Consider the following 56,652-nt stretch of genomic DNA (forward strand, 5'->3'; position numbering starts at 1 on the left):
GGGGACCTCGCGTGCGTTCGCCGCGGTGCTGGCTGAGATCCTTGCGGAGACCGCCACCCCCGAGGAGCACCGCTGACCGCCGACCCGACCCCCTTCGCCGGCACCCTGCTGGGCGAGGTCATCGCCGCCGTCCGCCCCCGCGACGCCGCCGCCGAGCGCGCGGCCCGCGAGCGGCTGGACCGGATGACCAAGCCGCCGGGCTCGCTCGGCGTGCTCGAGGACGTCGCGGCGCAGCTGGCCGGCACCGCCGGGGAGTGCCCCGCCCCGCTGCCCACCCCGGCCGCCGTCGCGGTGTTCGCCGGCGACCACGGGGTGCACGCGCAGGGGGTCACCCCCTGGCCGCAGGAGGTGACCGCGCAGATGGTCGCCAACCTCGCCGCCGGTGGTGCGGTGGTCAACGCCTTCGCCGCGCAGCTGGGCGCCGACGTCGTCGTGGTCGACGTCGGGGTGGCCACGCCGGTCGGCCCGGCCGCGAACCTGCTGGAGCGCAACGTCCGGCGCGGCACCGCCGACCTCGCCGTCGGCCCGGCGATGACGACCGACGAGGCCCGCCGGGCCGTCGAGGTCGGGATCGAGGTGGCCACGGCGCTCGCCGCCGACCACCGCTGCCTCGTGACCGGCGACATGGGCATCACCAACACGACGGCGTCCGCGGCGCTGGTGTGCGCCTTCACCGGCGCCTCCCCCGCCGACGCCACCGGGCGCGGCACCGGCGTCGACGACCCCACGCTGGCCCGCAAGGTCGAGGTCGTCACCCGCGCCGTCGCCCGGGTGCCGGCCCGACCGGCCACGCCGGAGCAGGCGCTCGCCGCGCTGGCCGAGGTGGGCGGGCTGGAGCACGCCGCGCTGGCCGGGTTCGTGCTCGGCGCCGCCGCGGCCCGGGTGCCGGTCCTGCTGGACGGCGTGATCGCCGGCTCCGCCGCCCTGGTCGCCGCCGCGCTGTGCCCGGCGGCGCTCGAGCACGCGCTGGCCGGGCACACCTCCGCCGAGCCCGGGCACGCCCTCGCGCTGCGCGCACTGGGGCTGCGCCCGCTGCTCGGCCTGGACCTGCGGCTGGGCGAGGGCACCGGGGCGCTGCTCGCGCTGCCGCTGGTGGCCAGCGCCGCCCGCGCGCTGCGCGACGTGGCCACCTTCGACTCGGCGGGCGTCACCGAGAAGTGACCTCCCCGTCTGATCCCGGTTCCGTCTACCCGGTCGGCCTGCGGCTGGCCGGGCGCCGCGTCGTCGTCGTCGGCGGTGGGCAGGTCGCGCACCGCCGGGTCGCCGGGCTGCTGGAGTCCCGCGCCCTGGTCACCGTGGTCTCCCCGGAGGTGACGCCCGCGCTGGAGGCCCTGGTCGCCCCCGGCTCGGTCACCTGGCACGAGCGCCGCTACGCCGAGGGCGACCTGGCCGGTGCCTGGTACGCCGTCGCGGCCACCGACGACCCAGCGGTCAACGCCGCCGTGGCCGCCGAGGCGGAGCGCGACCGGGTGTTCTGCGCCCGCGCCGACGACCGGTCGGCGTCCAGCGTCTGGACTCCCGCGGTCGGCCGGCAGGGCGACCTGGTCATCGGCGTCCACGGCGGCGGCGACCCGCAGCGCGCCGTCGGCGTCCGCGACGCCGTGCTCGACGGGCTCACCGACGGCTCGATCGCCGACCGGGCCTCCCGCCCGCCGACGGTCGCGGCCGGCAGCGTCGTGCTCGTCGGCGGCGGGCCCGGCGACCCGGGGCTGGTCACCGTCCGCGGCCGGCAGGCGGTCGCCGGCGCCGACGTCGTGGTCGCCGACCACCTCGCGCCGCAGGGGCTGCTGGCCACCCTGCCGCCCGAGGTCGAGGTCATCGACGCCTCCAAGCTGCCCCGCGGCCGCTCGATGGCGCAGGAGCAGATCAACGCCCTGCTGGTCGACCGGGCGCGGCAGGGCAAGCGGGTGGTGCGGCTCAAGGGCGGCGACCCGTTCGTCTTCGGCCGCGGCTACGAGGAGCTCGAGGCGTGCGCCGCGGCCGGCGTGCCGGTCGAGGTCGTGCCGGGCATCACCAGCGCCATCGCGGTGCCCGAGCTGGCCGGCATCCCGGTCACCCACCGCGGGCTCACCCACGAGTTCGTCGTCGTCTCCGGGCACATCCCGCCCGGGCACCCCGCGTCGCTGGTCGACTGGGCGGCGCTCGGGCGGCTGCGCGGCACCGTCGTGGTGCTGATGGGCGTGGACACCGCCCCGGCGATCGCGGCCGCGCTGGTCGAACACGGCCGCGACCCGCAGACGCCGGTCGCCGTCGTCACCGACGGGGCCACCCCGGCCCAGCGGTCGGTGCGCACCACGCTGGCCGGGCTGGCCCGCACGATCGTCGACGAGGGCGTGCGGCCGCCGGCGGTCTGGGTCGTCGGCGACGTCGTCGCGCTCGGCGCCTGATCCCCTGTCCCCCACGCCTCCGCTCGGCGCGCCCGCGCAGATAGCACTGGTGCTCCGCATGTAGCACTCCTACTATCACCGCCATCAGCTCCGCCCCCTGCGTGAGGAGTGGTGTCCCATGGCCGCGACCGACCTCCCAGCCGAGCCCGCGGTGCGGGTCCGGGACCTCCGGATGACCTACGGCACCCACGAGGTGCTCACCGGCGTCGACTTCGACGTCCAGCACGGCGAGGTGGTCTGCCTGCTCGGCCCCAACGGGGCGGGCAAGACCACGACGATCGAGGTGCTCGAGGGCTTCCGGCTCCCCTCCGCCGGCGAGGTGCGGGTGCTCGGCGTCGACCCGGCCCACGGTGACGACGCCTGGCGGGCGCGGATCGGGGTGGTGCTGCAGTCCTGGCGCGACCACCCGCGGTGGACCCCGCGGAAGCTGCTGCGCTACCTGGGCGGCTACTACGAGCCGTACTCGACCCCCGGGCACCCGCGACCGTGGGACGTCGAGGAGCTGCTGGTCACCGTCGGGCTCACCGCTGAGGCCGACCGCAAGATCGCCACCCTCTCCGGCGGCCGCCGCCGCCGGCTGGACGTCGCGGTCGGGCTGATCGGCCGCCCGGAGCTGCTGTTCCTCGACGAGCCGACCGCCGGGTTCGACCCGCAGGCCCGGCGGGACTTCCACGACCTGGTGCACCGGCTCGCCGACCTCGAGGGCACCAGCATCCTGCTCACCACCCACGACCTGGGCGAGGCCGAACGGCTGGCCGACCGGATCATGATCCTCACCGACGGCCGGATCGTCGCCGACGGCAGCGCCGACGCGCTGACCCGCCAGGTGGCCGGCACCAGCGAGGTCCGATGGGTGGAGAACGGGGAGCGCTTCGTGCACGCCACCGACGAGCCCGTCCCCTTCGTGCGGCAGCTGCTCGCCCAGCACGGCGACGAGCTCACCGACCTGGAGGTCCGCCGCGCGGACCTGGAGGACACCTACATCGCCATGGTCCAGGCGTTCGAGTCCCAGGCCCCGGCCCGGCACCTGGCGGGGGTGGCCCGGTGAACGCCACCCGGCACGCCGTCGACCAGGGGCTGAGCCGCGGCTGGACCGAGTTCCGGCAGAGCATCCGCAGCCCGCAGGACCAGGGCTTCTACCTGTTCACCGGGCTGGTCACGCTCGGCGTGCTGTGGGTCAACCGGGACAACGAGGTGGGCGAGACCGGGCTGCTCTACCCGACGTACGCGCTGCCCAGCATCCTCGGTGCGCTGCTGACCTTCGGCGTCGTCATCGGGCCGGCCTACGCGCTGGCGATGGAGCGGGAGGACGGCACGCTGCTGCGGCACAAGGCCCTGCCGCACGGGATGCAGGGCTACGTCACCGGGCAGCTCACCCTCCAGTCGCTGAACCTGCTGCCCAGCCTGCTGGTGGTGCTGGTGCCGAGCCTGCTGCTCTTCGACGACGTGATGCAGGGCGGCGCGGGCGGCTGGCTGGCCGTGGCCGGGCTGGTCGTGCTCGCGCTGCTCGCCACGCTGCCCTGGGGCATGGTGCTCGGCTCGGTGGTGCCCGGCGTCCAGAAGGTGGGCACCTGGGGGATGCTGCCGATCGTCGTCCTGGTGGCCATCTCCGGGATCTTCACGCCGGTCCAGGCGATGTGGGGCTGGGTGCAGGGCGTCGCCCAGGTCTTCCCGGTCTACTGGATCGGGCTGGGCATGCGCTCGGCGTTCCTCCCCGCGGAGGCGGCCGCGGCCGAGCTGGGAGACTCGTGGCGGACCGGCCCGATGCTGCTGGTGCTCTCCGCGTGGGCGGTGGCCGGCCTGCTGGTGGCACCCCGGGTGCTCCGCCGGATGGCCCGCCGGCAGTCGGGCTCGGCGGTCGAGGCGGCACGGGAGGCGGCTCTGCAGTGGGTGCGGTGAGCGGGTGAACGAGGGCGTCTTCAACCGGATCGCCCTGCTGCGCGCCGAGCAGGGGGTCAGCCGGCGGGAGCTGGCCGACGCCCTCGGTGTCCACTACCAGACGATCGGCTACCTGGAGCGCGGCGAGTTCAACCCGAGCCTGCACCTGGCGCTGCGGATCGCGGAGTTCTTCCGGCTGCCGGTCGAGACGGTCTTCTCCACCACGCCGTTCCCGCGGATCAGCGACGCGCCCGACGTGCCGCGGGCGTCGTCCGGCTGACCTGCACGGCTGTGTGACCCACGGCACAGCGAGCTACCGTCCGGTGACCGTCAACGACGACGCTCCGGAGGCCCCCGATGAGACGCCCCTTCCGCCTGCTGCTCGCCCCGCTCGCCCTCGCCCTGGTCGGCACCGCCCTCGCCGGCCCGGCGGCCGCCCGACCGGGTCACCCACCGCAGCCCCAGTACCCGCAGCCACCGGCGGTCGAGCACGTGGTGGTCGAGTCGCAGCTGCCCTTCCCCGCGCTGCCCGGCGCGACCGCCTCGTGGGGGGTGCTCAAGGGCGCCGGCTACCGGATCGAGGTGCCGGCGGACTGGAACGGCGACCTGGTGATGTGGGCGCACGGCTACCGCGGCACCGGGCCGGAGCTGACCGTCGACTCCCCGCCCGCGGGGCTGCGCGAGCACCTGATCGCCTCGGGCTACGCCTGGGCGGCGTCCAGCTACACCGAGAACGGCTACGACGTCGTCTCCGGGGTGAAGGCCACCCACGACCTCGTGCGGCACTTCGAGCGGACCGTCGGGAAGGCCGACCGGCGCTACCTGGCCGGGGTCTCCATGGGCGGGCACGTGACCGGCGTGAGCATCGAGCAGTACCGCCACGAGTACGACGGCGCGCTGCCGGTCTGCGGCGTGATGGGCGACCGGCGGCTGTTCGACACCTTCCTGGACTACAACGCCGCGGCCCAGGCGCTCACCGACACCCCGCCGGTGTACCCCGCGCCGGCCGACTACCAGACCACCACCGTCCCGCAGATGAAGGCGGAGCTCGGCATCACGCCGGACCCGCGGACGCTCACCGAGGCGGGGCAGGACCTCCGCGCCCTCACCGAGCAGCGGACCGGCGGCGAGCGGCCGCTGTTCGAGGCCGGCTTCGCCTCCTTCGCCGACTTCCTCTTCACCGTCTACCCGGTCTACCCCGGCCTGGGCGAGGAGCGCGGCGCGGTCGGTGGCAACGCCGGCACCGTCTACCAGCTGGACGCCGACCCGCGGCTGACCGAGGAGGAGCGGGCGCTGAACGCGAAGGTGCTGCGGGTGCGGGCCGACCGCGGCAGCCGAGGGCTGTCCGGGGTGCCGACCATCGACGGCCGCTTCGACGTCCCGGTGCTGACCATGCACGACCTCGGCGACCTGTTCGTGCCGTTCAGCATGGAGCAGGAGTACGCCCGGGACGCCGCCCGGCACGGGAACAGCGACCTGCTGGTGCAGCGGGCCATCCGCGGGGTGGCCCACTGCGACTTCAGCACCCAGGAGTACGTGCAGGCCTTCACCGACCTGGTCACCTGGGTGGAGCAGGGGGTCCGGCCGGCCGGGGACGACGTGCTCGACCCGGCCACCGTGGCCGACCGGCGCTACGGCTGCCGGTTCACCGTGCCGCTGCGCTCCTTCGACGTCGGGGTCTGCTGACCCGGCCCGGCCGCCGGTGCCGGGGTCTCCTCCTCGGCACCGGCGGGCACCGGGTCGACCCCCGCGACGGCCGCGGGCGGCTCCTCGCCCAGCCGGACCAGCACGATCCCGGCCAGGACGACGACGCCACCGACCAGCTGCACCACGGCCGGCTGCTGCCCCAGCGCCAGCCAGGCGGCCGCCACCGCGAACAGCACCTCGCTCAGCCCCACGAACGAGCTGAGCCGCGAGCCCAGCCGGCGGACCGCCGCGATCCCGGTGGCGTAGGCGAACGCCGCCGCCAGCAGGGCCAGGCCGAGCACCGGCACCAGCCAGCTCACCGACCGGCCGGCCAGCTCGACGTCCACGGCGGTCGTGCGCCACGGGATGGCGCCCACGAGGGCCGCGGCGCCGAGCACCAGCGCGCCCACGGCGAGCCCCGCCCAGGCGCTGACCAGCGGCGGGAGGGCGTCGTCGGAGTGGGCGGAGAGCACGAAGTAGCTGGCCAGCCCGACCGCGGCCACCAGTCCCCAGACGACGCCTACCGGGTCGATCCGCGCGCCACCGACGACGTCGAGCACCAGCACTAGGCCGACGATCGCGACGACCACCCCGATGCCGGTGACCCGGCTCGGCCGCTGCCCGAGGCGCGCCCAGGTCCACAGCACGACGAGCAGGACGCCGGAGTACTCCAGCAGCAGGGCGACACCGACCGAGAGCCGCGAGACGGCGTTGAAGTAGGCGAGCTGGGGCAGCGCGACGGCGAGCGCCCCGAAGGCCAGCACGGCGCCGGCGTTGGACCGCAGCAGCGACCAGCGACCGCGCAGCGCCACCACGGCCGGGACGGCGAGGGCCAACGAGGCCACCGCCATCCGCGCGGTCACGGCGGAGCCGGCGGTCCAGCCGGCGTCCAGCAGGGCGGTGGCGAACACCCCCGACGTCCCGAAGGCGGCGGCGGAGACCACCGCGAGCAGCAACCCGGTCAGCCCGGTCCGGCGGTCGAGCACGGCAGCCCCCTCCTCGTCAGGGGCGAACCGACGTACGCTCCTGTACAGCCGACGTTAGCAGAGAGGTACAGGAGTCACATGCTCTTTGCCCATGACACCGAGATCGCGCTCGCCGGCGCGGCCGCGCTGCTGAACACCGCGTCGGACGGCGAGGAGCGGCTGCCCGACCCCGCGGCGCTGTCCGCGTTCCTGGACGCCTGGCAGTTCACCGGCAGCCGGGTCGGCGACGCCGCCGAGCTGGCCGCGGTGCACGAGCTCCGCGCGGTGCTGGCCGCGATCTGGGGCGCCGAGGAGGACGCCGTGGTGGCCGTGGTCAACAGGCTGCTGCGCGACGGCAGCGCCCTCCCCCAGCTGGTCCGGCACGACGGCTGGGGCTACCACGTGCACGCCACCGAGCCGAGCGCCCCGGTCGCCGACCGGTGGGGCGTGGAGGCCGCCATGGCCCTGGCCGACGTGGTCCGCGCCGGCGCGCTCGACCGGTTGCGCCGGTGCGCCGCCTCCGGCTGCGACGACGCGCTGGTCGACCTCACCAAGAACGCCAGCCGCCGGTTCTGCGACAGCAGCTGCGCCAACCGGGAGCACGTCGCCGCCTACCGGGCCCGCCGCGCGGCCGGCTGAACCCCGGCCCGGTCACATCCGGGTGGCGGTGTCCTCCAGCAGCACCTGGCGCTGCAGCGGGTCCCGCCGCGGGCAGGAGGTGCACAGCACCTCGTGCGGCAGCCGGTACAGCAGGCAGCAGGACGCCCGCCGGGTGAACCGCACGCCCTCGACGTCCACGTACCGCGGCGCGGGAAGCGGGCTGCCCACCGCCGCCGCCAGCGGCCCGGAGAGCGCGGTCGCCGCCGCCACGTCGCCCACCGCCCGGCCGACCGCGAGCAGCCGGTTCGCCAGCGAGTCGGTGGCGATCGCCCACAGGGGCCGTTCGCGGACCCCGCCCGCCTCGGCGACGGCGGCCACCACCGCGGCGATCGTGGCCCGCAGGTCGGTGGCGAGGTCCCGGCCCGCGGCGGGCCGGGCGGTCGCGGCGACGGGGGTGTCGCCGGCGAGCAGGTGCAACCGGGTGTCCTCGAGCCGGGCGGAGAGGGCCACGCCGGTGACCAGGCCGGCGAGCACCGGGGTGAGCAGCACGCTGGACGCCGAGTACCACCAGACGGTGGCCAGCACCCGGCGGTCGTCGGTGCGCTGCCGCACCGCCCGGGCGGCGAGCACCCGCGCCGTCCAGCCGGGGTCGGCCAGCAGCTCCGCGGGGACGGCGGCGGCCGAGGGCGGGGCCAGCAGCCCGAGCGCCGCTGCCCCGGGCACCCGCGCCGCGACCAGCGCCTGCAGCCCGTCGTCCGTCACGGGACCAGTCTGCCGACCGCCCGCGGGGCGACGGGGAGGCCGGGCCTGACGCGGGCGTGACCGGGGCCATAGGTTGTGCGCGAGACCCAGCGCCGCGGAGTCGAGGCGGCGCCCGGACACGGAGGTGCGCATGAGCGAGACGTCGGACGACCAGAGCCTGGCCAGCCAGCTGCCCGAGGGTGGCTTCCCCCCGCCGCCGGAGTTCGCCGCCGCCGCCAACGTCGGCCCGGACGTCTACGAGCGCGCCGCGGCCGACCGGGTCGGCTTCTGGGAGGACGCGGCCCGCCGGCTGGACTGGGCTCAGCCCTGGGAGACCGCGCTGGACTGGACCGACCCGCCCTTCGCCAAGTGGTTCGTCGGCGGCAAGCTCAACGTGGCGGTGAACTGCGTCGACCGGCACGTCGACGCCGGGCACGGCGCCCAGGTCGCCTACCACTGGATCGGCGAGCCGGGCGACACCCGCACGCTCACCTACGCCGAGCTCAAGGACGAGGTGTGCAAGGCGGCCAACGCCCTCGTCTCGCTCGGCGTCGCCGCCGGTGACCGGGTGGCCATCTACATGCCGATGATCCCGGAGACGGTGGTCACCATGCTGGCCTGCGCCCGGATCGGCGCGGTGCACATGGTCGTCTTCGGCGGCTTCTCCCCCGACGCGCTGGCCAGCCGGATCACCGACGCCGACGCGAAGGTCGTCGTCACGGCCGACGGTGGCTACCGGCGCGGGGCGCCGAGCGCGCTGAAGCCGAACGTCGACGAGGCGCTGACCAAGACCGAGGGCGTGCGCAGCGTGCTGGTGGTCAAGCGCACCGAGCAGGACGTCGAGTGGACCGAGGGCCGCGACGTCTGGTGGCACGAGCTGGTCGACGGGCAGTCGACCGAGCACGAGGCGGAGGCGTTCGACGCCGAGCACCCGCTCTACATCATGTACACGTCCGGGACGACGGCGAAGCCGAAGGGCATCCTGCACACCTCGGGCGGCTACCTGGCCCAGGTCGCCTACACCCACTGGGCGACCTTCGACCTGAAGCCCGACACCGACGTCTTCTGGACCGCGGCCGACGTCGGCTGGGTCACCGGCCACAGCTACATCGTCTACGGACCGCTGGCCAACCGGGCGACCTCGGTGATGTACGAGGGCACGCCGGAGACGCCGCACCGCGGCCGGTGGTGGGAGATCGTGCAGGAGTACGGCGTGACGATCCTGTACACGGCGCCGACGACGATCCGCACGTTCATGAAGTGGGGCGACGACGTGCCGGCGGGCTTCGACCTGTCGTCGCTGCGGATGCTCGGCTCCGTGGGCGAGCCGATCAACCCCGAGGCGTGGCTCTGGTACCACAAGAACATCGGCGGGGGCCGCTGCCCGATCGCCGACACCTGGTGGCAGACCGAGACCGGCGGTCACATGATCACCCCGCTGCCCGGCGCCACGACGCTGAAGCCCGGCTCGGCCCAGCGGCCGTTCCCCGGGATCTCCGCCAGCGTGGTCGACGAGGAGGGCAAGCCGATCGAGCCCGGTGCCACCGGGTACCTGGTGCTCACCGAGCCGTGGCCGGCGATGCTGCGCACCATCTGGGGCGACGACGAGCGGTACAAGGACACCTACTGGAGCCGGTACGGCCAGGGGGTCTACTTCGCCGGCGACGGGGCCAAGCTCGACGAGGACGGCGACATCTGGCTGCTCGGCCGGGTCGACGACGTGATGAACGTGTCCGGGCACCGGATCTCCACCACCGAGGTGGAGTCGGCGCTCGTCAGCCACCCGACGGTCGCCGAGGCGGCGGTCGTCGGGGCCACCGACCCGACCACCGGTCAGGGGATCGTGGCGTTCGTGATCCTGCGCGGGGACGCCGTCGACTCCGGTGAGGACCTGGTCAAGCAGCTGCGGCAGCACGTGCGCAAGGAGATCGGCCCGATCGCCAGCCCGCGCCAGATCATGGTCGTGCAGGAGCTGCCCAAGACCCGGTCGGGAAAGATCATGCGCCGGCTGCTGCGGGACGTGGCGGAGAACCGGGAGCTGGGCGACGTCACCACGCTCACCGACTCCTCGGTGATGGACCTGATCAGCTCCAAGCTGCCCTCGGCCTCCAGCGAGGACTGAGGCCCGCTGCACGACCGCTCCACCCGTCCGGTGCGGCCGGACACGTGTTCTCGCGAAGCTAGTGCTCTGCTCCCCCCGCGGGAGCAGAGCACTAGCTCCCGCGCAGGCACCCTCCACACCCCGCGGGTCCGTCCACAGATGGACCGACGGGGGGCCGGAGCGGCCGGTGTGCCCGGCACGGTGGACCAGTGGCGCAGGATCCTTCGGAGGCGGCAGCCGTCGGCGCCCTGCTCCGCAGGATCCGCCGCGCCGCGGACTGCTCGCAGCGCGAGCTCGCGAAGCGCCTCGGGATCAGCGCCACCGCCGTCGCCCAGACGGAGACGGGCGTCCGCGACCTGCCGGCGTCCGTGCTGGCGAAGGCCGCCGGGCTGGCCGGGCTGCGACTGGGGCTCGTCGACGGGGACGGCCACGAGGTCACCGGCATGGCGCCTGGCGCGGTCCGGGACCGCGCGGGGCGGCACTTCCCCGCGCACCTCGACGTCCGCCACGGCGACGTCGACTGGTGGCACGGCGAGGAGCGGTACAGCAGGGAACGCCCTCGGTACACCTTCGACCGGGGACGGCGGCTGCGTGACCAGTGGCGCGACCACAGCGGCACACCGCCGGACCACCAGCTCCCGCAGCCCGGCGACGCGCTCGAGGACCGCGCCGAGGCCCGGCGGGACGCCGCCGTCGCCCGCCGCCGGGCCCTCGGCGACGAGCTCGCGGCGGAGCGCCGGCGGCTGGGCGTGCGCTCCGAGGACTGGGCACCGACCTGCAGCTGCCCGGCCGGCTGCGACGAGCTGCTGTTCTCCGAGGCCCCGCTGACGCCCCGCCAGCAGGCGGTGCCGCACCTCGAGGACTGCCCCTGCCGGTGCGACGTCTCCTGACCCGGACGGCCGCGCGGCACCCGGCCGGGTGATCCGGAACGGCGGGCTGGACGATCATGCGGCACGATCACCCGAGGAACGCGTCGCACCCGGCGCCGATCAGGGAGGAGCCACCCGTGGCCCACAGTGTCTCGACGACCCCGCTGGCGGGCCGGCCCGCTGGCCCCGCCGAGCCCTCGGTCGGCACGCTCGCCAAGAGCGCGATGGCCGACATGTCCACGCTGATCCGCTCGGAGATCGAGCTGGCAAAGGCCGAGGTCACCACCTCCGCCAAGCGCGGCGGGATCGGCGCGGCCGCCTTCGCCGCCGCCGGCGTGATGCTGGCGTTCGCCGCGATCTTCTTCTTCATCGCGCTGGCCGAGTTCATCACCTGGCTGGGCCTGGAGCGCTGGATCTCCTACCTGATCGTCTTCGGCCTCCTGGTCCTGCTCGCCGCGCTCGTGGGCTTCATCGGCTACCGGCAGATCAAGAAGATCAAGAAGCCGGAGAAGACCATCGAGACGCTGTCGGACCTGCCCGACGTCATGCGCCGTGAGGCCCCCGGCCAGCGGCAGCACGACCTGCCCGTCGTCCGCAACGGCCAGGTCGTCCGGCAGGACCCGCACGCCCGGCTGCGCTGACCTCCCACGCAGCTCGGATGACCGACCCGGGAGAGGGGCAGCCGGACGCCACGAGCGTCCTGCTCCCCGGCCCCTGGGCACACCGCGACGTCTCGGCCAACGGCGTCCGGCTGCACGCCGCCGAGGCCGGTGAGGGCCCGCTCGTCCTGCTGCTGCACGGCTTCCCCCAGTTCTGGTGGACCTGGCGCCACCAGCTGACCGGGCTGGCCGCCGCCGGGCTGCGCGTGGTCGCGCCCGACCTGCGCGGCTACGGCGCCAGCGACAAGCCCCCGCGCGGGTACGACCTGCCCACCGCGGCCGCCGACGCCGCCGCGGTGGTCCGGGCGCTGGGCGAGACCGAGGCCGTCGTCGTCGGCTCGGACTGGGGCGGGCTGGTCGGCTGGACGATGGCCGCCCTGCACCCGCGGAGCGTCCGCCGGCTGGTCGTCATCGGCGCGGCGCACCCGCGGCGGCTGCGCTCCTCGGTCACCGACGCACGGCAGCGGCGGGCGCTGGCCTACGCCCTGCGCTTCCAGCTGCCCCGGCTGCCCGAGCGGCGGCTCACCCGCGCCGACGACGACCCGGTCGCGGAGCTGATGCGCCGCTGGGCAGGCCCGGCCTGGGTGCAGACCACCGACTTCGCCGAGGCTGTCAGCCGCTACCGCGACGCCGCCCGCATCCCGCAGGCCGCGTACGGGGCGATGGAGTACTACCGCTGGGCCGGCCGTTCCCAGCTGCGCCCCGACGGGCTGCGCTTCGCCCGCCGGATGGCCGCCCCGATCACCGCCCCGACCCTGCAGCTGCAGGGGGCGCTGGACCCCTACGTGCTCCCCTCGACCGCCCGCGGCTCGGACCGCTACGTGGCCGGCGCCTACGAGTGGAGCGAGCTCCCCGGCGTGGGCCACTTCGCCCACGAAGAAGCCCCCGACCAGGTCACCGAGGCCATCACCCGCTGGGCAAGGTGACGTGATGGAACGGCCCCGCTGCAGGGGCCCGCGCCGAGCCTGCAAGGCGTGGGGGGCAGCGGGGTCCTTCTACTCGCAGGCCCCGGTGTCGACGGTGGCCTGCGCGGTGGCGCCGACCCGCGCGGCGTCCGAGACCTGCGCCGCGGTGAGCGCGTAGCCGGTGTCCGGGTCCTCGATGGCCGAGGCGAAGACGACGCCGAGCACCGTGCCGTCGGTGGCCAGCAGCGGTCCACCGGAGTTGCCCGCCCGCACCTGGCCGAAGAGCGCGTAGACGTCACGCTGCACGGTGTGGGTGGACCGGAAGTCCGGCCCGCTGATCTCACCGCGGTCCCGCACCCGGGCCGGGCCGACGTACAGCCCGCCACCACCGGGGTAGCCCATCACGATCGCGTCCGCGCCGGTGTCCAGCGGCTCCGGGGTGAAGCTGAGCGGCACCTGCGGCAGCCCCGGCACCGCGAGCACCGCGACGTCGGTCTCCTCGTCGACGTAGACCGCCGTCGCGTCGTAGGACTCGCCCTCGGCGGTCACCGTCGGCTCGGTCACGCCGGCCAGCACGTGGGCGTTGGTCATCACCCGCTGCGGGGCGAAGACGAAGCCGGAGCCGTCGATCTGCCGGGAGCAGGTCGGCGCGATGCCGCGGATCTGCACCACCGAGCCCTGCACCTGGCCGACCACCGGGCTGGCCTCGAGCGCCGGGTCGGGCGCTGGCACGTCGCGGGCGTCACGGGGGGTCAGCGGGTCCAGGACGTCGGGCAGGCCCTGCCGGTCGATCGCCTCGCGCAGCGACTCGTAGAGCGACCGCACCTGCGACGGCACCGTCCGGTCGACGGCCTGGACCAGCGCGGACTGCCGCACCTGCCCGGCCACGCCCGGGAACGGCGAGCTGGCCAGCGGGGTGGCGACCATCCAGGCGACCAGCAGGACGGCGACCGCCGAGACCACCGCCCCGGCGACCGCGTCGACCATCTTGGCCGGCTCCCAGGTGACCCGCTTGCGCACGGCACGGCCGATCACCCCGGCCAGCAGCTGACCCAGCAGCGCGCCGGCGAGCACCACGACCAGCGCCACGAACACCCGGGTGACCGAGGAGTCGGCGATGTCGTCGGCCAGCGGGCCGGAGAGCTGCGCGCCGAGCACGGCCCCGCCGAAGAAGCCCACGAAGGACGTCGCCGAGACGATCAGGCCCTGCCGGAAGCCCGACAGCGCGAAGACCAGCGCGAGCGCGATGAGGGCGAGGTCGACGAAGGACACGCGGGGTCAGCCACTCACCGTCATGGTGCCGACCTGCCCGAGCGCGGCGTGGAAGCTGCACTCGAAGGGGTAGTCGCCGGGCGCGCTGACGGTGAACTCGATGGTCTTGCTCTCCCCCGGCGCCAGCACCGGGATCTCCTCGCTGATGGCCGCCGGCCCCGCGCCCGCGGTGAAGAGGAAGTTGTGGGTCAGCTGGTCGGCGTCGTTGCGCACGGTCAGCCGGACCGGGCCGGGGGCCACGGTGAAGGTGGCCGGGGTGAAGACGTAGTCGTCACCGGTCTGCAGGGTGATCTCCTGGAACCCGTCGGCCGCGGTGCTCAGCGCCCCGACGTCACCGCTGGTCGTGCGGGTCGCCTCGGGCAGCGCGGGTTCCGAGCCGCCGCACCCGCTGAGCACGACCAGGGCGAGCAGCAGGGTCGCCAGCAGGCCGGCCGGCCTCCCGCCGCGCGGGGCCGGACGGCGGCGGGGGCGGGCGCCTGGGGCGCCGGGCGCAGCCGTGCTCATGGTCCGGGAACGGTACGCGGCGAACCCGCCGGCCCGGCGTCGTCGGCCACCGTCGGCGCGGCGCGGTCGGCCAGGTCGGAGTCGACCGGCTCCTCCTCGCTGTCGGCGGGTGCCGCTGCCGCCAGGCCGTCGAGCGGCCGGACGTCGGTGGCGTCCCACGGCCGGTTCAGCCCGGCAGCCTCCAGGACGGCGTCCAGCAGCCCGGCGGTGAAGCCCCAGACGACCATGCCGGCCACCCCGAACGCCGGTCCGACGTAGCCGGCCGGGTGCCGGACCCGGAACCGGTTGGCCGGGTCGACCAGCTCGGCCAGCGGCACCCGGGCCACCCGGGCGACCTCGCGCGGGTCACCGGTGGTGACGTCGCGCGGGTCGTCCCACCAGCCGACCACCGGGACGACGAGGTTGTCCGAGGGCCCGAGGAACAGCGCGGGCAGCGTCGCGAGCACCCGGACGCCGGCCGGGTCGACGCCGGCCTCCTCCTGGGCCTCGCGGAGCGCGGTGCCGACCGGGTACTCGTCGCCCGGGTCGGCACCGCCACCGGGGAACGCCGGCTGCCCCGCGTGGCTGCGCAGGTGCGCCGACTTCTCGATCAGCAGCACGTCGGGGCCGCCGGGGCCCTCGCCGAACAGGATCAGCACGGCCGAGCGCCGGGCGGTGGCGGACGGCGTGCCGTGCCGGTGCCAGAGCGGGAGCCGGTCGGCGTTGGCCAGCAACCGCTGCAGGTGCTCGGGCAGGCCGGCGACGTCCGGGGCGGGGAGGGTCACAGCTGCACGCCGAGGTGGTCGAGGACCAGCTGCTCGAACTCCGCCACCGACGCCACCCCGCCGACGTGCAGGTAGGCCAGCGAGCCGTCGGCGGCGAGGAAGAGCGTGTACGGCAGGTTGTTGATGCCGAGCGCCGCCATCACCTCGCCGTCCCCGTCGAACGCGCTGGGGAAGGTGACCGCGGCGTCCTCGGCGAACGAGGCCGTCTGCGAGGCGCCGTCGAGGCTGGCCACCCCGAGCACCCGCAGCTGGTCGCCGGAGGCGTCGGCCAGCTGCTGCACGACCGGCAGCTCCTCCCGGCACGGCGGGCACCAGCTGGCCCAGAGGTTCACCACGGTGGGCACGCCGGGCGCGCGGCTCAGGTCGAGCGTGCCGCCGCCGAAGCACTCGAAGACGGTGGCGGGCAGGTCGCTGTCGGCGGCCGGCTCGGCGGACTGCTCGGGGCAGGCCGCCAGGTCGGTGTCCAGCGCCTCCAGCTCGCTGCTGGCCGGCGTCGGGCCGGCGTCGTCGTCGCTGTCCCCGGACGTGCAGCCGGCCAGCAGCCCGAGCAGCAGCAGGAGGGCGCCCAGGGCGCGCGGGGCGCGGCTCACTCGGTGTCCGAGGCAGCGGGCGTCTTGACCAGCTTCGCCGCGACCTCGGGGTCCAGCGGGCCGATGCCGTAGGAGGGGCACCAGGAGGCGAGCCCGCAGGCCCCGCAGGCGGGCTTCTTCGCGTGGCAGACGCGGCGCCCGTGGAAGATCACCCGGTGGGAGAACATCGTCCACTCCTTCCGCGGGATGATCTCCGCGATCTCGGCCTCGACCTTGACCGGGTCCTCCTCCGCCGTCCAGCCGAAGCGCCGCACCAGCCGGCCGAAGTGGGTGTCGACGGTGAGCCCGGGGACGTCGAAGGCGTTGCCCAGCACGACGTTCGCCGTCTTGCGGCCCACACCGGGCAGGGTGACCAGGTCGGCGAGCCGGCCGGGGACCACGCCGTCGAAGCGCTCCACCAGGGCCTGCCCCAGCCCGATCACCGAGTTGGCCTTGGCCCGGAAGAAGCCGGTGGGCTTGAGGAGCTCCTCCAGCTCGGCGCGGTCGGCCCCGGCGTAGGCGTACGCGTCGGGGTACCGGGCGAACAGCGTCGGCGTCACCTTGTTCACCGTCCTGTCGGTGGTCTGCGCCGACAGGACGGTGGCGACGAGGAGCTCCAGCGGCGTGCTGAAGTCCAGCTCGCAGTGCGCGTCGGGGTGGATCGCCGTCAGCTCGCGGGCCATCCGCCGGGCGCGGCGGGTGCGGCCCAGCGGGCTCTCGTCCGGGTCGAACGGGGACACGCCCAGCCGGGCGGCACGACCGGGGCGGCGCGGGGGCGCCGGCCGCGTGTAGGCCGGCGGGGCATCGGGAGCAGGAGCGGGCCGGGACACGCGTGTGAGGGTATGCGTCGGCCCTGACAGGCAGCGCCCGTCATACTCGACCGCGGTGCCCGGACCGGGTACGCCAACCGACCGCACGACCGACGTCGCCCCGCCCCCGGGCCTCCCCGCCCGCAGACGTCGCCGAGGAGGTGTCCGTGGTCGCCCTCATCGTCATCCTGTTCCCGCCGCTGCTCATCGCCTTCCTGCTCGTCATGGAGCGGGTCGAGGAGCCGTTGCGCCGTCCCACCTCGCAGCGCGAGGTCGAGGACTTCCTCGGCACCGCGACCGAGGGCGAGGTCGGCACGCTGGCCAACTCCGGCATCCGCCGGGCGATGTCCCGGTGGCGGTCCCGCCGCTCCGGCCGGGCCCGGTCGGCGCCGCGGGCGGTGCTCACCGAACGGGTCACCGAGTCCGGCGACGGCGCCCGGCACGCCGACTGATCCCACCCACACCGGGAGCCGATCCCGGAAGCCAGGCCGCCCAGGAGCCACTCAGAGTGGGCAGATCGGTGACTGAGTGCACTGGTGAGCCGAGCCACAGGCCCTAGACTCACCGAAGACGCGGGTCGCCATCGCACCCGTGAGGACGTTGCGAGAGGTGCACGTGGACGAGGTCCTTGCCCAGTCCGGTCTCTTCCAGGGGCTGTCGGAGGAGGCTGCCGAGCCGGTGGCCAGCGCGCTGGAGACGGTGACGCTGCCCCGTGGCCGGGTCGTCTTCAACGAGGGCGAGTCGGGCGACAGCCTCTACGTCGTCCTGTCCGGCAAGATCAAGCTCTCCCGGCGCGCGCCGGACGGCCGCGAGAACGTGCTGGCCGTCATGGGCCCGTCGGACCAGTTCGGCGAGCTGTCGGTGTTCGACCCGGGCCCGCGCACGGCGACCGCCACCGCCGTCACCGACGTCCGGCTGGCCAAGATGCCGCAGTCGATGCTGCGCCCCTGGATCACCGCGCACCCGGAGATCGGTGAGCAGCTGCTGCGCGTGCTGGCCCGCCGGCTGCGCCGCACCAACGACTCGGTCGCCGACCTGATCTTCACCGACGTCCCCGGCCGGGTGGCCAAGGCGCTGCTGCAGATGGCCGACCGCTTCGGCAGCCGCGAGACCGACGGTCTGCGGGTCAAGCACGACCTGACGCAGGAGGAGCTGGCCCAGCTGGTCGGCGCCTCCCGCGAGACGGTCAACAAGGCGCTCGCCGACTTCGTGCACCGCGGCTGGATCCAGCTGCAGGGCAAGTCGGTCGTCGTCCTGGACGAGGACCGGCTGCGCCGCCGCGCGCGCTGACACAGCACCGACCGCGAGAGGCCCGGGACCGACCAGGTCCCGGGCCTCTCGCGTCCAGGAGCTCATGACGGTAGCGGCACGACCATCCGGATGCGGGTGCCGTCGGGCAGCACCGCGTAGTGGCCCTCCGGGGTCTGCTCGAACGTCGGGCTGATCGGTTCCAGCGGTGCCGGGGGCGACCCGGTCAGCGCGGTGGCGGCGTCCGGGAAGGGTGCCAGCTGCCCGAGGGTGTGGATGGTCGGGGGCAGCATCGGCCGGCTGCCGGCGGCGTGCTCCTGCAGCGCCGCGGCGGGCGTCGTCCAGACCGCCTCGTCGGCCTCGCCGGAGACGTCGCGCGCCTCCTGCCCGGCGGGCAGCAGCGCGGCGAAGAACTTCGTGTCGTACCGGCGGCGCTCCGGCGGCGGGGTGATCCAGTGCGCGAAGGGCCGCAGCAGGTCCGCCCGCAGCGCGAGCCCTCGCCCGGCGAGGAGCTCGGCCAGCGACAGGTCGCGGGCCAGCAGCGCCTGCCGCTGCTCCTCCCAGTCGTCGCCGGAGACGTCGGGCACGACCCCGGAGCCGTCGGCCGGCCCGGCCAGCAGCACGCCGGCCTCCTCGAAGGTCTCCCGGACGGCGGCGCACACCAGCTCTCGGGCCAGCCGCTCGTCGCAGCCGAAGGCCGCGGCCCAGTCGGCCGGGGGCGGGCCGACCCAGGCCAGGTCGGTGCCGCCGTCGCGCTCGTCGACCCCGCCGCCGGGGTAGGCGCTCATCCCGCCGGCGAAGGGCATCCCCTGCGTGCGCCGCAGCAGGTAGACCTCGAGACCGGCGGCACCGTCGCGCAGCAGCAGCACCGTCGCCGCCTGCCGCACGGGTGCGGTCATCGCAGCTCGACGGTGAGCTCGACCTCGACCGGGGCGTTCATCGGCAGCTCGGCGACGCCGACGGCGCTGCGGGCGTGCTGCCCCGCCTCGCCGAACACTCGGCCGAGGAACTCGCTGGCGCCGTTGACCACGCGCGGCTGGCCGCTGAAGCCCTCGGCGCTGGCGACGTAGCCGACCACCCGGACGACGCGGGCGATGGCGTCCAGGCCGACCAGGTCGTCGATCGCGGCCAGCGCGTTGAGCGCGCACAGCTTGGCGTCGGCGGCGGCGTCCTCGATGTCGACGGCGCCACCGACCTTGCCGGTGCGGCGCAGGCCGCCGTCGACGAAGGGCAGCTGACCGGAGGTGAAGACCAGCTGGCCGGTGCGGATCGCCGGCACGTAGGCCGCGACCGGGGCGGCGACCGGGGGCAGCCGGACGCCGAGCTCGGCCAGCCGCGCGGTCCAGCTCTGGGCGGGCGCGGTCATCGGTTCAGCGGGCGCTTGAGGTAGGCGACCAGCTGGTCACCGCCGCCGGGACCCTGCAGGACGGTCACCAGCTCCCAGCCGTCGACCCCCCAGGAGTCGAGGATCGCCTTGGTGTTGTGGATCAGCAGCGGGATGGTGGCGTACTCCCACGTCACACGGGCCGGTTCGCTCATGGCGCGACGCTAGCGCAGGCGGTCTGGTGACTGGATGGAACGGCCCCGCTGCAGGAGCCCGCCGCGAGCTCGCGAGTGCTGGGGGGCAGCGGGGTCCTCGCGCTCGTAGGCTCGCAGACGTGACCGGAGAGCCCAGCCCCGTGCGGTGCCATGTCGTGACGGGCAAGGGCGGGACCGGGAAGACCACGGTCGCCGCCGCCCTGGCCCTCTCCCTGGCCGCCGACGGCCGCCACGTGCTGCTGGTCGAGACCGAGGGGCGGCAGGGCATCGCCCAGCTGTTCGACACCCCGCCGCTGCCCTACGAGGAGCGGCGGGTCGCCGTGGCCCGCGGCGGCGGGGAGGTGAAGGCGCTGGCCATCGACGTGGAGGCGGCCTTCCTCGAGTACCTCGAGATGTTCTACAGCCTCAAGCGGGCCGGCCGGGCGCTGCGGAAGATGGGCGCCATCGACTTCGCCACCGCGATCGCACCCGGGCTGCGCGACGTGCTGCTCACCGGGAAGATCAAGGAGGCGGTGACCCGGCGGCACGACGGCCGGTACGTCTACGACGCCGTCGTCGTCGACGCCCCGCCGACCGGCCGGATCACCCGCTTCCTCAACGTCACCGGCGAGGTCGCCGGGCTGGCCCGCTCCGGGCCGATCAAGACCCAGAGCGACGGGGTGATGGCGGTGCTCCGCTCGCCGCAGACCGCCGTGCACCTGGTCACGCTGCTGGAGGACATGCCCGTGCAGGAGACCGCCGACGCGATCGGGGAGCTGACCGCGGCCGGGCTGCCGGTCGGCTCGGTGATCGTCAACATGGCCGCCGAGCCGCTGCTTCCGGCCGCGAGCCTCAGCCGCACCGCCGAGGGGCGGCTGACCGGCGCCGACCTGCTGCCCGCGCTCACCGCGGCGAACGTGCAGGGTGCCCAGCAGGTCGCCGACGGGCTGGCGGCCGAGGCGGTCGAGCACGCCCAGCGGTGGGTGGCGCAGGACGCGCTGCGCGGGGACGTCGAGGCGCTGGGCCGCCCGGTGGTCGAGCTGCCGCTGTCCACCTCCCCCATCGACCTGGGCTGCCTGTTCGAGCTGGCCGACCGGCTCGAGGGGCACCTGCAGACCGAGGCCGCGGCGTGACCGCCCCCCGCCGGCCGGCCCCCGCGCCGCCGCTGGACCTCGCCGCCCTGGTCGCCGACCGGGACACCCGGATCATCGTCTGCTGCGGCTCCGGCGGGGTGGGCAAGACGACGACGTCGGCGGCGCTCGCGCTGGCCGCGGCGGAGGCGGGCCGGCAGGTCGTCGTCCTCACCATCGACCCGGCCCGGCGGCTGGCCCAGTCGCTCGGCCTGGTCGAGCTGGACAACGAGCCGCGGGTGGTCGAGACGCCCGGGGCGCCCGGTGAGCTCTCCGCGATGATGCTGGACATGAAGCGGACGTTCGACGACGTCGTGTCCGCGCACTCGACCCCGGAGCGGGCCGAGGTGATCTTCGCCAACCCCTTCTACCAGGCGCTCTCGTCGTCCTTCGCCGGCACGCAGGAGTACATGGCGATGGAGAAGCTGGGCCAGCTGCGGGCCAGCGAGAAGTGGGACCTGGTCATCGTCGACACCCCGCCGTCCCGGTCGGCGCTGGACTTCCTGGACGCACCGAACCGGATGAGCCGCTTCCTCGACGGCACGATGATCCGGCTGCTGACCGCACCGGCCCGGGCCGGCGGGCGGGCCGGGGTCCGGCTGGTGGGTGCGGGCTTCATGCTGTTCAGCCGGATCATCAGCAAGATCCTCGGCGGCCAGCTGCTCAACGACATCTCGGCGTTCGTCTCCGCGCTGGACACCATGTTCGGCGGCTTCCGCGAGCGCGCGACGGCGACCTACGAGCTGCTCCGCCAGCCCGGCACCTCCTTCGTCGTGGTGGCCGCCCCGGAGCCCGACGCGCTGCGCGAGGCCTCCTACTTCGTCGACCGGCTCTCCACCGAGGGCATGCCGCTGGCCGGCCTGGTCATCAACCGCACCCACCCGCCGGCGACGACCACGCTGTCGGCCACCCGGGCCGAGGCGGCCGCCGAGGCGGTCGCCGAGGCCGGCGGCAAGGGCGCGAAGCTCGCCGCCGGTGCGCTGCGCGTGCACGCCGAGCGGATGACGGTGGCCGCCCGCGAGCAGCGGCTGGCCGACCGCTTCACCAGCGCGCACCCCGAGGTGCCGATCCGCACGGTGCCGGCCGCCGCCGGCGACGTGCACGACCTCGAGGGCCTCCGGGTGATGGGCGAGGCGCTGCTGGCCGCGGAGGGCGACACCGGCACGGGGACCCCCCGCAGCCGGGTGCTCCCGGTGCGCCCCGCGGCGGGCTGACCACCACGGGCCGAGCACCCGGCACCCGATCCGACCCCGCTCCGGGGACGACCTCCGACAGCGCCCGCGCGTCGGCGTCCGGGGCACGGCACGGAGGCCTCCGGGACAGGTACCTTGGCCTGCGATGTCCGAGTCTGCGCGCTTCCGTCTGGGTGCCCTCGCCAAGCTGGTCACGATGATCGTGGTGGCCGGGGCGCTGGTGGCCGCCATGCTGCTCCCGTTCGTGGGCGGAGCCGGGCTCGTCGCCCGCAACTCCTCCTCGCTCCTCGACGCCCTCCCGGTCGAGCTCACCGACAAGACCCCCAACGGCAACACCAAGGTGCTGGCCGCCGACGGGTCGCTGATCACCGAGTTCTACGACCTGAACCGGGCGCCGGTCACCCCGGACCAGATCTCCCCGGTGATGAAGCAGGCGATCGTCGACATCGAGGACTCGCGCTTCTACGAGCACAACGGCCTCGACGTGCAGGGCACCATGCGTGCGCTGGCGAAGAACCTGGCCGCGGGCCGGGTCGAGGAGGGCGGCTCGACGCTGACCCAGCAGCTGGTCAAGCAGACCCTGCTGCAGACGGCCACCACGCCCGAGGAGCGGGAGGCCGCCGACGACCAGACGGTCGGCCGCAAGCTCCGCGAGGCCCGGCTCGCGCTGGCCCTGGAGCAGACCTACTCCAAGGACGAGATCCTCACCCGCTACCTGAACATCGCCTACTTCGGCGAGGGCGCCTACGGCATCCAGGCCGCCGCGCAGAAGTACTTCAGCGTGAACGCGATCGACCTCACGCTGCCGCAGGCCTCGGTGCTGGCCGGTCTGGTGCAGAGCCCGACCAACGACGACCCGATCATCGACCCGGAGGCCGGCAAGACCCGCCGCAACCAGGTCCTCCAGCGGATGCACGACCTCGGCCACGGCGCCGGCGAGCGGGGCGACCAGCCGCTCACCGACCAGGAGCTGGCCGACCTGATGGCCGCGCCGATCGCGGTCGTGGAGGGCGAGAGCCCGCGCAACGGCTGCATCGACGCCACCATCGGCGGCTTCTTCTGCGACTACCTCTACAACCACCTCACCGGCACGCTGGGCATCGACCCCAACCAGCTCAAGAGCGCCGGCTGGACCATCCAGACGACGATGCGCCCGGACATGCAGGCCGCCGGCGACCAGGCCGTGCTGAACACCATCGAGATGGGCAACTCGCTGGCCGGCATCTACACCGCGCTGGAGCCGGGCACCGGCAAGGTGCTGGCGATGAGCGTCAACCGGCGCTACGGCTGCGACGTCACCGTCGACGCCTCCTGCGAGTCGGTGAACCTCAACGTCGCGGCGAGCCAGGGCTCCGGCTCGACCTACAAGGTGTTCACCGCCGCCGCGGCCCTGGAGGCCGGGTACGGGATCAACTACTCCCAGACCACCAGCGACCCGTACTTCTCCCGGGTGTTCAAGCAGAACGGCGGCACCCGCGGCGCCCCCTACGGCCCGATCGGCAACGTCGGCACGCTGCCGAACACGCTGACCATGCACGACGCGCTGACCCGCTCCTCGAACACCTACTTCGTCGCGCTGGAGGACACCCTCGGCAGCGTCGCGGGCCCGGTCAGCGCGGCCCAGCGGATGGGCCTGAACCTGCCCGAGGAGCAGGCCACCCAGATCGTCGAGGGCGAGATGGGCTCGTTCACCCTCGGCCCGTTCGCGACCAGCCCGCTCTACCTGGCCAGCGCGTACTCGACCTTGGCCGCCAGCGGCACCCAGTGCGACCCGACCCCGGTGGTGCAGATCCTGGACGCCGCCGGTCAGCCGGTCCTCGGCGACGACGGCCAGCCGCTGGTCAAGAACGACAACTGCACCGCCGCCGCCATCCCGCCGGGGGTCGCCAACACCCTGGTCAACGCGATGACCGACGACGTCATCAGCGGCACCGGCCGCAACGCCAACGTCCCCGGCCACCAGATCGCCGGCAAGACCGGGACCTCGCAGAACCAGTACTCCGCGGCGTTCGTCGGCATGACGCCCGAGTACGCGGCCAGCGTGATGGTGCTCAACCCCAAGGAGAACCAGAACGTCGGCGGTTACGGCGGCAACAAGCCGGCCACGATCTGGCGTGACGCGATGGCACCGATCCTGGAGCAGGGACCGACCCGCGAGTTCCCGCCGGCCGACCCGGCCGTCGCCGCCGGGACGAAGGGCAGCGGTGCTCCGGCGCCGCGCCCCGAGTCCGAGGGCAACGGCAACGGCAACGGGAACGGCGGCAACGGGGGCGGGGGCGGCAACGGCGGGGGCCAGGCCCCGGCGCCGCCCGCCGCCGTCGTCCCGCCGGCCGCTGACCCGGGCGCGGTGCCGCCGGACACCAACGGCGACGGCATCCCCGGCTGAGAAAGGACCCCGTCGCCCCCCCCCCCCGACCCTCGCTCCGCTCGGGTCGGGCCCCTGCGACGGGGCCGGAGATGGTCCCCGCAGCCGTCAGCCCAGCTGGCGGCGCACCTCGGCGGCGACCCGGCCGCCCTCGGCCCGGCCGGCGACCGTGCCGGTCACCGCGCCCATGACCCGGCCCATGTCCTTCATCCCGGACGCCCCGGTCCGGGTCACCACGTCGGCGACGATCGCGGCGAGGTCGGCGTCGTCCAGCTGCGCCGGCAGGTAGGCGGCGATCACGCCCTCCTCCGCCCGCTCCCGCTCGGCCTGCTCCGCGCGCCCGGCGCCGGCGAACGCCTCGGCGGCCTCGCGGCGCTTCTTCGCCTCCCGGCGGAGCACCGCCATCACGTCGTCGTCGGTCAGCTCGCGCGCCTCCTTGCCGGACACCTCCTCGGCGGAGACGGCGGAGAGCACCATCCGCAGCGTGGCGGTGCTCAGCTCGTCACGGCCCTTCATCGCGGTGGTCAGGTCGGTGCGCAGTCGGTCCTTCAGTTCAGCCACCCGGCCAGCGTGCCACCTGCGCCCGGGCGGGGACGACGGAGTTCCGCCGCCCGTACGCTCCGGGCATGCGCGCGACCACCGCCGTCCCCACGGCCGTCCTCGCGACCGGCGCCGCCACGGTCGCCTACGCGAGCCTGATCGAGCGCACCCGCTGGACGCTGCGCCGCTTCGACGTGCCGGTGCTGCCTCCGGGCTCCGCACCGCTCCGGGTGCTGCACCTGTCCGACCTGCACATGACCGCCGGCCAGCGCGGCAAGCAGGAGTGGGTGGCCGGGCTCGCCGACCTGCAGCCGGACCTGGTCGTCGACACCGGCGACAACCTGGCCGGGATGGACGCCGTCCCGGGCACGCTGCGCGCCCTCGAACCGCTGCTGGCGCTGCCCGGCGCGTTCGTGCTGGCCAGCAACGACTACTACGCGCCGCGCCCGAAGAACCCGCTCAAGTACTTCAAGACCGACCACAAGCGGGTGCACGGCGACCCGCTGCCCTGGCGCGACCTGCGCGACGCGATGGCCGGCCGCGGCTGGCTGGACCTGACCAACACCACCGGGACGCTGACCGTGGCCGGCACCCGGATCGCCTTCGCCGGTGTCGACGACCCGCACCTGCAGCTGGACCGGTACGACGACGTCGCCGGGCCGGCCGACCCGGCGGCCGACGTCCGGATCGGGCTGGTCCACTCCCCCGAGCCCCGGGTGCTCGACCGGTTCGCCGCCGACGGCCACGACCTGGTGCTCGCCGGGCACACCCACGGCGGCCAGCTGCGGGTGCCCTTCTACGGCGCGCTGGTGACCAACTGCGGCATCGACCGGCAGCGCGTGCGCTGGCTGCACCGCTGGGCCGAGCCCACCGCAGCCCACCCGACCGGCACCTGGCTGCACGTCTCGGCCGGGCTGGGCACCAGCCCGTACGCGCCCTACCGGCTCGCCTGCCCGCCCGAGGCGACGCTGCTGACCCTCACCGCGCGGGACGCCCGACCACCTGCCTGAGCCCGGCAGCGCGTCGGTTACAGTTGTCGACGCACCTCGGGGTGTGGCGCAGCTTGGTAGCGCGCGTCGTTCGGGACGACGAGGCCGCAGGTTCAAATCCTGTCACCCCGACCAGCCACTCAGGGACCGCCGATCGGCGGTCCCTGAGTCGTTTCCGGACCAGCCCGTCCGGGCATCCCGTCCCGGATGACCGAATGGCTGCTCCTCCTGGCGGCCGTGCTGTTGACCGCTCTCACGGGGTTCTTCGTCGCGGCCGAGTTCTCCCTCACCACCGTCGACCGGGGCAAGGCCGAAGAGGCCGCCCGGGCCGGCGACACCGGTGCCGAGGGCGTGGTGAAGGCCCTGCGCGGGCTGTCCACCCAGCTCTCGGCCGCCCAGCTGGGGATCACCCTCACCACCCTGGTGGTCGGGTTCCTCGCCGAGCCGGCGCTCGGCGGGCTGCTGGAGCCGGTGCTCGAGGGCGTCGGCCTGCCCGAGAGCACCAGCACGCCGATCGCGATCGCGCTGGCCATCTTCCTGGCCACCTACCTGCAGATGATCCTCGGCGAGCTCGGCCCGAAGAACCTGGCGATCGCCCGGCCGCTGCGCGTCGCCTCGCTCATCGCGCCCGGCATGCGGGCGTTCACCACGCTGACCGGCCCGGTGGTCCGCAGCCTGCAGCGGCTGGCCAACGCGATCGTGCGCCGGCTGGGCTTCGAGCCGCGCGAGGAGCTGGACGACACCCGCGACGCCGAGGGCCTGGCCGCGGTCGCCCGCCGCTCGGCCGAGGAGGGCGACCTCTCCCCCGTCGCCGCGCGGCTGCTCAGCCGCTCGCTCGGGCTGCGGGAGAAGTTCGCCACCGACGTGATGACCCCGCGGACCCGGCTGTGGACGCTGAGCTCCGCGGCGACCGCCGCCGACGTGATCGACGCGGCGATCCGGTCCGGGTACTCGCGGTTCCCGGTGTACGGCGCCGACCTGGACGAGGTCACCGGCGTGGTGCACGTGAAGAACGCGGTCGCCGTCCCGGAGGAGGAGCGGCTGCAGCGCACCGCCGGCGAGCTGGCCGAACCGGTGCTCGCCGTCCCCTCCTCGCTGCACCTGGACCCGCTGCTGGACCTGCTCCGCGACCAGGGGCTGCAACTGGCCCTGGTGGTCGACGAGTGGGGCGCGACGCACGGCATCGTGTCCCTCGAGGACATCGTCGAGGAGCTGGTCGGGGAGATCACCGACGAGACCGACCGGCCGCTGCGCCAGCTGCGCCGCGACGGCGAGGACTGGCTGCTGTCCGGGCTGCTCCGCCCCGACGAGGTGCGCGAGCGCACCGGGATCCCGGTCCCGGAGGGCCGCTACGAGACCGTCGCCGGGTTCGTGATCGAGCGGCTTGCCCGGCTGCCCGCCGAGGGCGACACGGTCGAGGTCGAGGGCTGGCGGTTCACCGTGGCCGGCGTGGAGGGTCGCCGGGTCTCCCGGCTGCGGTCCGCGCCGCTGCCGGCCGAGCCGGGCACCGAGGACGACGGGCCGCTCACCGACGCCCCGGTCGCGACGCCCGAGCGGGAGGTGGCGCAGGCATGAGCGACTCGCTGAGCCTGCTCGTGCTGGTCGCCCTGCTGCTGGGCAACGCGTTCTTCGTCGCCGCCGAGTTCGCGCTGGTCAGCGCCCGGGCCGACCAGATCGAGCCGCGGGCCGCGGCCGGGTCGGTGCGCGCGCAGAAGACGCTGGCCGCGATGCGCAACGTGTCGCAGATGATGGCCGGCGCGCAGCTGGGCATCACGCTGTGCTCGCTCGGGCTCGGCGCGATCGGCGAGCCGGCCGTCGCGCACCTGATCGAGGCCCCGCTGCACGCCGCGGGCGTGCCCGACCAGCTGCTGCACCCGATCGCCCTGGTGATCGCGCTGGCGCTGGTCACCGTGCTGCACATGGTGCTGGGCGAGATGGTGCCCAAGAACATCACCATCGCCGGGCCCAGCCGGGCGGCGATCGCACTGGGCCCGCCGCTGGCCCTGATGGTGCGGCTGCTCAAGCCGTTCATCTGGTTCTTCAACGTCACCGCCAACGCCTTCGTGCGGCTGTTCGGCGTGACGCCGACCGACGAGGTGTCGGCGAGCTTCGACGAGGGCGAGATCCGGTCGATGATCTCCCAGTCCCGCAAGGAGGGGCTGCTGGGCGACGAGGTCAGCGAGCTGGCGACCGGGGCGCTCACCTTCGAGCAGCACGACGTCCGCTCGGTGCTGCTGGAGCCCGGCTCGCTGGTCACCGTGCCCCGCAGCTCCACCCCGCGGCAGCTGGAGGCGGTCGTCGCCGAGCACGGCTACAGCCGGTACCCGGTGCGCTCGGAGGACGGCGCGCTGACCGGCTACGTGCACGTCAAGGACGTGCTGGGCAGCGGACCGACGTCCCGGGACCAGCGGGTGCCCGACCAGGCGGTCAAGGCGTTCGTGCAGGTGTCGCCCGACGAGCCGCTGCCGGAGGTGCTGCAGGAGATGCGGCGGTCGGGGTCGCACCTGGGCCTGGTGAGCGCCGGTGACCGGGTGCTCGGGCTGGTGGCGCTGGAGGACGTGCTGGAGCAGCTGATCGGCGACGTCCGGGGCGCGGACGTGGCCGACGAGCCGACCGGCCAGCAGGCGGGGGCCGGCGCAGGGGGAAGATGAGCCGGTGACTGCCGAGCCGACGCAGACCAGCTCCCCCGCCCTCCCGCCGGAGGTGACCGCCCGGTGGCAGGCGCGCTTCCGCGCCCCGCGGGTCAGCCTGCCGGACTGGGCCGAGGACGCCCCGCAGCGCAACCTGTACTCCTCCGACGTCAGCGGCGTCGTCGAGCAGTACGCCTGGGACCGGGACACCGACACCCACCGGCAGGTCACCGACCGCCCCAACGGCACGCTCGCGGCCACGCTGTCGCCCGACGGCGAGACGATCTGGTGGTTCGCCGACACCGACGGCGACGAGTTCGGCGTCTGGATGACCCAGCCGTTCGCCGGCGGCCCGGACACCGTGGCGCTGCCGGACGTCGGGCCGGCCTACCCCGCCGGGCTGGAGATCGGCCACCGCGTCGTCCTCGCCGGCCGGTCCACCGACGACGGCAGCGAGCTGTGGATCTCCCCGGTCGGCGGCACCGCGTCGGTGTTCTACCGCACCGCCGACACCGCCTCGGTCGACGCGCTCTCGCGGGACGACTCGCTGCTGGTGTTCTCGCACTCCGAGCACGGCGACCCCCGCTACCCGGCGCTGCGGGTGCTGCGCACCGACGGCCTGGGGCTGGTCGCCGACAAGTGGGACGGCGAGGGCCGCGGCCTGCACGCGCTCAGCTTCGCCCCGGTGGCCGGTGACCAGCGGCTGCTGGTCGGCCACGAGCGCCGCGGCCGCGAGGAGCTGCTGATCTGGGACGTCGTCGCCGACACCGAGACCGAGCTGGTGCTCGACCTGCCCGGCGACGTCACGGCCGGCTGGTACCCCGACGGCACCGCGCTGCTGGTCGGGCACGACACCGCCGCGCGCAGCGAGCTGTACCGCTACGACCTGGTCACCGGCACGCTGGAGCGGCTGGACACCCCGCGGGGCGTCGTCCGGGGCGCCAGTGCCCGGCCCGACGGCACCGTCGAGCTGGCCTGGTCCTCGTCGGAGCGGCCGCCGGTGATCCGCCGGGCCGACGGCCCCGTCGTGCTGGCCGCGCCGGGCGACGAGCCGCCGGCCGCCCACCCGGTCGAGGACCGCTGGGTGCCCGGCCCCGGGGGCGACGTGCACGCGCTGCTGGTGCGGCCGGCCGGGGAGGTCCCGTACGCCACGGCGTTCCTGGTGCACGGCGGCCCGGAGGCCCAGGACGACGACTCGTACCGGGCTCGGCGGGCGGCCTACGTGGACGCCGGCTACGCCGTGGTGCACGTGAACTACCGCGGGTCGACCGGCTACGGCAGCGAGTGGCGCGACGCGCTCACCGGCCGGCCGGGGCTCACCGAGCTCGAGGACGTCGCGGCGGTGTACGACGCGCTGGTCGCCGAGGGCGTCGTCGACCCGGCCCGGGCGCTGCTGTCCGGCGGCTCGTGGGGCGGCTTCCTCACCCTGCTGGGGCTCGGCACGCAGCCGGAGCGCTGGGCGGCAGGCATCGCCGAGGTGCCGGTGGCGGACTACCTGGCCGCCTACGAGGACGAGATGGAGGGCCTGCGGGCCTACGACCGGGCGCTGTTCGGCGGCTCCCCCGACGAGGTGCACGACGTCTACGTGCGCTCCTCGCCGCTGACCTACGTCGACGCGGTGGCCGCGCCGGTGCTGGTCGTCGCCGGGGCGAACGACCCCCGCTGCCCGATCCGGCAGATCGACAACTACCTGGCCGCGCTCGGCGAGCGGGGCAAGGCGCACGAGGTCTACCGCTTCGACGCCGGTCACGGGTCGCTGGTGGTGGAGGAGACGATCCGCCAGGTCGAGGTCGCGCTGTCCTTCGCGCTGCGGCACGTCCGCCCGTAGCGCCGGCGGCCGGGTGTGTCCCAGTGCACACCCGGCCGTGACCGCCTCGTGATCGACACCGGGTGCCACGGGCTCTAGGTTCGGTTAGGCAAGCCTTTCCTCAGTGTGAGAGGCTGCCGACGCCTCACCCCGACCCCGCCCGCACCCGGGCGCGGAGGGCAGATCTGGAAGGACACCATGCGCCGCGCACCGCGCCTCGTCGCGCTCACCTCCGCCGCCCTGCTGGCCGGCGCGCTCTCCGCCTGCGGCTCGGACTCCTCGTCCGCCGCGGCCGACTCCGAGGGCTCCGGCGACTCCGGCTCGGTCACGATCGAGCACGCCTTCGGGACGACGACGATCGAGGGCGAGCCCGAGCGCGTGGCCACGGTGAACTGGGCCAACCACGAGGTGCCGCTGGCCCTCGGCGTCGTCCCCGTCGGCATGGCCGCGGCCAACTTCGGCGACGACGACGGCAACGGCCTGCTGCCCTGGGTCGAGGAGCGCCTCACGGAGCTCGACGCCGAGACCCCGGTGCTGTTCGACGAGACCGACGGCATCGACTTCGAGGCCGTCGCGGACACCGACCCCGACGTCATCCTGGCCGCCTACTCGGGCCTGACCCAGGAGGACTACGACACCCTCAGCGAGATCGCCCCGGTCGTCGCCTACCCCGAGGCGCCGTGGGCGACCGGGTGGCGTGACGTCATCGAGGTCAACGCCGCCGGCATGGGCATGGCCACCGAGGGCGAGGAGCTCGTCGCCGAGATCGAGCAGGAGATCGCCGACACCGTCGCGGCCAGCCCCGAGCTCGAGGGCAAGTCGGCGATGTTCATGACCCACGTCGACACCACCGACCTCAGCGAGGTCAGCTTCTACACGCCGTTCGACACCCGCGCCGCGTTCTTCGAGGACATGGGGCTCACCACCCCGGCCAGCGTGCAGGAGGCCTCCAGCGACCCCGAGGCGTTCTCCGGCACCGTCAGCGCCGAGCAGGTCGACGCGTTCAACGACGTCGACGTGATCGTCACCTACGGCGACCAGGCGCTGATCGACGCGCTGAACGCCGACCCGCTGCTCTCGCAGATCCCCGCCGTCCGCAACGGGGCGGTCGTCCTGCTGCCGGACACCCCGCTGGGCACCGCCGCCAACCCCACCCCGCTGGCGATCTCCTGGGTGCTCGAGGACTACGTCGGGATGCTCGCCGAGGCCGCCGCCAAGGCGTCGTGACCTCGGTCGTCTCCCCACCGGCCCCGGACACCGCCCCCGCGCGGCGTCCGGGGTCGGTCCGGTTCGCCTGGCTGCTGGTCGTCACCGCCGTCCTGGTGCTGCTGCTGGCCACCTCGGTCGCGATCGGCTCCCGCGAGGTCGGCTGGTCCGACATCGTCGCCGCGCTGGGCGGCTCGGCCGAGGGGCTCGACCAGGCCGCCGTGGCCAAGCGGATCCCCCGCACCCTGCTGGCCGTGGTCGTCGGTGCCGCCCTCGGGCTCTCCGGCGCGGTGATGCAGGGCGTCACCCGCAACCCGCTGGCCGACCCGGGTGTCCTGGGCATCAACATGGGCGCCTCGCTGGCCGTCGTCGTCGGCCTCGCCTGGTTCGGGCTGTTCTCGGCGACCAGCATCATCTGGACGGCGATCGCCGGTGCCGCCGTCGCCGCGGTGTTCGTCTACGCCGTCGGGTCACTCGGCCGCGGCGGCGCCACCCCGCTCAAGCTCGCGCTGGCCGGGGCCGCCACGTCCGCCGCGCTCACCTCGTTCATCACCGCGGTCGCGCTGCCGCGTGGCGACATCGCCGGCAACGTGCAGTCCTGGCAGGTCGGCGGGGTCGGTGGCGCGGGCTACGAGAGCATCCGGCAGGTGCTGCCGTTCCTCGTCGTCGGCTTCGTGCTCAGCCTGCTGTCGGCCCGCAGCCTCAACTCGCTGGCGCTCGGCGACGAGCTCGCCGCGGGCCTCGGCGAGCGGGTCGTGCTGGTCCGCGGCGTCGCGGCCGGCGGGGCAGTCCTGCTCTGCGGCGCGGCCACCGCCGTCGCCGGCCCCATCGGCTTCGTCGGCCTCGTCGTCCCGCACCTGTGCCGGCTGCTGGTGGGCGTCGACCACCGGTGGCTGCTGCCCTTCTCCGCCCTCACCGGCGCCTGCCTGCTGGTCGCCGCCGACGTGCTCGGCCGGATCGTGGCCCGGCCCAGCGAGATCGACGTCGGCATCATCACCGCGCTGATCGGGGCGCCGTTCTTCATGGCCATCGTCCGCCGGCAGAAGGTCCGCGAGCTGTGAGCGCCGGGCTCGTCGCCGCGCCGTCCGCGGTCGAGGCCGTCGCCCGCGGTCGCGTCCGCCGCGCCTCCCGCCGGCGCCTGGTCGTGCTGGTGCTCGCCGTCCTGGTGGTCGCGCTGTACGCCGTCACGCTGATGGTCGGCCGCACGTTCTACCCGCCCGGCGACGTCCTGCGGGTCGTGCTGGGCCAGGACGTCGCGGGTGCGTCGTTCACCGTGGGCCGGCTGCGGCTCCCCCGCGCCACCCTCGCGGTCGTCGCCGGGCTGAGCTTCGGCCTGTCCGGCGTCACCTTCCAGACCATGCTGCGCAACCCGCTGGCCAGCCCCGACGTGATCGGCATCAGCACCGGCGCGAGCGCCGCGGCGGCCGTCGCGATCGTGGTGCTTGGCCTGGGCGGGACGGCGGTCTCCGCGTTCGCGATCGTGGCCGGCCTCGTGGTGGCGCTGGTGATCTACCTGCTGGCCTACAAGGACGGCGGCGCGGGCACCCGGTTCATCCTGATCGGGATCGGCATGGCGGCGATGCTGCACAGCGTCATCGCCTACGTGCTGTCCCGCGCCGGCCAGTGGGACCTGCAGGAGGCCAGCCGCTGGCTGAGCGGCAGCCTCAACGGCGTCACCTGGGAGCGCGTGCTGCCGGCGCTGGTCGTGCTGGTGCTGCTGGGCCCGGTGCTGCTGGCGCTGACCCGCGACCTGGGCGCCGTGCAGCTGGGCGACGACACCGCGGCCGCCCTGGGGGTGCGGGTCGAGCGGACCCGGGTCGCCGCGCTGGTCGCCGCGGTCGCGATCATCGCCTTCGCCACCGCCGCCTGCGGGCCGATCGCCTTCGTCGCGTTCCTCGCCGGGCCCATCGCGGCGCGCATCGTGGGCCCGAACGGCTCGCTGCTGGTCCCGGCTGCGCTGGTCGGTGCCGTGCTGGTGCTGGTCGCCGACCTCTGCGGCCAGTACGCCTTCGGCACCCGCTTCCCGGTGGGCGTCATCACCGGCGTGCTGGGCGCCCCGTACCTGATCTACCTGATCGCCCGCACCAACCGCGCCGGGGGCTCGCTGTGAGCGCGGCCCCCCGCGGAAGCGAACGGAGAGCACTGTGACCACCGACCACTCCCTCCGGGCCGAGGGGCTCACCCTCGGCTACGGCGAGCGCACGGTCATCGACGGCCTGGACCTCGTCGTGCCGCCGGGCCGGATCACCGCGATCGTCGGGGCCAACGCCTGCGGGAAGTCGACGCTGCTCCGCTCGATGACCCGGTTGCTGGCGCCGCGCGACGGCCGGGTGCTCCTGGACGGCAAGGCCGTGCACCGGCTGCCGGCCAAGGAGCTCGCCCGCACGCTGGGCCTGCTGCCGCAGTCGCCGATCGCGCCGGAGGGCATCACCGTGGCCGACCTCGTCGGCCGCGGGCGGCACCCGCACCAGAGCGTGTTCTCCCGCTGGCGCACCGAGGACGACGTCGCGGTCGCCGCGGCCCTGGAGGCGACCCAGACGACCGAGCTCGCCGACCGCTCGGTCGACGAGCTGTCCGGCGGGCAGCGCCAGCGGGTCTGGATCGCGATGGCGCTGGCCCAGCAGACCGACCTGCTGCTGCTGGACGAGCCGACGACGTTCCTCGACGTCAGCCACCAGATCGAGGTGCTCGACCTGCTGACCGACCTCAACCACTCGCGCGGGACGACGGTCGTGATGGTCCTGCACGACCTAAACATGGCCGCCCGCTACGCCGACCACCTGGTGGCCATGGCGGACGGGCGGGTGCACGCCACCGGGGAGCCGGCGGACGTGCTCACCGAGGAGTGCGTGCGGGCGGTGTTCGGCCTGGAGAGCCGGGTCGTCGTGGACCCGATCTCCGGCCGGCCGCTGATGCTGCCGATCGGCCGCCACCACGCCGCGGCGCCGGCCGGGACGCCGGCGGGCTGAGCCCGCCGGCGGTCAGCGGGACGCGGCGATGAGCTCCGCGATCTGCACGGTGTTCAGGGCGGCGCCCTTGCGCAGGTTGTCGTTGGAGACGAACAGCGCGAGGCCCCGGTCGCCGTCCTGCCGGATCCGGCCGACGTACGACGGGTCCTGACCGGCGGCCTGGAGCGGGGTCGGGACGTCGACCAGCTGCACCCCCGGCGCGCCCGCCAGCAGCTCGGTGGCCCGGGCCACCGACAGCGGCCGGGCGAACTCGACGTTCAGCGACAGCGAGTGCCCGGTGAACACCGGCACCCGGACGCACGTGCCGGAGACCCGCAGGTCGGGGATGCCGAGGATCTTGCGGCTCTCGTTGCGGAGCTTCTGCTCCTCGTCGGTCTCGAACGACCCGTCGTCGACGACCGACCCCGCCATCGGCAGCACGTTGAAGGCGATCGGTGCGACGTAGACGCCCGGGGCGGGGAACGCCACGGCCGACCCGTCGTAGGCCAGCTCGTCGGCCTTCTCCACGACGGCGAGGGCCTGCCCGTGCAGCTCGCGGACGCCGGCCACCCCGGAGCCGGAGACCGCCTGGTAGGTGCTGGCCACGATGCGCACCAGGCCGGCCTCGTCGTGCAGCGGCTTGAGCACCGGCATCGCGGCCATCGTGGTGCAGTTCGGGTTGGCGATGATCCGGCCCTCGGCGGCCAGCGCGATGTCGCCGGGGTTGACCTCGCTGCAGACGAGCGGGATCGCCGGGTCGCGGCGGAACGCGGAGCTGTTGTCGATCACCGTGACACCGGCCGCGGCGAACCGCGGCGCCAGGGCCCGGGAGGTGGAGGCGCCGGCGGAGAACAGCGCGACGTCCAGCCCGGTGGGGTCGGCGGTGGCGGCGTCCTCGACGACGACCTCGCCGTCGCCCCAGGGGAGCGTGCTGCCCGCCGAGCGGGCGGAGGCGAAGAACCGGATCGAGGCCAGCGGGAAGCCCCGCTCGGCCAGGATGGAGCGCATCGCCACGCCGACCTGACCGGTCGCGCCGACGATGCCCAGGTGCAGCGGGCGGCTCATCGTCCGGTACCTCCGTAGACCACTGCCTCGGCCTGCTCGGAGCCGAGGTCGAACGCGTCGTGCACCGCGCGGACGGCGAGGTCGACGTCGGTGTCGCGGCAGACCACGGAGATGCGGATCTCCGAGGTGCTGATCAGCTCGAGGTTGACCCCGGCGTCGGCGAGCGCGCCGAAGAACTTCGCCGAGACGCCGGGGTGGGAGCGCATGCCGGCGCCCACCAGGGAGACCTTGCCGATGTGCTGGTCGAAGCTGACGCCGGTGTACCCCACCGTGTGCTTGACCCGCTCCAGCGCGGCGATGGCCGCCGGGCCGTCGCTCTTGGGGAGCGTGAAGGAGATGTCGGTCAGCTTCGCCTCGGTGGAGACGTTCTGCACGATCATGTCGATGTTGATCTCGGCGTCGGCGAGCACCCGGAAGATCTGCGCGGCCTCACCCGGGCGGTCGGGGACGCCGGAGACGGTGATCTTGCCCTCGCTCCGGTCGTGCGCGACGCCGGTGATGATCGCCTGTTCCACGGTGAGGTCCTCCATCGAGCCGGCCACGATCGTGCCGGGGAGCTGTGAGTAGGAGCTGCGGACGTGCACCGGGATGCCGTACCGGCGGGCGTACTCGACGCAGCGGAGCATGAGCACCTTCGCCCCGGAGGCGGCCAGCTCGAGCATCTCCTCGTAGGTGACCGTCTCCAGCCGCTTGGCGTTGGGGACGATCCGCGGGTCGGCGGTGAAGACGCCGTCGACGTCGGTGTAGATCTCGCAGACGTCGGCGTTCAGCGCGGCGGCGACGGCGACCGCGGTGGTGTCCGAGCCGCCGCGGCCGAGCGTGGTGACGTCCTTGGTGTCCTGGCTGACGCCCTGGAACCCGGCGACGATGACGATCGAGCCGTCGTCGAGGGCGTCGCGCAGCCGGCCCGGGGTGACGTCGATGATCCGCGCCTTGCCGTGGCTGGAGGTGGTGATCACCCCGGCCTGCGAGCCGGTGAACGACCGGGCCTCGTAGCCGTGGGTGGAGATCGCGATGGCCAGCAGCGCCATCGAAATGCGCTCACCGGCGGTGAGCAGCATGTCGAGCTCGCGGCCCGGCGGGTCCGCGGTGATCTGGCTGGCCTGGTCGAGCAGCTCGTCGGTCGTGTCGCCCATGGCGGAGACGACGACGACCACGTCGTCGCCGTTCTTCTTCGCCTCGACGATGCGCTCGGCCACGCGCTTGACGCGCTCGGCGTTCGCGACGGAGGAGCCGCCGTACTTCTGCACCACCAGGGCCACGGGTCCAGGCTACCGGCGCCGACCAGCCCAGCTGCGCCAGGAGGCGGACGGCGCGCACCGGGGTGTGCAGCGCGCTGCCGAGGCGATTGGATCACCGGGTGACCGACCCCGAGGACTGGCTGCTCACCGGCGCCGAGCGCGGCAACCCCGACACCGTGATCCCGGCCTGGACGGCGGGCAACCTCGCCGAACCGCTGGTGCACGGCGCGGCCTACTTCGACCGCCTGGTCACCGCGGTGCAGGGGCTGACCGCGGGCGACCACCTGCTCTTCACCGACTGGCGCGGGGACCCCGACGAGCTGCTCCGCGACGAGGGACCGACGGTGGGCGAGCTGTTCGCCGACGCCGCCCGGCGGGGCGTGTGCGTGCGGGGGCTGATCTGGCGGTCGCACTGGGACGGCCTGAGCTTCAGCAAGGAGGAGAACGCCTCCCTCGACGAGGCGATCGAGGAGGCCGGTGGGGTGGTGGTGCTCGACCAGCGGGTGCGCCGGCTGGGCAGCCACCACCAGAAGTTCGTGGTGCTCCGGCACGTCGGGCGACCGGAGGCCGACGTCGCCTTCGCCGGCGGGATCGACCTGTGCCACTCCCGCCGGGACGACGCCGAGCACCGGGGTGACCCCCAGCCGCAGTCGATGTCCTCGGCCTACGGGGAGCGGCCGCCGTGGCACGACGTCCAGCTGCAGCTGCGCGGACCCGTCGTCGGCGTGCTGGACACCGTGTTCCGCGAGCGGTGGGACGACCCGACCAGCCCGGACTCGGAGAACCCGGTCGCCTGGGTGCACGACAAGGTGCTCGCGATCCGGGGGAGGTCGCACATGGACCCGACGCCGCTGCCCGAGCAGCCGCCCCCGCCGCCGGAGTGCGGGCCGCACCACGTGCAGACGCTGCGCACCTACCCGAAGGTGCTGCCCTCGTTCGACTTCGCCCGGCAGGGCGAGCGCTCGGTGGCCCGCGGGTACACCAAGGCGATCCGCCGGGCGCGGCGGCTGATCTACCTGGAGGACCAGTACCTGTGGTCGCGTGAGGTGGCCCAGCTGTTCGCCACCGCGCTCGAGGAGAACCCGGAGCTGCACCTGGTCGTCGTGGTGCCGCGGGTGCCCGACCAGGAGGGGGCGGTGTCGGAGCGGCCGCAGTACGTGGGTCGGCACCAGGCGCTGGAGACGTGCCGGCGGGCCGGACCGGACCGGGTGCACGTCTTCGACCTGGAGAACCACGAGGGCACACCGGTCTACGTGCACGCGAAGGTGTGCGTGGTCGACGACGTGTGGGCCAGCGTGGGCAGCGACAACTTCAACCGGCGTTCCTGGACCCACGACAGCGAGCTGTCCAGCGGGGTCCTGGACACCACGCTGGACACCCGCGAGCCCCGTGACCCCGGCGGGCACGGCGACGGCGCCCGGACCTTCGCCCGCGACCTGCGGCTGGAGCTCGCCCGCGAGCACCTCGACCGGGCCGTCGACGGGTCGGAGGACGATGACCTGGTCGACCCGGAGCTGTTCGTCGCGGCGGTGGAGCGGGCGGCGGCCGAGCTGCAGGCCTGGCACGACCGCGGGCGGGTCGGCCCGCGGCCGCCCGGCCGGCTGCGCCCGCACCGGACCGAGGAGCTCTCCCGGGCGACCCGGCTGTGGGCGGTGCCGGTCTACCGGCTGATCGACGACCCCGACGGCCGCCCGATCCGCCTGCGCCGCGCCCGGCAGTTCTGACCCCGCACCGCTGCCGATCCGAACCGCTGCCGACCCGGGCCGCTGCCAACCGCCCCCGGTCCTGGGGCGCCCCATGCTTCCCCCCGCACCAGTCGAGCTCTGCCCACCCCTGTAGGCAGAGCTCGACTCGCCGGGCCGCCTGTCTCCGCCGGCATTGAGCCGTGCCCACCCCTGTAGGCAGAGCTCGACGTGCCGGGACACCCGTCTCCGCCCGCATCGAGCCCTGCCCACTCGTGTGGGCAGAGCACTACTTGTCCGGAAGTGCTCTCGCCTGGCCGGGCTGTGGACGGGGCGGCACTGTCCACAACCGGTCGTCAGGCAGGTCGGCGGCGGTTCGCGGCCTGCACGCTCATCTCCGTGGACCCGTTCCCGCTCGCCGGTCTGCTCCGCCGCATCCGGCGGACCGCCGACTGCTCCCAGCGGGAGCTCGCCGAGCGGATAGGCGCGTCGAAGGCCACGGTCGCGGCTGCGGAGAGCGGCACGCGTGACCTCCCCGCCTCAGTGCTGGCCAGGGCTGCCCAGTGCGCGGGCGCCCGGCTGGTCGTCCTGTGCAGTGACGGCGCCGAGTTGCTCCCGATGGACCCGGACGCCGTGCGCGACGCCGGGTGGCGGCAGTTCCCAGCGCACCTGGACACCCGGCACGGCGACGAGGACTGGTGGGGCGGCCCGCACCGACCGCGTACCCGGCAGCCGCGCTACACCTTCGACCGTGACCGCCTGCGTCGCGATGGCCGGCGCTCGGCAGGGCTGCCCGACGACCACCACGTCCCCCAGCCCGGCGACTCCCTCGCCGACCGAGCCGCCGCCCGGCGGCTCGCCGCGCTGGAGCGGCGGCGGGAGGAGCAGTTGCGGCGCCCACCGCCCCGCCCCTCCGGCCCGGACTGGGGCACGGGCTGCACATGCCCACCCGGCTGCGAGTACCTCGAGGGCAGCAACGAGGACCTCGGCCACGCCGAGGCCTGCGCGTGCCGGTGCGACGTCTGATGACCCGCTGCTACCGTGACCGTGTGCGCGGCAGCCTCCTGCTTATCAGCCGCGGCGAGGCCCTCTCCTAGGTCGGCCCCCTCGCCGCGGTGATCGCGCGTCCCCGGGCGCCAGCTGACCGCATCCCGGAGCTGCACCGCAGCCCGCCAGAGGAGCCCCCATGAGCGAGAACCACCCGCACGCCCGCAACCCCCAGCGCCCGTCGCCGATGCCGATCGGCAAGTACGCGCCGTTCAGCCCGGTACCGCTGCCCGACCGCACCTGGCCGGAGAGGACCACCACCGTGGCCCCCCGCTGGTGCGCGGTCGACCTGCGCGACGGCAACCAGGCCCTGATCGACCCGATGACCCCCGAGCGCAAGCGGCGGATGTTCGAGCTGCTCGTCCGGATGGGCTACAAGGAGATCGAGGTCGGCTTCCCGGCGGCCAGCCAGACCGACTACGACTTCATCCGGCTGCTGGTTGAGGACGACCTCATCCCCGACGACGTCACCGTGCAGGTGCTCACCCAGGCCCGCGACGAGCTGATCGAGCGCACCTACGAGTCGCTGCGCGGTGCCAAGCAGGCGATCGTCCACCTGTACAACTCCACCTCGACGCTGCAGCGCCGGGTCGTCTTCGGCCAGGACCGCGCCGGGATCACCGACATCGCCGTCCACGGCGCGCAGCTGGTGCGCAAGCTGGCCGAGCAGATGGGCGACACCGAGATCCGCTTCGAGTACTCCCCGGAGTCCTTCACCGGCACGGAGCTGGAGTTCGCGGTCGAGGTCTGCAACGCCGTCACCGACGTGTGGGAGCCGACGGTCGACCGGCCGACGATCCTCAACCTGCCGGCCACGGTCGAGATGGCCGAGCCGACCGTCTACGCCGACCAGATCGAGTGGATGCACCGCAACCTGGGCCGCCGGGACGCCGTCGTCCTCTCCCTGCACCCGCACAACGACCGGGGCACCGCCGTCGCCGCCGCCGAGCTGGGCTACCGCGCCGGGGCCGACCGCATCGAGGGCTGCCTGTTCGGCAACGGCGAGCGCACCGGCAACGTCGACCTGGTGACCCTGGGCCTCAACCTGTTCAGCCAGGGCATCGACCCGCAGATCGACTTCTCCGACATCGACGAGATCCGCCGCACCGTCGAGTACTGCAACCAGCTGGGCGTGCACGAGCGGCACCCCTACGGCGGCGACCTGGTCTACACCGCCTTCTCCGGCTCCCACCAGGACGCGATCAACAAGGGCTTCGCGGCGATGAAGGTCGACGCCGAGGCCGCCGGGAAGACCGTCGACGAGATCCCGTGGGCCGTCCCGTACCTGCCGATCGACCCCAAGGACGTCGGCCGCAGCTACGAGGCCGTGATCCGGGTGAACAGCCAGTCCGGCAAGGGCGGCGTCGCCTACATCATGAAGACCGAGAACCAGCTCGACCTGCCCCGCCGGCTGCAGATCGAGTTCAGCGCGGTCATCCAGCGGCACACCGACGACGAGGGCGGCGAGGTCACCGCCCAGCAGATGTGGGCGGCCTTCACCAACGAGTACCTGCCCGAGCCCGCCGCGGCCTGGGGCCGGTTCGCGCTCACCGGGCACGAGCACAACGCCTCCGGCAACGGGCGGGACGAGCTGCGGGTGGAGCTCGTCGACCGCGGCGTACCGGTGATCGTCACCGGGCACGGCAACGGCCCGATCGCGGCGTTCGTCGACGCGCTGCGCAGCGTGGACGTCGACGTCCGCGTGCTCGACTACGCCGAGCACGCCCTGTCCTCCGGCGGTGACGCCCGGGCCGCCTCCTACGTGGAGTGCGCCGTGGGCGAGCGGGTGCTGTGGGGCGTCGGGATCGACGAGAACATCCTCACCGCGTCCCTGCGGGCCATCGTCTCCGCGGTCAACCGCGCCGAGCGCTAGCTGCTGGAACGGCCCCGGTGCAGGGGCCCGCGGCGAGCTCGCGAGCCGTGGGGGGCACCGGGGTCCTTCGTCAGCGGGTGCCGGCCACCAGCGCCGCCGTCGCGCCGTCGACCGCGGCCTCGACCTGGGACCACGGCCGCGCGGCAGAGCCCTCCCCCAGCACCACGACGACGCGCCCGTCGTCCAGCACGCCCGCGGAGTGCAGCTGCCGCCGGCCGTCGACGCAGCACATCCAGCCCTGCTTGGCCGCCACCCCGGGGCCGGCCGGGCCGGACAGCAGCCCGAACCGCTGGTCGAAGCCGTCGGCCGCGGTGGGTGCGGCACCCCGCATCCACGCCAGCAGCGTCGCGGACGCCAGCGAGCTCGGCGTCGCCGTCAGGGCGGACAGGAACCGCCCGACGTCGGCCGCCGTCGTCGTCGCCTGACCCCACTGGCTGGGGTCGGTCGGCGGGGCCGTCCCACTCAGCCCGAACTCGGCCACCGCTGCGCGGACCAGGGCCGGACCGTCGTACCTGGTCCAGAGCACGTTCATCGCGGCATCGTCGGAGACGGTGACCGCGCGCTGCATGCGGAACCAGGTCGAGGAGTCCCAGCCCCCCGGCGCGGGCCGGGCCAGCAGCTGCTGCACGACCAGCAGTTTCACCAGCGACGCCGAGGGCAGCGGACGGGCGGCGTCCGACGTCTGCAGCAGCGTGCGACCCTGCGGGTCGAGCACCACCGCGCCCACCGACGTCGAGGCCGGCGCGGCGGCCGCGTCGACGCCGGAGAGCACGGCGGCCTCGTCGACCGCGCGGATCGGTGGCACCGGCGGTACGCGGTCGGCGTCCTCGCGGAAGGCCCGCGGCACCGGCTCGACGTCGACCGTCGCCTCGGCCGCCCCGACGGCGGCCGGCTCCTGCGCCGCGCTGCCGAAGCACAGGGCCGGGCTGACCAGCAGCGCCGCCACCAGGGCGCCGACGCACGCCGTGCCGATCAGGGCCCGGGACGCCATGCAGCCCATGGTCGACCCCCGATCGGTCGTGCGCCACCCAGTCAGCCCTCGGCGACCTCCGCGGCGGCCAGCCACTCGGTCTCGACCTGCTCCTTCTCGGCCTGCAGGGCCCGCAACTGCGCGTCGAGCTCGGCCGCGCGGCCGTAGTCGGCGGCTGCCGCGGCGAGCTGGTCGTGCAGCGCCTTCTCGTCGGCGTCCAGCCGAAGCATCCGCCGCTCCAGCCGGGTCGCCTCCTTGCGGGCCGCGCGCACGTCGGCCGCGCTGCGGGTCGGCGGTGCGGAGCTGCCCAGCGCGGCGACCGGCCCGCCGGACGGCAGTGCCGCCTCACCGGCGGCCCGCCGCCGCAGGTACTCCTCGACGCCACCGGGCAGCGCGGCCAGCGAGCCGTCGCCCATCAGCGCGACCACCGAGTCGCAGACCCGGTCGACGAAGTACCGGTCGTGGCTGACCACCAGCACCGTGCCCGGGAAGCTGTCGAGCAGGTCCTCGAGCGCGGTCAGCGTGTCGATGTCCAGGTCGTTGGTCGGCTCGTCGAGCAGCAGCACGTTGGGCTCGGCCATCAGCAGCCGCAGCAGCTGCAGCCGGCGGCGCTCGCCACCGGAGAGGTCGCCCACCGGCGTCCACTGCCGGTTGGCCGCGAACCCGAACCGCTCGGCCAGCGTCGACGCCGAGATCTCCTGGTTGCCGATCTTGGCGATCCGGGCGACGTCCTGCACCGCCTCGAGCACCCGGGAACGCGGCGGCAGCTCGGTGACGTGCTGGGACAGGTACGCCGGGGCGACCGTCTGGCCCACGACCACCGTCCCGGAGTCCGGCTGGGCCTCGCCGACCAGCAGCTTGAGCAGGCTGGTCTTGCCGGCGCCGTTCACGCCGACGATGCCGATCCGGTCGCCGGGGCCGACGTGCCAGGTCAGGTCGCGGAACAGCGTCCGCTCCCGCGGGCCGTCGGGGTCCGCCGGGCCGGCCGGATCGTCGGCGTCGTCACCGCGGCCGCGCACGGTGAAGGTGACGTCCTCGACGTCGTAGACCGTCTTGCCCAGCCGCCGGGCTGCGAAGCCGGCCAGCGCCATCGTGTCCCGGGCCGGCGGCTCGTCGGCGATCAGCGCCTGGGCGGCCTCGATGCGGAACTTCGGCTTGCTGGTGCGGGCCGGCGGGCCCCGGCGCAGCCAGGCGAGCTCCTTGCGGACCAGGTTGAGCCGCCGGTCCTCGGTCACCGAGGCGATCCGGGCGCGCTCCGCGCGGGCCAGCGTGTAGGCCGAGTAGCCGCCCTCGTAGGCGTGCACCGAGCCGTCGGCGACCTCCCACGTGGTGGTGGAGACCTCGTCGAGGAACCAGCGGTCGTGGGTCACGACGACGAGCCCGCCGGGCCGGGCCTTCACGTACTCGGCGAGCCAGGCGACGCCCTCGACGTCCAGGTGGTTGGTCGGCTCGTCGAGCACCAGCAGGTCCAGCGGCCGGATCAGCTGGGCGGCCAGCGCGACCCGGCGGCGCTCGCCACCGGACATCGGCGCCACCGGGGAGTCCAGGCCCAGCCGGTCGAGCTCCAGGCCGGTGAGCACCGATCGGACGGCGGCGTCACCGGCCCACTCGTGCTCGGCGGCGAACCGGGAGGTGGGCAGGACGACGTCGCGCACCGTCGTCCCGGGCGGCAGGGTGCCGGTCTGGTCGAGCACGCCCATGGCGAGGTCGCCGCGGCGGGTGACCCGGCCGGAGTCGGGCTCCTGCGTGCCGGTCAGCACCCCCAGCAGCGTCGACTTGCCGCCGCCGTTGCGGCCGACCACGCCGATCCGCTCGCCGGCGGCGACGCCGAGGGAGACGTCGTCGAGGATGACGGTGGTGCCGTGGGCCTTGTGCACCCGCTCGAGGTTGACCAGGTTCAGCGGGGCGCTCATAGGTGACCCAGCATCCCAGGTCGGCGCAGCCGCTACGCCAGGCGGGTGACCTCCACGGTCACCGACGACCCCTCGCTCCTCGGGCCGGAGAAGATGCCCTTGAGCGGCGGGACGTCGGAGTAGTCGCGGCCGCGGGCCAGCGTCACGTGCCGCGGACCGATCTCCACGACGTTGGTCGGGTCGAAGCCGGACCAGCCGCCGTCCCACCACTCCACCCAGGCGTGGCTCTCCCCGGTGACCGCCTGCCCGATGCCGGCCGACGGCCGCGGGTGCAGGTAGCCGGAGACGTAGCGGGCCGGCAGGCCCAGGGCGCGCAGCAGCCCGACCGACACGTGCGAGATGTCCTGGCAGACGCCCTTGCCCTTCTCCCAGGCCTGCATCGCGTTGGTCTTCACGTTGGTCGAGCCGGTCAGGTACTCGATGTGGTCGTACACGAAGCGGCAGACCAGGTGCCCGGCCTCGCGGGGCCCGGCGTCGCCCAGCACGTCGCGGACCTCCTGGACCACGGACCCGTCCATCGCGGTCAGCCGGGACGGGCGGAGGAACTCCCCGAACCGGTCCTGGACGTCGGGCGCCGCGAGGTCGGCCCACCCGACCGGCTCGACGACCTGCGGCTCGGGGCCGGCCTCCACCACCGAGGTCGCCTTGACCACCAGCTCGGTGTGCGGGCCGTGGGTGTCGAAGGCGGTGACCGTGGAGCCCCAGTAGTCGCGGTAGGCGTGCACGGACGCCGAGGGCTCGATCTCAACCCGGGAGCGCAGCGTGGTCTGCCGGCTGCTGTTCTCCGGGGTCATCCGGGCCTCGTTGTACGAGGATCGCACCGGCCCGCCGTAGCGGAACTCGGTGCGGTGCACGACCTGCAGCCGCCACCGGTCGCTGGGCACCCGGACGGGGCCGGTCTGCGACTGGGTCTGCGACTGGGTGCTGCGGGACTGGGACTGGCCCTGCGACTGGGACACCGCGGTCACCCCACGCTCTCCGGCACCCAGATCTGCGGTGCCTGCTCGGTGAAGAACCGGTTGGTGACCGCTTCGCTGGCCAGCGAGCAGGTGCGCTGCAGCTCGTCGAGGCGGGTCGGCAGCTTCGCCAGGATCTCGTCGGTCTGCATGAACTCCAGCATCGTGCGCGCCCGGCCCACGATGCGGTGCGCCTCGCCGGCCACGCCGATCCGGTGCCCCTCGCGCACGTTGGCCCGCTCCAGCTCGGCCAGGCAGCCCTCGGCCTGCTCCAGCGAGGCGAACACCGACCGCGGGAAGAGCCGGTCCAGCAGCAGGAACTCCGCGGCCCGGCTGGAGTTCACCGCGCCGCGGTAGGTGCGCAGGTAGGGCTCGTAGGCCCCGGTCGAGCGCAGCACCAGGGTCCAGGACGGCGCGGCGTCGCCGGCCAGCACGCGGGTGGACAGCATCCGGGCGGTCATGTCGACCCGCTCCAGCGAGCGGCCCAGGATCAGGAACAGCCAGCTCTCGTCGCGGCTCATCGTGGCGTCGGCGAGCCCGAAGACCATCGCCGAGCGCTCCCGGACGAACCGGAACAGCGAGTGCGGGCCGTAGCGGCGGGCCATCGTGCGCTGCTGCGGCAGCGCGTTGTGGGTGACGTTCAGCGACTCCCAGATCTCCGCCGACAGCACCTCGCGGGCGCCGCGGGCGTTCTCCCGGGCGGCCGACAGCGCGCCGGTGATCGAGCTGGGGCTGGACCGGTCGAAGGCGAGGGTGGCCAGCACCCGCTCGGTGTCGGCCTCGTCCTCCGCGCACGGGGCGCCCATCAGCGCCAGCAGGTTGGCGCAGGCCCGCCGCTCGTCGATCCAGGGGTCCTCGACCAGCCGCTGGGTGTGCACGTCGAGGATCCGGGCGGTGTCGTCGGCCCGCTCGACGTACCGGCCGATCCAGAACAGCGACTCGGCGATCCGGCTCAGCACCGCGGACCACCGCCGACGTGCCCGTCGCCACCAGCGGTCGGCCTCGCCCGGAGGCTCGCCCCGAGCTCGCGAGGGGGGAGAGGGGCGAGGTCCTTTCGCTGCTGCTGCTGCTGGGACTGGGCCAGGGCGTTGTCGTTGGGCGGGCCGGGGTCCTGGGCGGGCGGCTCGGCGGGCAGGTCGGCGGTGGTGAACTCGATCCGGGTGACGTCGTGCTCGGGCACCGGCTCGGCCGCCGGCCGCGGCGGGCTGATCACCCAGGTGTCCTTGGAGCCACCGCCCTGGCTGGAGTTGACCACCAGCTCCCCCTCCGGCAGCGCCACCCGGGTCAGCCCGCCGGGCAGCACCCAGACGTCATGCCCGTCGTTCACCGCGAACGGGCGCAGGTCGACGTGCCGGGGCGCGATCCGGCCGTTGATCAGGGTCGGGGACGTCGACAGGCCGATCGGCTTCTGCGCGATCCAGTCGCGCGGGGAGGCCCGCACCTTGACCGCCAGCTCCTCCAGCGTCCGCTGGTCGGCCCGCGGCCCGATGACGATGCCCTTGCCGCCCGATCCGTCGACCGGCTTGAGCACGAGGGTGTCCAGGCTCTCCAGCACCCACTCCACGGTGTCCCGCTCGTCGAGCCGGTAGGTGTCGGCGTTCTGGAGGACCGGCTCCTCGGCCAGGTAGTAGCGGATCAGGTCGGGCACCCAGGTGTAGAGCAGCTTGTCGTCGGCCACCCCGTTGCCCACGGCGTTGGCGATCGTCACCCGGCCGGCCCGCGCGGCGTTGAGCACGCCGGCGCAGCCGATCACCGAGTCGGAGCGGAAGTGCACCGGGTCGAGGAAGTCGTCGTCGATGCGGCGGTAGATGACGTCGACGCGCTGCTGCCCGTCCGTCGTCCGCATGCTGACCTGGCCGCCGGAGCAGACCAGGTCGCGGCCCTCGACGAGCTCGACGCCCATCTGCCGGGCCAGCAGCGCGTGCTCGAAGTAGGCGGAGTTGTAGACGCCGGGGGTGAGCAGCACGACGGTGGGGTCGCTGATCCCGGTGGGCGCCGACGCCTTGAGCGCGGCCAGCAGCTTGCCGGGGTAGTCGCTCACCGGCTGCACCCGGTGGTCGCCGAACAGCTCGGGCAGCACCTGGCTCATCGCCGCCCGGTTGGTGATGACGTAGCTGACCCCCGAGGGCGAGCGGAGGTTGTCCTCCAGCACCCGGAAGTCACCGGCCTCGTCGCGCACCAGGTCGATGCCGGAGACGTGCACCCGGACGCCGTTGGGCGGCACCAGCCCGTGCGCGGCGCGGTGGAAGTGCGCGCTGGTGGTGACCACGCTGCGCGGCACGACCCCGTCGCTGAACACCTGGCCCGCGCCGTAGACGTCGGCCAGGAAGGCCTCCAGCGCGTGCACCCGCTGGGCCACCCCGCGCTCGATGAGCGCCCACTCCTCGTGGCCGATGACCCGCGGCACGATGTCCAGCGGGAAGGGCTGCTCCTCGCCGGCGTGCGCGAAGGTCACCCCGGCGTCGCGGTAGGTCTGCGAGAGGACGTCGGCCCGCGCGGCCAGCTCCTCCCCCGACATCGGCTGCAGCGAGCTGAACAGACCGGTGTACGGCGGGCGGGGCTGGCCGGGTGCCGCGAACATCTCGTCCCACTGCTGCCCGAGCGGGTAGCCGTCGAAGAGGTCCGCCATGCGACGAACCTAGACAGAACGTGTGTCCCGCGCGTTTCCACGCCTGGTGACGCGCTGGAACGGCCCCCTCGCAAGGCCCCGCCGCGAGCCTGCGAGTGGTGGGGGGCGAGGGGGTCCTTCGACTAGGCCGAGCCGCGCCGGACCAGGTGCGTGCGGCAGACCCGGGACTCCGCCGGCCCGCCGACGCCCTCGATCTGCCGCAGCAGCAGCTCGGTGAGCAGCGGCGTCATGTCCGCCAGCGGCTGGGCGACCGTGGTCAGCGGCGGGTCGCAGGTCTCGGCCACCGCGGCGTCGTCGAACCCGACCACCGCGACGTCCTCGGGCACCCGCCGGCCGGCCGCGCGCAGCGCCCGCAGCACGCCGACGGCCATCGGGTCGGAGGCGACGAACACCGCGTCCAGCTCCGGCGCCCGGGCCAGCAGCTCCTCCATCGCGCGCTGCCCGCCGGCCTCGGTGAAGTCGCCCTCGGCCACCAGCTCGGGCCGCACCGGGTGGCCCGCCGCGGTGAGCGCCTCGCGGTAGCCGGCGTAGCGGTCGACCCCGGCGATCATGTCCAGCGGGCCGGTGACCGTGGCGATCTGCCGGTGGCCGGTGCCGACCAGGTGCTCGGTGGCGACGGCGGCCCCGCCCCGGTTGTCGGCATCGACGTAGGCGACCGCCCGGTCGTCGAACGGGCGGCCGCACAGCACCAGCGGCACCCCGGCGGCGGCGAGGATGTCCGGCAGCGGGTCGTCGCTGTGCACCGACATCAGGATCACGCCGTCGACGTGGCCCTGCCGGGCGTACCGGCCGACCTTCTCCTGCTCCCGCTCGTCGCGGGCGGTGAGCAGCACGAGGTTGAGGTCGGTGTCGGCCAGCGTCGCCGAGACGCCGCGCACGATGCTGGCGAAGAACGGGTCGGAGAACACCTGGGTGTTCGGCTCGTTGAGCACCAGGGCGATGGTGTCGGTGCGCCGGGTGACCAGGCTCCGGGCCATCCGGTTGGGCACGTAGCGCAGCTCTGCGACCGCCGAGAGCACCGCCTCGCGCGCCTCCGGGCTCACCCGCGGGGAGTCGTTGATGACGCGGGAGACCGTGGCCCGGGAGACGCCGGCGAGCACCGCGACCTCGTCCAGCGTCGGCAGGGCCGGCCGGGTGCTCGTGTCGGTCATGGGTCTCCAGTGCTCGGGTGGGAACGTGCTCATGGTGCACCGTGAGAGCGCTCCCGCACAGCCCCGCCGCGTTATCGAGCTGTTACTTGACAGCCCACTGTGGCCCAGACCACTCTGTGCCGCACGGCCGTGAGAGCGTTCTCACGCCCCCGGCGGACGATGCATCGGAGCACGCGTCCCGGGGACCCACCAGGAGGTCAGATGTTCTCTCCCTCGAGGCGCAACGCGGCAGTGGGGGCGGCGCTCGCCGTGCTCCTCACGACCGCGGCGTGCGGCGGCTCGGACGACAGCGCGGACGCTGCGGCCGACTACGACCCGGACGCCCCCGTCACCCTGACGGTCGGCACGTTCGGCACCATGGACTTCGACAACGCCGGGCTCTACGACGAGTACATGGAGCTCCACCCGAACGTCACGATCGAGCAGAACAACATCGCCCAGTCGGCGGCGTACTACAAGTCGCTGCAGACCCGGCTGGCGGCCGGTTCGGGCCTCGACGACATCCAGGCGCTGGAGATCGGCTTCATCGCCGACGTCGTCACCAACCACTCCGACGCGTTCGTCGACTGGGCCGCCGAGGAGAACGCCGACGAGCTCGAGGGCAACTTCTACGACTGGAAGTGGGGCCAGGCCTCCACCCAGGACGGCGCCACGATCGCCCTCGGCACCGACTCCGGCCCGCAGGCCATGTGCTACCGCAAGGACCTCTTCCAGCAGGCCGGGCTGCCCACCGACCGCGCCCAGGTGGCCGAGCTGTGGCCGACCTGGGACGCCTACCTGGACACCGCCCGCCAGTACAAGACCACGGCCGGCGCCGCCTTCCTCGACAGCCCGGCGAGCATCTTCTCCTCGTCGGTCTACCAGGGCGAGGAGGCCTACAACGACGAGGACGGGAACCCGATCCCGGGCGAGAGCAGCGGCGTCGAGTCGGCCTGGGGCTACGCCAGCCTGGCCGCCGAGGAGGGCCTGACCGCCAACCTGTCGCAGTTCGGTGACGAGTGGAACGCGGCCTTCTCCAACGGCGCCTTCGCCACCATCGCCTGCCCGGCCTGGATGCTCGGCTACATCAACTCCCAGATGGGCGACGCCGGCGCCGGCCTGTGGGACATCGCCCCGCTGCCCGGCTCCAGCGAGAGCGCCAGCAACTGGGGCGGTTCGTTCCTCGGTGTCCCCAAGGACGGCGAGAACGTCGAGGCGGCCAAGGAGCTCGCCGAGTGGCTGACCGCCCCCGAGCAGCAGATCAAGCTGTTCACCGAGACGGCGCACTTCCCGTCCAGCCCGGCCGCTGCCGACGACCCGCAGGTCAAGGACGCGGTGAACGAGTACTTCAGCGGGGCCCCCACCGGCCAGATCTTCGGTGCGGCCGCTGACGGCATCCGCCGCACCCCGATCGGTCCCTACGACACGCAGATCCAGGAGGCGTTCACCACGGCGCTGACGGACATCGCGTCGAACGGCACCAGCCCGGAGGACGCGTTCCAGGACGCACTCAAGGCCTCGGAGCAGGCCATCGGCGGCTGAGCCACCGGCTCAGCGCACACCGGACGCGGTGCCCGGGAGCGTCTCCCGCTCCCGGGCACCTGCACCGGTCACGTCCCACCGCCGCCCCGGCCCGCTCCGGCCCCCGGGGACGACCGGCCCGCCCGTCCCCGAACCCCCGAGGCCCCGCATGACCATCGCGAGCCAGACCCCGCGCGAGGCGCTGATCGCCGCGCCGCCCGCGGCCACCGCCCCGGCCCCCGACCGCACGCCGCCCAAGCGCCGCACCACGCTCACCCGGAACCGCTGGGGCTACGCCTACGTCGCCCCGTTCTTCCTGGTCTTCGGCGCGTTCAGCCTGTACCCGTTCATCTACACCGCGTGGGTGTCCCTGCACCGCACCAGCCTGTCGAACATCGACGGCGGCACCTGGGTGGGGCTGGAGAACTACCGCAACCTGCTGCAGAGCGAGTTCTTCTGGAACGCCGCCCGCAACACCCTGACGATCGGCATCCTGGCCACGGTCCCCCAGCTGTGCATGGCCCTGGGGCTGGCCCACCTGCTCAACTACAAGCTCCGCGGCCGCACCTTCTTCCGCACCGTGATGCTGATGCCGTACGCGACCAGCATCGCCGCCGCGACCCTCGTCTTCGCCCAGCTGTTCGGCCGCGACTACGGCCTGATCAACACCTTCCTGGAGGCCGTCGGCCTGGAGCGGATCGACTGGGAGGCCGGCACGCTGAGCAGCCAGGTCGCCATCGCGGTCATCGTCACCTGGCGCTGGACCGGCTACAACGCGCTCATCTACCTGGCCGCGATGCAGTCCATCCCCGGCGAGCTCTACGAGGCCGCCGAGATCGACGGCGCCAGCCGGTGGAAGCAGTTCCTGCACGTCACGATCCCGTCGCTGCGACCGACGATCTTGTTCACCATCGTCGTCTCGACCATCGGCGCCGTCCAGCTGTTCGGCGAGCCGCTGCTGTTCGCCGGCAACGGGACGACGTCCGGCGGCTCCTCGGGGCAGTACCAGACGCTCGGCCTGCTGATGTACCAGCAGGGCTGGAGCAACTTCCACATCGGGCAGGCGGCCACCACCGCCTGGGCCATGTTCATGATCATCCTGGTGATCGTGGGGCTGAACGCCGTCATCGGCCGCCTCCGCTCCCGGGCCGACCGGTAGGAGCCCGGCATGGCGACCCTCGCACTCCCCGGCACCGAGACCACCGCGGTCACGCCCGTCGACCGGCCCGAGCGCCGCGGCGGGAAGGGCAGCAAGGCCGGCAAGGCCGGCCCGGTCACCTACACCCTGCTCACGCTGACCGCGCTGGTGTCGATCTTCCCGCTGTACTGGACCCTGGTGGCCGGCTCGCACACCAACGCCGAGCTGGCGGCCAGCACCCCGCCGTTCCTGCCCAACGCCAGCCTGTTCGAGAACTTCCGGCTGGCCCTGGAGCAGGCGCCCATCGGCAAGGCGATCCTCAACTCGATCCTGGTCAGCGGCGCGATCACCGTCGGCACGGTGCTGTTCTGCACGCTCGCCGGGTTCGCCTTCGCCAAGCTGCAGTTCCGCGGCAAGGGGCTGCTGCTGGCGCTGGTGATCGGCACGATGATGGTGCCGACCCAGCTGTCGGTCATCCCGCTGTTCATGATGATCGCCGACCTGCAGTGGGTGAACCAGCTGCAGGCGGTCATCCTGCCCACGCTGGTCAGCGCCTTCGGCGTCTTCTTCATGCGCCAGTTCCTGATCTCCGCGCTGCCCAACGAGCTGCTGGAGGCCGGGCGCGTCGACGGCGCCTCCACCTTCCGCATCTTCTGGTCGATCGTGGTGCCGGTCGCCCGGCCGGCGATGGCGGTGCTGGCGATGCTGACCTTCCTGACCGCCTGGAACGAGTTCTTCTGGCCGATCATCGCGCTGACCACCGCCAACCCGACGGTGCAGGTGGCGCTGGCCGGGCTCGGCTCGGGCTACGTCCCGCAGCAGTCGGTGATCATGGCCGGCACGCTGCTCGGCACGCTGCCCGTCCTGATCGTCTTCACGATCCTGGGCAAGCAGATCGTCGGCGGCATCATGCAGGGCGCGGTGAAGGGATGACCCGCTGCGCACCCCGTCTCCCCCACTCCCCGTTCCTGAGAGGTGCCTGACCATGGCGACCGTGTCCTTCCAGCAGGCCAGCCGGATCTACCCGAAGGCCGAGCGGCCGGCGGTCGACGCGCTGGACCTCGACATCGCCGACGGCGAGTTCCTGGTCCTGGTCGGCCCCTCGGGCTGCGGCAAGTCGACCTCGCTGCGGATGCTCGCCGGGCTGGAGGAGGTCGACTCCGGCTCGGTGCTGATCGGTGACCGCGACGTCACCGACCAGCCGCCCAAGGAGCGGGACATCGCGATGGTGTTCCAGAACTACGCGCTCTACCCGCACATGACCGTCGGGGAGAACATGGGCTTCGCCCTCAAGCTGGCCGGGGTGAAGAAGACCGAGATCGCCGGCCGGGTCGCCGAGGCCGCCAAGATCCTGGACCTGTCGGACTACCTGGACCGCCGCCCCAAGGCGCTGTCCGGTGGGCAGCGGCAGCGGGTGGCGATGGGCCGGGCGATCGTCCGCTCCCCGCAGGTCTTCCTGATGGACGAGCCGCTGTCCAACCTCGACGCCAAGCTGCGGGTGCAGACCCGCACCCAGATCTCGGCGCTGCAGCGCCGCCTGGGCACCACGACCGTCTACGTCACCCACGACCAGGTCGAGGCGATGACCATGGGCGACCGGGTCGCGGTGCTCAAGGACGGCGTCCTGCAGCAGGTCGACACCCCCGGTGCCCTCTACGACCGGCCGGCCAACGTCTTCGTCGCCGGCTTCATCGGCTCCCCGGCGATGAACCTCGTCACCGGGGACGCCGTCGACGGCGGGGTGCGGATCGGCGGTCACGTGCTGCCGGTGCCCCGCGAGCAGCTGACGCGGGCCTCGGCCGGCTCCGGCAAGGTGACCGTGGGCTTCCGGCCGGAGGCGCTGCACCTGGTCGGCGAGGGCCAGGGCGTGCCGGTGGAGGTCAACGTCGTCGAGCAGCTCGGCTCGGACGCCTACCTCTACACCACGCTGGGCACCGGGGACGACGACGTCATGCACACCTCGGACGTCGTCGTCCGCACCGAGCCCCGATCCGCCCCCGCTGCCGGCCAGAAGCTCTGGCTCGGCGTCCGCGAGGGCGACCTGCACGTCTTCGACGCCTCGACGCAGCAGCGCGTCGACTGAGAAGGACCCCACTGCCCCCCACCACTCGCACGCTCGCGGCGGGCCCCTGCAGCGGGGCCACCGCCTCCACCCCTGATCGCTAGGAGCACCCCACCCCCATGACCTCCACCGACGTGCGCCCGGACACCGCCTCCGGGCTCTCCTTCCCGCCCGGCTTCACCTTCGGCGCCGCCACCGCCGCCTACCAGATCGAGGGCGCGGTGGACGTCGACGGACGCGGGCCGTCGATCTGGGACACCTTCAGCCACACCCCCGGCAAGACCTTCCAGGGCCACACCGGCGACGTCGCGGTCGAGCACTACGTCCGCTACCCGCAGGACGTCGCGCTGATGAAGGACCTCGGCCTGGACGCCTACCGGTTCTCCGTCGCCTGGCCGCGGGTGCTCCCGCAGGGCACCGGCGCGGTCGAGCAGCGCGGGCTGGACTTCTACCGCCGGCTGGTCGACGAGCTGCTGGAGAACGGGATCGCCCCGTGGCTGACGCTGTACCACTGGGACCTGCCGCAGGCGCTGCAGGACCGCGGCGGCTGGACCGACCGGGACACCGCGTACCGGTTCGCCGAGTACGCCGGGGTGGTCTACGACGCCCTCGGTGACCGGGTGCCGCACTGGTCGACGCTGAACGAGCCGATGTGCAGCTCGCTGCTGGGTTACATGGCCGGCCAGCACGCCCCCGGCCACCAGGACCCGGTCGAGGCCTCCCGGGCCGTGCACCACCTGCTGCTCGGCCACGGCCTGGCGACCCAGGTGATGCGCGACAAGGGCGCCGACCACCTGGGCATCACGTTGAACTTCACGCCGATGGTCCCGGCGTCCGACTCCGCTGCCGACGTCGACGCCGCCCGCCGCCTCGACGGCCAGCAGAACCGGATGTTCCTGGTGCCGATCGCGACCGGGGAGTACCCGGCCGACGTGGTCGACGACCTGGCCGCCGCCGGTGCGCCGCTGCCGGTGCAGGACGGCGACCTGGAGGTCATCTCCACACCGGTGGACTGGCTGGGCGTCAACTACTACTTCCAGTCGACCGTGCGGGGGCTCAGCGAGCCCAGCGGCAAGCACCCCACGTTCATCGGCGCCGAGAAGGTGGAGGACCTCAAGCCCGAGGGCCCGACCACCACGATGGGCTGGGGCATCAACCCCGAGGCGTTCACCACGCTGCTGCAGTGGATCAGCGGGGTGGCGCCGGGCCTGCCGATGTTCATCACCGAGAACGGCTCGGCCTGGCCGGACGTGGTCTCCGCCGACGGCCAGGTGCACGACCCCGAGCGGGTCGACTACCTGGTGCGGCACCTGGCCGCGATGACCGACGCGGTCGACGCCGGGGCCGACGTCCGGGGCTACTTCGCCTGGTCGCTGCTGGACAACTACGAGTGGGCCCGCGGCTACGAGCAGCGCTTCGGCCTGGTGCACGTCGACTACGAGACCCAGGTGCGGACGCCGAAGGACAGCGCCCGGGTGTACGCCGAGGTGCTCCGCCGGTACAAGGACGGTCAGTGACCTCGACCGACCTCACCGGCCGCCGGGTCCTGCTCACCGGCGCCTCCCGGGGCGTCGGCCGGGCGGTGGCCCGGCGGCTGGTCGCGGCCGGGGCCGACGTGCTCGGCACCGCCCGCGACGAGCAGCTGCTCGACGAGCTGGCCCGGGAGCTGACCGGCGGCCCCGGGACGTTCGTGCCGGTGGTCGCCGACCTCACCGACCCGGCGACGCCGGCCCGGCTGGCCGGGGTCGTCGACCAGCGGTGGGGCGCGCTCGACGTGCTGTTCAGCAACGCCGGGGTGATGCTCGCCCGCGACGAGCGGTTCGAGGACGAGCCGGCCGGGACGCTCGAGGAGACCCTGGCGGTCAACCTGGTGGCCCCGCACCGGCTGGTCATCGCGCTGCTGCCGGCGCTGCGGGGCGGCAAGGAGCCGCGGGTCGTGCACGTCGGCTCCGGCGCCGGCACGATCGACGGGATCGCCGAGCCCGGCATCGCCAGCTACCGGGTGAGCAAGTTCGCGCTCAACGGGCTGGTGCTGGTGCAGGCGGCCCAGCTGCACGGCGAGATCGCGGTCAACGCCTTCGACCCCGGGTGGGTGCGCACCGGGCTGGGCGGCGACGAGGCGCCCGGCACGGTCGAGGAGAGCGCGGACGGTGCGATGGCGCTGCTCGGCGAGCCGGCGTCGGTGACCGGCCGGTTCTTCAAGGACGGCGCAGAGATCCCCTTCTAGTGCTGGACGACGACGTCCGGGAGCGGGCGCTGACCGCGCTGCTGGCCGGTCAGCGGCACTCCTGGGACCAGGGGCTCACGGCCGCCGTGCTCGAGCAGACGGGCGCGGCGGCCGTGCTGCGCCTGGTGGTCGACGACGCGGTCGCCCGGCAGCTGCCCGACGGGCGGCTGGCCGAGCTGGACCCGGCCTGCGCGGTGAACAGCGCAGCGGTCGGCCGGTACGTGGAGCTGCTGGCCGCGCGCAGCGGCGACCCGGCGCTCGCCGCAGCGGCGGCCGCCCAGCGCGCGTGGGTGCTGCGGGCCGCGCCACGGGCGGCCGACGGCACGCTGTTCCACCTGGTCGACCGCCCCGAGGTGTGGGCCGACACCGTGTTCATGGTGGTGCCCTACCTGGCCGCGCTCGGCGAGACCGCCGCCGCGGTCGCCCAGCTGGCCGGGCACCGTCGACGGCTGCGCGACCCGCGCACCGGGCTGTGGTCGGCCCGCTGGGACGAGGCGGCGGGGGCGCCGGCCGACGCCCGCGCGTGGGGCACCGGCAACGGCTGGGTGGTGGCGGGCCTGGCCGCGGCGGTCGGCCGGCTGCCGGGCGAGGCGGGGACGGCGGCCGCCGCGGAGTGCCGCGCGCTGCTGGACGCCTGCCTGGAGCTCCGCCGCCCGGACGGGCTGTTCGGCGACGTGCTCGACGACCCGGCCGGCCCGGCCGACACCGCCGTCGGGTCGATGCTCGCCTGGGCGGCGCTGCTCGGCGCGGGCGAGGGCTGGCTGCCCGCGCGCTACGCCGACGTCGGGGCCGACCTGCTGGCCGCCGTCGCGGACCGGGTCGACGGGCTCGGCCGGGTCACCGGCGCCAGCGCGGCACCGCACTTCGACCGGCCCGGCCACTCCCCCGAGGCCCAGGCCCTGCTGCTGCTCGCCG

The 56,652-nt window shown here is 74.2% G+C and carries 54 protein-coding genes and 1 tRNA gene (2 of these 55 running past the window's edge); 36 read left to right on the top strand and 19 right to left on the bottom strand.

Annotation, left to right across the window (positions count from 1 at the left end):
- The 7 genes from cobC to FHX36_RS13010 form a co-directional block, all read left to right on the top strand.
- Positions 1-76, top strand: the 3' end of a protein-coding gene (gene cobC / locus FHX36_RS12980; RefSeq protein WP_183513804.1) for an Rv2231c family histidinol phosphate aminotransferase CobC. It extends 1,301 nt beyond the left edge of the window; 76 of the gene's 1,377 nt are visible here — the last part of the coding sequence; its start codon lies off the left edge, out of view; its stop codon occupies positions 74-76.
- Positions 77-120: 44 nt separating this feature from the next.
- Positions 121-1,161: a nicotinate-nucleotide--dimethylbenzimidazole phosphoribosyltransferase gene (gene cobT, locus FHX36_RS12985; RefSeq protein ID WP_343056682.1), complete on the top strand. Its 1,041-nt coding sequence runs from the start codon at positions 121-123 to the stop codon at positions 1,159-1,161.
- Complete coding sequence (gene cobA / locus FHX36_RS12990) at positions 1,158-2,387, top strand: uroporphyrinogen-III C-methyltransferase (protein WP_183513805.1); 1,230 nt, start codon at positions 1,158-1,160, stop codon at positions 2,385-2,387. Before cobT ends, cobA begins: the two co-directional genes overlap by 4 nt.
- A 118-nt stretch (positions 2,388-2,505) precedes the next feature.
- On the top strand, positions 2,506-3,435 hold the full coding sequence (locus tag FHX36_RS12995; RefSeq protein ID WP_246405471.1) for an ABC transporter ATP-binding protein: 930 nt from the start codon (positions 2,506-2,508) through the stop codon (positions 3,433-3,435).
- Entirely contained in the window at positions 3,432-4,286 is an 855-nt protein-coding gene (locus FHX36_RS13000) for an ABC transporter permease (RefSeq protein WP_110553497.1), read from the top strand. The genes FHX36_RS12995 and FHX36_RS13000 overlap by 4 nt, the downstream gene beginning before the upstream one ends.
- 4 nt (positions 4,287-4,290) lie before the next feature.
- The gene (locus FHX36_RS13005) at positions 4,291-4,545 is read left to right on the top strand and encodes a helix-turn-helix transcriptional regulator (protein ID WP_110553496.1); all 255 of its coding nucleotides are present in this window, start codon (positions 4,291-4,293) and stop codon (positions 4,543-4,545) included.
- A 77-nt stretch (positions 4,546-4,622) separates the two neighbouring features.
- Positions 4,623-5,951 carry a hypothetical protein gene (locus tag FHX36_RS13010; RefSeq protein WP_110553494.1) on the top strand — a complete coding sequence of 443 codons (1,329 nt, stop codon included), beginning with the start codon at positions 4,623-4,625 and terminating at the stop codon, positions 5,949-5,951.
- On the opposite strand, the gene FHX36_RS13015 is transcribed toward FHX36_RS13010, so the two are convergent.
- Positions 5,897-6,937 carry an EamA family transporter gene (locus FHX36_RS13015; RefSeq protein WP_110553493.1) on the bottom strand — a complete coding sequence of 347 codons (1,041 nt, stop codon included), beginning with the start codon at positions 6,935-6,937 and terminating at the stop codon, positions 5,897-5,899. The genes FHX36_RS13010 and FHX36_RS13015 overlap by 55 nt on opposite strands.
- 78 nt (positions 6,938-7,015) lie before the next feature.
- On the opposite strand from FHX36_RS13015, the gene FHX36_RS13020 reads away from it, so the two are divergent.
- On the top strand, positions 7,016-7,555 hold the full coding sequence (locus FHX36_RS13020) for a CGNR zinc finger domain-containing protein (RefSeq protein WP_110553491.1): 540 nt from the start codon (positions 7,016-7,018) through the stop codon (positions 7,553-7,555).
- Positions 7,556-7,567: 12 nt separating this feature from the next.
- On the opposite strand, the gene FHX36_RS13025 is transcribed toward FHX36_RS13020, so the two are convergent.
- Complete coding sequence (locus FHX36_RS13025; RefSeq protein ID WP_183513806.1) at positions 7,568-8,278, bottom strand: (2Fe-2S)-binding protein; 711 nt, start codon at positions 8,276-8,278, stop codon at positions 7,568-7,570.
- A 130-nt stretch (positions 8,279-8,408) separates the two neighbouring features.
- On the opposite strand from FHX36_RS13025, the gene acs reads away from it, so the two are divergent.
- The 4 genes from acs to FHX36_RS13045 all read left to right on the top strand — a co-directional run bounded on the left by acs (position 8,409) and on the right by FHX36_RS13045 (position 12,812).
- The gene (gene acs, locus FHX36_RS13030; protein ID WP_110554107.1) at positions 8,409-10,379 is read left to right on the top strand and encodes an acetate--CoA ligase; all 1,971 of its coding nucleotides are present in this window, start codon (positions 8,409-8,411) and stop codon (positions 10,377-10,379) included.
- Positions 10,380-10,567: 188 nt separating this feature from the next.
- On the top strand, positions 10,568-11,248 hold the full coding sequence (locus FHX36_RS13035; RefSeq protein ID WP_110554108.1) for a helix-turn-helix domain-containing protein: 681 nt from the start codon (positions 10,568-10,570) through the stop codon (positions 11,246-11,248).
- Positions 11,249-11,364: 116 nt separating this feature from the next.
- Positions 11,365-11,868: a phage holin family protein gene (locus FHX36_RS13040; protein ID WP_110554109.1), complete on the top strand. Its 504-nt coding sequence runs from the start codon at positions 11,365-11,367 to the stop codon at positions 11,866-11,868.
- 17 nt (positions 11,869-11,885) lie between these two features.
- Positions 11,886-12,812, top strand: a complete 927-nt coding sequence (locus FHX36_RS13045) for an alpha/beta fold hydrolase (protein ID WP_183513808.1) — start codon at positions 11,886-11,888, stop codon at positions 12,810-12,812.
- A gap of 69 nt (positions 12,813-12,881) precedes the next feature.
- On the opposite strand, the gene FHX36_RS13050 is transcribed toward FHX36_RS13045, so the two are convergent.
- From FHX36_RS13050 to nth, 5 genes are read right to left on the bottom strand one after another with little or no spacing between them, the layout of a single operon-like run.
- A complete protein-coding gene (locus FHX36_RS13050) occupies positions 12,882-14,063 on the bottom strand; it encodes a MarP family serine protease (protein ID WP_110554352.1) in 1,182 nt (393 codons plus the stop codon).
- Between the two features lie 6 nt (positions 14,064-14,069).
- Complete coding sequence (locus FHX36_RS13055) at positions 14,070-14,567, bottom strand: cupredoxin domain-containing protein (protein WP_183513809.1); 498 nt, start codon at positions 14,565-14,567, stop codon at positions 14,070-14,072.
- Positions 14,564-15,331: an NUDIX domain-containing protein gene (locus FHX36_RS13060; RefSeq protein WP_183513810.1), complete on the bottom strand. Its 768-nt coding sequence runs from the start codon at positions 15,329-15,331 to the stop codon at positions 14,564-14,566. Before FHX36_RS13060 ends, FHX36_RS13055 begins: the two co-directional genes overlap by 4 nt.
- On the bottom strand, positions 15,328-15,921 hold the full coding sequence (locus FHX36_RS13065; RefSeq protein WP_110552893.1) for a TlpA family protein disulfide reductase: 594 nt from the start codon (positions 15,919-15,921) through the stop codon (positions 15,328-15,330). The genes FHX36_RS13060 and FHX36_RS13065 overlap by 4 nt, the downstream gene beginning before the upstream one ends.
- Positions 15,918-16,730: an endonuclease III gene (gene nth, locus FHX36_RS13070; RefSeq protein WP_110552894.1), complete on the bottom strand. Its 813-nt coding sequence runs from the start codon at positions 16,728-16,730 to the stop codon at positions 15,918-15,920. The genes FHX36_RS13065 and nth overlap by 4 nt, the downstream gene beginning before the upstream one ends.
- A gap of 146 nt (positions 16,731-16,876) precedes the next feature.
- On the opposite strand from nth, the gene FHX36_RS13075 reads away from it, so the two are divergent.
- Together FHX36_RS13075 and FHX36_RS13080 are read left to right on the top strand one after the other, a co-directional pair.
- Positions 16,877-17,161, top strand: coding sequence for a hypothetical protein (locus FHX36_RS13075; protein ID WP_110552900.1), 285 nt, complete (start codon positions 16,877-16,879; stop codon positions 17,159-17,161).
- A 163-nt stretch (positions 17,162-17,324) separates the two neighbouring features.
- A complete protein-coding gene (locus FHX36_RS13080) occupies positions 17,325-17,999 on the top strand; it encodes a Crp/Fnr family transcriptional regulator (RefSeq protein ID WP_110552901.1) in 675 nt (224 codons plus the stop codon).
- Positions 18,000-18,061: 62 nt separating this feature from the next.
- Here FHX36_RS13080 and FHX36_RS13085 read toward each other — a convergent pair whose 3' ends face one another.
- From FHX36_RS13085 to sp36, 3 genes are read right to left on the bottom strand one after another with little or no spacing between them, the layout of a single operon-like run.
- The gene (locus FHX36_RS13085) at positions 18,062-18,856 is read right to left on the bottom strand and encodes an NUDIX hydrolase (RefSeq protein WP_110552895.1); all 795 of its coding nucleotides are present in this window, start codon (positions 18,854-18,856) and stop codon (positions 18,062-18,064) included.
- Entirely contained in the window at positions 18,853-19,323 is a 471-nt protein-coding gene (locus FHX36_RS13090) for a RidA family protein (protein WP_110552896.1), read from the bottom strand. The genes FHX36_RS13085 and FHX36_RS13090 overlap by 4 nt, the downstream gene beginning before the upstream one ends.
- Positions 19,320-19,496, bottom strand: a complete 177-nt coding sequence (gene sp36 / locus FHX36_RS13095) for a Sp36 family protein (RefSeq protein WP_181428831.1) — start codon at positions 19,494-19,496, stop codon at positions 19,320-19,322. Before sp36 ends, FHX36_RS13090 begins: the two co-directional genes overlap by 4 nt.
- Before the next feature lie 140 nt (positions 19,497-19,636).
- Here sp36 and bagA point away from each other — a divergent pair, with 140 nt between their 5' ends.
- The 3 genes from bagA (at position 19,637) to FHX36_RS13110 (ending at position 24,184) form a co-directional block, all read left to right on the top strand.
- On the top strand, positions 19,637-20,608 hold the full coding sequence (gene bagA / locus FHX36_RS13100) for an ATPase BagA (RefSeq protein ID WP_484502633.1): 972 nt from the start codon (positions 19,637-19,639) through the stop codon (positions 20,606-20,608).
- Positions 20,605-21,819, top strand: coding sequence for an ATPase BagB (gene bagB, locus FHX36_RS13105; RefSeq protein WP_110552898.1), 1,215 nt, complete (start codon positions 20,605-20,607; stop codon positions 21,817-21,819). The genes bagA and bagB overlap by 4 nt, the downstream gene beginning before the upstream one ends.
- 124 nt (positions 21,820-21,943) lie before the next feature.
- Positions 21,944-24,184, top strand: coding sequence for a transglycosylase domain-containing protein (locus FHX36_RS13110; protein ID WP_110552899.1), 2,241 nt, complete (start codon positions 21,944-21,946; stop codon positions 24,182-24,184).
- An 87-nt stretch (positions 24,185-24,271) separates the two neighbouring features.
- Here FHX36_RS13110 and FHX36_RS13115 read toward each other — a convergent pair whose 3' ends face one another.
- Positions 24,272-24,724 (bottom strand): GatB/YqeY domain-containing protein, encoded by a 453-nt coding sequence (locus tag FHX36_RS13115; protein WP_110552209.1) that lies wholly within the window; start codon positions 24,722-24,724, stop codon positions 24,272-24,274.
- Between the two features lie 65 nt (positions 24,725-24,789).
- On the opposite strand from FHX36_RS13115, the gene FHX36_RS13120 reads away from it, so the two are divergent.
- The 9 genes from FHX36_RS13120 (at position 24,790) to FHX36_RS13160 (ending at position 34,304) form a co-directional block, all read left to right on the top strand.
- Complete coding sequence (locus FHX36_RS13120; protein WP_110552208.1) at positions 24,790-25,713, top strand: metallophosphoesterase; 924 nt, start codon at positions 24,790-24,792, stop codon at positions 25,711-25,713.
- A 37-nt stretch (positions 25,714-25,750) separates the two neighbouring features.
- Positions 25,751-25,827 (top strand) — tRNA-Pro (locus tag FHX36_RS13125).
- Positions 25,828-25,899: 72 nt separating this feature from the next.
- Positions 25,900-27,267 (top strand): hemolysin family protein, encoded by a 1,368-nt coding sequence (locus tag FHX36_RS13130; protein ID WP_110552207.1) that lies wholly within the window; start codon positions 25,900-25,902, stop codon positions 27,265-27,267.
- Complete coding sequence (locus FHX36_RS13135) at positions 27,264-28,343, top strand: hemolysin family protein (RefSeq protein WP_110552206.1); 1,080 nt, start codon at positions 27,264-27,266, stop codon at positions 28,341-28,343. The genes FHX36_RS13130 and FHX36_RS13135 overlap by 4 nt, the downstream gene beginning before the upstream one ends.
- 4 nt (positions 28,344-28,347) lie before the next feature.
- Positions 28,348-30,150, top strand: coding sequence for a S9 family peptidase (locus FHX36_RS13140; RefSeq protein ID WP_110552205.1), 1,803 nt, complete (start codon positions 28,348-28,350; stop codon positions 30,148-30,150).
- Between the two features lie 177 nt (positions 30,151-30,327).
- Entirely contained in the window at positions 30,328-31,356 is a 1,029-nt protein-coding gene (locus FHX36_RS13145; RefSeq protein WP_110552204.1) for an iron-siderophore ABC transporter substrate-binding protein, read from the top strand.
- A complete protein-coding gene (locus FHX36_RS13150) occupies positions 31,353-32,396 on the top strand; it encodes a FecCD family ABC transporter permease (RefSeq protein ID WP_110552203.1) in 1,044 nt (347 codons plus the stop codon). Before FHX36_RS13145 ends, FHX36_RS13150 begins: the two co-directional genes overlap by 4 nt.
- The gene (locus FHX36_RS13155) at positions 32,393-33,445 is read left to right on the top strand and encodes a FecCD family ABC transporter permease (protein ID WP_110552202.1); all 1,053 of its coding nucleotides are present in this window, start codon (positions 32,393-32,395) and stop codon (positions 33,443-33,445) included. The genes FHX36_RS13150 and FHX36_RS13155 overlap by 4 nt, the downstream gene beginning before the upstream one ends.
- Before the next feature lie 34 nt (positions 33,446-33,479).
- On the top strand, positions 33,480-34,304 hold the full coding sequence (locus tag FHX36_RS13160; protein ID WP_110552201.1) for an ABC transporter ATP-binding protein: 825 nt from the start codon (positions 33,480-33,482) through the stop codon (positions 34,302-34,304).
- Positions 34,305-34,316: 12 nt separating this feature from the next.
- Here the strand turns inward: FHX36_RS13160 and FHX36_RS13165 are convergent, their stop codons facing one another.
- Complete coding sequence (locus tag FHX36_RS13165) at positions 34,317-35,348, bottom strand: aspartate-semialdehyde dehydrogenase (protein ID WP_110552200.1); 1,032 nt, start codon at positions 35,346-35,348, stop codon at positions 34,317-34,319.
- Positions 35,345-36,610, bottom strand: coding sequence for an aspartate kinase (locus FHX36_RS13170; protein WP_110552199.1), 1,266 nt, complete (start codon positions 36,608-36,610; stop codon positions 35,345-35,347). The genes FHX36_RS13165 and FHX36_RS13170 overlap by 4 nt, the downstream gene beginning before the upstream one ends.
- A 98-nt stretch (positions 36,611-36,708) precedes the next feature.
- Here FHX36_RS13170 and FHX36_RS13175 point away from each other — a divergent pair, with 98 nt between their 5' ends.
- The 3 genes from FHX36_RS13175 (at position 36,709) to leuA (ending at position 41,191) form a co-directional block, all read left to right on the top strand.
- Entirely contained in the window at positions 36,709-38,313 is a 1,605-nt protein-coding gene (locus FHX36_RS13175; RefSeq protein WP_183513811.1) for a phospholipase D-like domain-containing protein, read from the top strand.
- A gap of 357 nt (positions 38,314-38,670) precedes the next feature.
- On the top strand, positions 38,671-39,297 hold the full coding sequence (locus tag FHX36_RS13180) for a helix-turn-helix domain-containing protein (RefSeq protein WP_181428721.1): 627 nt from the start codon (positions 38,671-38,673) through the stop codon (positions 39,295-39,297).
- Between the two features lie 160 nt (positions 39,298-39,457).
- Positions 39,458-41,191 carry a 2-isopropylmalate synthase gene (leuA, locus tag FHX36_RS13185; protein ID WP_110551720.1) on the top strand — a complete coding sequence of 578 codons (1,734 nt, stop codon included), beginning with the start codon at positions 39,458-39,460 and terminating at the stop codon, positions 41,189-41,191.
- A 70-nt stretch (positions 41,192-41,261) separates the two neighbouring features.
- Here the strand turns inward: leuA and FHX36_RS13190 are convergent, their stop codons facing one another.
- The 6 genes from FHX36_RS13190 to FHX36_RS13215 form a co-directional block, all read right to left on the bottom strand.
- Positions 41,262-42,182, bottom strand: a complete 921-nt coding sequence (locus tag FHX36_RS13190; RefSeq protein ID WP_146251556.1) for a serine hydrolase — start codon at positions 42,180-42,182, stop codon at positions 41,262-41,264.
- A gap of 41 nt (positions 42,183-42,223) precedes the next feature.
- On the bottom strand, positions 42,224-44,074 hold the full coding sequence (locus tag FHX36_RS13195) for an ABC-F family ATP-binding cassette domain-containing protein (RefSeq protein WP_110551722.1): 1,851 nt from the start codon (positions 44,072-44,074) through the stop codon (positions 42,224-42,226).
- Positions 44,075-44,106: 32 nt separating this feature from the next.
- Positions 44,107-45,033, bottom strand: a complete 927-nt coding sequence (locus tag FHX36_RS13200; protein ID WP_110551732.1) for a transglutaminase family protein — start codon at positions 45,031-45,033, stop codon at positions 44,107-44,109.
- A gap of 5 nt (positions 45,034-45,038) precedes the next feature.
- Positions 45,039-45,989, bottom strand: a complete 951-nt coding sequence (locus tag FHX36_RS13205; RefSeq protein WP_110551723.1) for an alpha-E domain-containing protein — start codon at positions 45,987-45,989, stop codon at positions 45,039-45,041.
- Positions 45,983-47,659, bottom strand: a complete 1,677-nt coding sequence (locus FHX36_RS13210) for a circularly permuted type 2 ATP-grasp protein (RefSeq protein WP_110551724.1) — start codon at positions 47,657-47,659, stop codon at positions 45,983-45,985. The genes FHX36_RS13205 and FHX36_RS13210 overlap by 7 nt, the downstream gene beginning before the upstream one ends.
- Before the next feature lie 122 nt (positions 47,660-47,781).
- Positions 47,782-48,810 carry a LacI family DNA-binding transcriptional regulator gene (locus tag FHX36_RS13215; RefSeq protein WP_110551725.1) on the bottom strand — a complete coding sequence of 343 codons (1,029 nt, stop codon included), beginning with the start codon at positions 48,808-48,810 and terminating at the stop codon, positions 47,782-47,784.
- A 201-nt stretch (positions 48,811-49,011) separates the two neighbouring features.
- Here FHX36_RS13215 and FHX36_RS13220 point away from each other — a divergent pair, with 201 nt between their 5' ends.
- The 7 genes from FHX36_RS13220 to FHX36_RS13250 all read left to right on the top strand — a co-directional run.
- A complete protein-coding gene (locus FHX36_RS13220; protein ID WP_110551726.1) occupies positions 49,012-50,331 on the top strand; it encodes an extracellular solute-binding protein in 1,320 nt (439 codons plus the stop codon).
- Between the two features lie 148 nt (positions 50,332-50,479).
- On the top strand, positions 50,480-51,469 hold the full coding sequence (locus tag FHX36_RS13225) for a carbohydrate ABC transporter permease (RefSeq protein WP_110551727.1): 990 nt from the start codon (positions 50,480-50,482) through the stop codon (positions 51,467-51,469).
- A 9-nt stretch (positions 51,470-51,478) separates the two neighbouring features.
- Positions 51,479-52,381, top strand: a complete 903-nt coding sequence (locus FHX36_RS13230; RefSeq protein ID WP_110551728.1) for a carbohydrate ABC transporter permease — start codon at positions 51,479-51,481, stop codon at positions 52,379-52,381.
- A 52-nt stretch (positions 52,382-52,433) separates the two neighbouring features.
- Complete coding sequence (locus tag FHX36_RS13235; RefSeq protein WP_110551729.1) at positions 52,434-53,531, top strand: ABC transporter ATP-binding protein; 1,098 nt, start codon at positions 52,434-52,436, stop codon at positions 53,529-53,531.
- Positions 53,532-53,629: 98 nt separating this feature from the next.
- Entirely contained in the window at positions 53,630-55,027 is a 1,398-nt protein-coding gene (locus FHX36_RS13240; protein ID WP_110551730.1) for a GH1 family beta-glucosidase, read from the top strand.
- A complete protein-coding gene (locus tag FHX36_RS13245) occupies positions 55,024-55,737 on the top strand; it encodes an SDR family NAD(P)-dependent oxidoreductase (RefSeq protein ID WP_110551731.1) in 714 nt (237 codons plus the stop codon). Before FHX36_RS13240 ends, FHX36_RS13245 begins: the two co-directional genes overlap by 4 nt.
- Positions 55,737-56,652, top strand: the 5' portion of a protein-coding gene (locus FHX36_RS13250) for a glycoside hydrolase family 88 protein (protein WP_183513812.1). 47 nt of this gene lie beyond the right edge of the window; the window shows 916 of its 963 coding nt (coding positions 1-916); it begins with the start codon at positions 55,737-55,739; its stop codon lies beyond the right edge, outside the window. The genes FHX36_RS13245 and FHX36_RS13250 overlap by 1 nt, the downstream gene beginning before the upstream one ends.

The sequence above is a fragment of the Modestobacter versicolor genome, assembly GCF_014195485.1.
GTDB classification, from domain to species: domain Bacteria; phylum Actinomycetota; class Actinomycetes; order Mycobacteriales; family Geodermatophilaceae; genus Modestobacter; species Modestobacter versicolor.

What these genes read in the sequence shown, in the direction of transcription:
- FHX36_RS12995 (WP_246405471.1), top strand. Translation starts at nt 2,506, where the DNA reads ATGGCCGCGACCGACCTCCCAGCCGAGCCCGCGGTGCGGGTCCGGGAC.
- FHX36_RS13010 (WP_110553494.1), top strand. Translation starts at nt 4,623, where the DNA reads ATGAGACGCCCCTTCCGCCTGCTGCTCGCCCCGCTCGCCCTCGCCCTG.
- FHX36_RS13020 (WP_110553491.1), top strand. Translation starts at nt 7,016, where the DNA reads ATGCTCTTTGCCCATGACACCGAGATCGCGCTCGCCGGCGCGGCCGCG.
- acs (WP_110554107.1), top strand. Translation starts at nt 8,409, where the DNA reads ATGAGCGAGACGTCGGACGACCAGAGCCTGGCCAGCCAGCTGCCCGAG.
- FHX36_RS13045 (WP_183513808.1), top strand. Translation starts at nt 11,886, where the DNA reads ATGACCGACCCGGGAGAGGGGCAGCCGGACGCCACGAGCGTCCTGCTC.
- FHX36_RS13055 (WP_183513809.1), bottom strand. Translation starts at nt 14,567, where the DNA reads ATGAGCACGGCTGCGCCCGGCGCCCCAGGCGCCCGCCCCCGCCGCCGT.
- FHX36_RS13085 (WP_110552895.1), bottom strand. Translation starts at nt 18,856, where the DNA reads ATGACCGCACCCGTGCGGCAGGCGGCGACGGTGCTGCTGCTGCGCGAC.
- FHX36_RS13090 (WP_110552896.1), bottom strand. Translation starts at nt 19,323, where the DNA reads ATGACCGCGCCCGCCCAGAGCTGGACCGCGCGGCTGGCCGAGCTCGGC.
- sp36 (WP_181428831.1), bottom strand. Translation starts at nt 19,496, where the DNA reads ATGAGCGAACCGGCCCGTGTGACGTGGGAGTACGCCACCATCCCGCTG.
- FHX36_RS13110 (WP_110552899.1), top strand. Translation starts at nt 21,944, where the DNA reads ATGTCCGAGTCTGCGCGCTTCCGTCTGGGTGCCCTCGCCAAGCTGGTC.
- FHX36_RS13120 (WP_110552208.1), top strand. Translation starts at nt 24,790, where the DNA reads ATGCGCGCGACCACCGCCGTCCCCACGGCCGTCCTCGCGACCGGCGCC.
- FHX36_RS13130 (WP_110552207.1), top strand. Translation starts at nt 25,900, where the DNA reads ATGACCGAATGGCTGCTCCTCCTGGCGGCCGTGCTGTTGACCGCTCTC.
- FHX36_RS13135 (WP_110552206.1), top strand. Translation starts at nt 27,264, where the DNA reads ATGAGCGACTCGCTGAGCCTGCTCGTGCTGGTCGCCCTGCTGCTGGGC.
- FHX36_RS13145 (WP_110552204.1), top strand. Translation starts at nt 30,328, where the DNA reads ATGCGCCGCGCACCGCGCCTCGTCGCGCTCACCTCCGCCGCCCTGCTG.
- FHX36_RS13165 (WP_110552200.1), bottom strand. Translation starts at nt 35,348, where the DNA reads ATGAGCCGCCCGCTGCACCTGGGCATCGTCGGCGCGACCGGTCAGGTC.
- leuA (WP_110551720.1), top strand. Translation starts at nt 39,458, where the DNA reads ATGAGCGAGAACCACCCGCACGCCCGCAACCCCCAGCGCCCGTCGCCG.
- FHX36_RS13190 (WP_146251556.1), bottom strand. Translation starts at nt 42,182, where the DNA reads ATGGCGTCCCGGGCCCTGATCGGCACGGCGTGCGTCGGCGCCCTGGTG.
- FHX36_RS13195 (WP_110551722.1), bottom strand. Translation starts at nt 44,074, where the DNA reads ATGAGCGCCCCGCTGAACCTGGTCAACCTCGAGCGGGTGCACAAGGCC.
- FHX36_RS13210 (WP_110551724.1), bottom strand. Translation starts at nt 47,659, where the DNA reads ATGGCGGACCTCTTCGACGGCTACCCGCTCGGGCAGCAGTGGGACGAG.
- FHX36_RS13215 (WP_110551725.1), bottom strand. Translation starts at nt 48,810, where the DNA reads ATGACCGACACGAGCACCCGGCCGGCCCTGCCGACGCTGGACGAGGTC.
- FHX36_RS13220 (WP_110551726.1), top strand. Translation starts at nt 49,012, where the DNA reads ATGTTCTCTCCCTCGAGGCGCAACGCGGCAGTGGGGGCGGCGCTCGCC.
- FHX36_RS13225 (WP_110551727.1), top strand. Translation starts at nt 50,480, where the DNA reads ATGACCATCGCGAGCCAGACCCCGCGCGAGGCGCTGATCGCCGCGCCG.
- FHX36_RS13230 (WP_110551728.1), top strand. Translation starts at nt 51,479, where the DNA reads ATGGCGACCCTCGCACTCCCCGGCACCGAGACCACCGCGGTCACGCCC.
- FHX36_RS13235 (WP_110551729.1), top strand. Translation starts at nt 52,434, where the DNA reads ATGGCGACCGTGTCCTTCCAGCAGGCCAGCCGGATCTACCCGAAGGCC.
- FHX36_RS13240 (WP_110551730.1), top strand. Translation starts at nt 53,630, where the DNA reads ATGACCTCCACCGACGTGCGCCCGGACACCGCCTCCGGGCTCTCCTTC.